The organism is Nocardia sp. NPDC050378, from assembly GCF_040655675.1.
GTDB lineage: Bacteria > Actinomycetota > Actinomycetes > Mycobacteriales > Mycobacteriaceae > Nocardia > Nocardia coubleae.
Genome location: NZ_JBFAKI010000001.1, coordinates 687,029 through 743,715 on the forward strand (window position 1 = coordinate 687,029; position 56,687 = coordinate 743,715).

A 56,687-nucleotide genomic window follows, 5' to 3' on the forward strand; every position below is an offset into this window, starting at 1 on the left:
TGCGCAGGACGTCGAGGGTGAGGCCGACGATCACCAGGTACACGCCGAGATCGAAGAACATGGCGGTGACGAGTTTGAGGTGGCCGAGCACCGGCACGGTGATCTCGATGATCGCCGAGGACAGTGGTGGGGCCCCGAGCAGCAGCGATGTGGTCGCCGTCCCGGCGGCGAGGACAAGCCCGGCGCCGAGGAGGTGTCCGGCGTCGACCGGGAGGGCCTCGCCGAGTTCGTAGCGTCCACCGGCCAGGTAGCGCAGCGTGAGGGCGAGCCCGGCGAGCAGGCCACCGGCGAAGCCGCCGCCGGGCGCGTTGTGGCCGGAGAAGAAGAAGTACACCGACAGGACCATGATGGTCGGGAACAGCAGCCGGGTGGTGATCTGCAGGACCATCGACCGTTCGCGCCGGTCGAGCAGCCGGGCGGCGGGCAGCCAGCTCACGGCGTCGGGGTTGTAGTTCGGTGCGTCGGCGGCGCGGGGCGCGCTGCCGAAGCGGCGGCTGCGGAACACCAGCGAGGCCACGCCGGTGGCGGCGACGACGAGGACCGAGATCTCGCCGAGGGTGTCCCAGGCGCGGATGTCGACGAGCAGGACGTTCACCGCGTTCTTGCCGCCGCCCACCCGGTAGGCGGCGTCGGGGATGGTGCGCCAGATCGGTTCGCTGTGCCGGGCGGCGGAGGCGAACGCGGCGAGGACCGTCACGGTGACGCCGACCGCGATCGCGAGCAGCGCGCGACGGACCTTGAACGCGGCGGCGTAGCCGTCGGTGATCTCGGCGGGGAACCCGCGCAGCACGAGCACGAAGATCACCAGAGTCAATGTCTCGACCAGGAATTGGGTGAGCGCGAGGTCCGGTGCGCCGTGCAGCGCGAAGATCACGCCGCAGCCGTATCCGGTGACACCGACCACGAGCACACTGGCCAACCTGTTGCGCAGCACCGTCGCCGCGAGCGCCATGGCGATCATGATCGCGCCGATCACCGCTTGCAACGGCGAATCCCACAGGTGCAGGGTGATGCCCGTGCGGGTACCGGTCGCGAGCATCACGGCGGGCAGCACGATGAGCGTGCCGAGGATGAAGGCCTGGCTGGCGGGTAGCGAACCGGACTGCACCGTGCCGGTGAGGCGTAGCGAGAGCCGGTCCATCGCCCGCAGCGCGGCGTCGTAACCCCGGTCGGCGTTGCCGAGTCGCGGGCGAGCCGACTCGTGAATTCTGTTGCGTACCAAGAACAACGCGAAGCCGACCAGCACGATGACGGCGGTGAGCGCGAGGGCGGGCGTGAAGCCGTGCCACAGCGCGAGCGCCCCGTCGAGGACGCCGGGCAGGGTCTTCGCGTACGGGCTCAGCCACTCGTCGACGACCCCGGCGCCGAACCCACCCGCCAGCCCGGCCACCGCGAGCACGGCCGGCGGGCCGACCAGCAGCGGTCCCGGCGCGTGCCACGTCGTCGTGACGCCGGGGCTCGTGCCGAACGCGGCCCACAGGAACCGTGCGCTGTAGGCGACGGTGAGGGCCGAGCCGACGGCGATACCGATCAGCAGCAGCACCCGTACCGGCGGGCTGAACACCTGCGCCGCCCACACCGCGCTCAAGGCGGATTCCTTGCCGACGAACCCGAGCATCGGCGGCAACCCCGCCATACTGATCGCCGCGGCCGCCGCTACCGCGCACAGCACCGGCGCGCGCCGCCCGAGCCCCGACAACCGGCGCAGATCGCGAGTACCCGCCCCATGATCGATGATGCCGACCACCATGAACAGGCACGCCTTGAACAGCCCGTGCGCCACCAGCAGCGCAAGCCCGGCGAGTGCGGCATCCGGGGTGCCGATGGCCATCATGGTGATGAGCAGTCCGAGCTGGCTCACCGTGCCGAACGCCAGCACCAGTTTCAGGTCGTGCACCTGCATGGCCCGCCAGCCGGCCAGCAGCATCGACGCGATCCCCAACGGCAGCACGAGCACATGCCACGGTGGAGTCTGGGAGAGGGCGGGTGCCAGGCGGGCGACCAGATAGATGCCCGCTTTCACCATGGCGGCGGCGTGCAGATACGCGCTCACGGGAGTCGGCGCGGCCATCGCACCGGGCAACCAGAAGTGCAGTGGCACGATCGCCGACTTGCTCAGCGCCCCGACGAGCACGAGCACCACCGCCACCGAGACCGCGATCCCGCCGGGTGGAGATTCGCGGGCGAGCACGTCCGACAACAGGAAACTGTCGTAGCGCAATCCGAGGATGACGATGCCGACCAGCATCGCCAGTCCGCCCGCCGCGGTGACCAGCAGTGCCTGGATCGCGGCGCGGCGACTCGCGGCCTGCTCGGCGTAGTGGCCGACCAGCAGGAACGACAGCACCGTCGTGATTTCCCAGAACACGTAGAGCAACAGCATGTTGTCGCTGGTCACCAGGCCGAACATGGCACCGGAGAAGCCGACCAGCTCGGCCGCGAATATCCCGAGCCTCGCCTCGTCACGGTCGAAATAGCGCCCGCAATAGGCCAGGATCAGCGCGCCGATGCCGAGGACCAGCACACACATCACGGCGGCGAGGGAATCGAAGCGCAAGTCGATGTCCATCGAGATCTGCGGCGCCCACCGCACCCGGCTGGTGACGGTGACGCCCCAGTGCGCGATCACCCACCCGAGACTGCCGAGCGGAACCAGCGCCAGCAGGTAGAAAGCGTTGCGGCCCAGCGCTCGCACGCACAGCGGGGCCGCGAGCGCGGCCATTGCGTGAGCGAGCAGGACAGCGAGCAACCGCGCCTCCGGGTCTCCTAGCGTGTGGCGAGCCCCGATCCTACGGGCGCGGAGACGATGCGCGTCGGCACCGAGGCTGTCGCGTCGGCCATGTCGGCGCCGGTGTGGCTATGACCTCGGTGCGGGTTCGGCGGGCCTGATCCAGTAGAACAGCGCCAGCGCGACCGCGGCGCCGATCGTGATGGCCAGGGCCGTGAACCCCGGGATCCGGTCGTCGGCGTTCACCCCGCCCGCGGGCCAGTTGCGCAGGCGGGTGGGGATGGCCCACAGGATCGACGGCAGATACAGCGCCCCGAGGGCCAGTACCGCGCTCGGCAGATAACTCACCCGCACCGAGGCGAAGCCGTACCCGGCGACGGCGGCGAGCAATCCGGTGCCGATCATCCAGGTGACAGTCCAGCCGAAATTTTCGGTGAACAGCGAGAAGACCGCGATCGCGGCCGCACCGAGCAGCACCGGCCACGGTGACGGCCGCGCCAGCCCGGCCAGCACGGTGACCACGACCACCGCGATCACCACCAACAGGTTCCAGCCGAGGCTCGGTGCGTCACCGAGCGAATCGGCCACGGCGGCCAGGCTGACGGCGAGCAGCACGGCGGCGCCGTCACGATCGGGCAGCAGCAGGGCGGTGACGAAGGCGGCGGCGACGGTGAGGACCACCGCGAGACCCACCTGTGCGGTGCTGGCGCGGCGTCCGTCGAATTCGCCCGAGAGCCATTCGGTGGTGAGCAGCAGGGTCAGTGCGAGCAGGGTGGTCGCGATGATCGGGGAGATCGGCAGGTCGGCGGCCAGCCGGGGCGGGGCGCCCAGGATGACGCCGTGCTGGTGCCGCGCGGTGTTCACCGCGAGCAGGACCAGAGCGCACAGCACCAGCCACGTGGGGCTGTGCGCGGACTTGTCGGCCTGGGCCGAATTCGAGGTGAAGATCGCGACCACCTCGCCGTACACGAACACCACGATCGTTCCCACCGCGAAACCGACCGCGGGCCAGCGCATTCGCAACGAGCAGATCCCGAGCGCGCCGTAGGCCGCGCCGCCGCAGATGCTGTCGATGTAGTTCTGGGTGGTCAGCACATCGGCCGAGGTCATCAGGGTGCCGATGTAGTAGTTCACGGCCAGTGCCGCCGTCGCGCAGGTGGCGGTGAGCCACACCAGCCCGGGCCGGGTGAGCGGGCGGACAAGCACCGCGACGACCACCGCGACGATGAGCCCGAGCGCGGCGGCCCGGGGGACGCTGTTGACCAGGCTGGTGACCCGGTACGGCGAATCGAGCGCCGAGGCGGCGGTGGTGCGGAACGTGAACGGCAGGAACAGCGCCATGCCCGCGACCGCGGCACCCGCGAACGCTGTCACCGCATCCAGACCATCACCGATCCTGGGCACGGTTCCGACGATACCGGCGAAACACGCACCACCTGGGAAATCAGCCCCCGGGGCGGTTCATCCCCGGTTGCGCGCGTACTCCCGCAACGATTCGACCTGCGCGGGGTCGAGCGAGGGTCGTACGGTGCGGCGGGCGGTCGCCACGTCCTCGGCGGTGACATCGGCGGCGGCCATATCGCGGCGCAGCGCCGTGAGGGCGGCTTCGCGCAGCAACGCGGCGCAGTCGGCGGCGGAGTAGCCGTCGAGGTCGTCGGCGAGGGCGGTCAGGTCGACGTCGTCGGCCAGCGGCACCGAGCGACCGGCGGTGCGCAGGATGTCTAGGCGCGCGGCCGCGTCGGGCGGCGGAACGAACACCAGCCGTTCCAACCTGCCCGGGCGCAGCAGGGCGGGGTCGATGAGTTCGGGCCGGTTGGTCGCCCCGAGTACCACCACATCGCGCAGCGGCTCCACCCCGTCGAGTTCGGTGAGCAGGGCGGCGACCACCCGGTCCGACACTCCCGAATCGCTGCTCTGTCCCCGGCGCGGGGCGAGCGCGTCGACCTCGTCGAGGAAGATCAGCGACGGCGCCGAATCGCGAGCCCGCTGGAACAGTTCGCGCACCGCGCGCTCCGACGAGCCGACCCACTTGTCCATCAGCTCAGCGCCTTTCACCGCGTGCACACTGAGCTGGCCGGTTCCGGCCAGGGCCCGGACGAGGAAGGTCTTGCCGCAACCGGGCGGACCGTAGAGCAGTACGCCGCGCGGCGGCTCGATGCCGAGCCGGGCGAACGAGTCGGGGTGGCGCAGCGGCCACAGCACCGCCTCGGTGAGTGCCTGTTTGGTTTCCACCATGTCGCCCACGTCGTCGAGATCGAGGGAGCCGATGGCCAATTCCTCGGTGCCCGAACGGGAAAGCGGCCGGATGACGTCGAGCGCACCGACGAGATCGTCCTGGGTGAGTTCGGGGTCGGCCTGCTTCCGGCTGGCCCGACCGGCCGCGCGCACCGCCGCCTCCCGGCACACCGCGGCGAGGTCGGCGACGACGAAACCCGGTGTGCGCGAGGCGATCACATCGAGGTCGAGCTTGCCCGAGGGCACCTTGCGCAGCAGCTGTTCCAACAGCGCGCGGCGCACGAGTGCGGTCGGCAGCGGCAGCGCCAGCTCACGGTCGCACAGATCGGGTCCCCGCAGCCGCGAATCCACCTGTGCCGGATGCGCGGTGGTGGCCAGCAGGGCGACGCGTGGCGCGCGGACGGCGGCCCGCAACTGGTCGAGGATGAGGGTGGCGACCGGGTCCGGCTCGAGCGGCAGCAGCGCGTCGATATCGGTGACGATCAGCACCCCGCCCTGGCCGGTGGCGATATCGGCGACCGCCGCGGCGACCTCACGCAACCGCGTGCCGCTCTCGCTCGCACCGACGCTCGGCCCGTCGAGCACGACGACCCGGCGTGGCGCGGCGACCGCTTCGGCGAGGGTCGCCTTGCCCACGCCCGCGGGACCGGTGATGAGCACGCCCAGATGTGCCGGTGCGCCGAGAACTTTCAGCAGTTCCGGCTCGTCGAGCGCCAGACTCAGCCATTCGGCGAGCCTGGCCGCCTGGCTCTGCACGCCCGCCAGATCCTCCACCGGCACCGGTTCGCTGACCGTGCTCACCGTCGGCGCGTCGAGCGGGGTGTCGATGGCGCTGCCGTCGCGCTCCAGCGCGTGCTGCACCGCCGCCGCGCCACTGCCCCAGCCGACCGCGGAATTCGGCTGCACACTCACCGGCCCCGGCCGTGGGTCGATCGCGGTGACCGTGAGCAGCTCGGTGGTCCAGGCGATCCCGAATGTGCGCGCCAGCGCCTGAGTGGTGGCCGTGGAGCTGATATCGGGGCCGAGGTCGCGTGGCAGCAGCGACACCGTGTCGCCGACGGTCACCACCTTGCCGAGCAGGGCCTGGCGCAGCGTCGCGGCGGGAATGCTCGCCATCGCCTGCGCCGAACCGCTCAGCGAGATCTGCTTGGCGCCGAACACCGTCACCGGGGCGACGGTCACCGCCGCGTTCTCCCGCAGCCCAACGTTCGACAGGGTCACGTCGTCGAGCAGCGCGACGCCGGGCGGGCTGCCCGCGGGCGCCTTGGCCACCACCGCGGCCGTGCGCCGCGCGCCGATCAGCGCGATACCGTCCCATTCCCGCAGGCCGAGCGCGGTGAGCGTCTCCGGATGCAGACGAACCACCCCGCGACGGGCGTCGGCGGCCGAGGGATTGAGACGAGCGGTCAGCGAAAGTTCAGCCACCGTGCCATTCTGCCCGCTGCCCGGATCGAGCGCTGTGGACGATCAGCGATCGATTGGCTCATCCCAAGGTCGGAGTCTGTACGCTGCACCCGACGCGCCGGACGTGCCGGCGCCGCGATCCACCGGGGAAACCAGCAGATGAACCGAATCTCTTCCGTCGTCGCGACTGCCGGGGCACTCACCCTGATCCTGGCAGGCTGCGGTTCCGCCGACGATGCCACCGACGCCTCCGGCCTGCGCAAGGGCACGCCCGCGAGCACCACCGCACCGGCCACCACCACGTCCAAGGCGGCCGCGAGCGGTTCGCAGGTCACCTGCTCGGAATTCAAGTCACTCGACAACGACGCGCAGACGCGGGTCATCGAGCAGATCCTGGCCGACAACCCCGGCGGACCGTTCGAAGGCAGCCCGAATGTGGCACTCGGCACCGCCAAACTGGTGTGCCTGGCACCGGGCAATGCCGACAAGACGGTGGCCGAGGCCGCCGGGATGACGCCCTGACCTCAGTGGATCAGTGACTGCCAGTTCTCGGGAACCCGGCCCGCCGGGCCCGGAACGGGCTGATCGGTGGGATGACTGGTCGGCGCCGCGAGTTCGGGTCCGCCCTCGTACATCTCGTTGGTCGCGAAGTTCCAGAACCAGTCCTCACCGGGCTCGTAACTCTGCATGAACGGATGACCGGTGCTGCCGTAGTGCCGGGTGGCGTGCTGGCTGGGGGAGCTGTCACAGCAACCGATGTGTCCGCACTGCGCGCACCGGCGCAGGTGCACCCACCAGCCACCGGCCTCGGTGCACTCGGCACACCCCGGCCCACTGGGCGGCACCGTCGGATCGATTCCTTCTGGCATTCGCTGACCTCCGTTTCCAGGCGGCTGGCGCCGCGAGGGTTCTCGGCGTGCTTGGAACCCTACGACCCGGCGGGTGCCTGCTGTGCGGGTTGCAAGGGCAGCCGCACGGTGAACCGCGTGTCGCCCGGAACGGAATCGACGCGGATGTCGCCGTCGTGTTTGTTCACCACGATGCGGAACGAGATGTCCAGGCCGAGGCCGGTGCCCTCACCGACCGGTTTGGTCGTGAAGAACGGTTCGAAGATGCGGTTGCGCTCCTCCTCGGGGATCCCGGGACCAGTATCGCCGATTTCGACTGCCACACAATCGTTCTCACGGTAGGTGCGCACGGTCAGGGTGCCCTCGCCGCCCATCGCGTAGACCGCGTTGTCGATCAGATTCGTCCACACCTGGTTGAGTTCGGCGGCGAAGCACGGCACCGGCGGCAGGGCGCGGTCGTAGTCCTTGACCACCCGCACACCGTCACCGAGCTTGCGGTTGAGCATCACCAGGGTGGAATCGAGCAACTCGTGCAGGTCGACGACCTGGTACGGCGCCCGATCCATCTGCGAGTACTGCTTGGCCGCGCCGACGAGAGTGGAGATGCGGCCGGTGGAGTCGACGATCTCGTTCAGCAGCAGCTCGGTCTCGATGGTGTAGTTCAGCCAGCGCACCGCGCCCTCGAACACGTCGGCATGGCAGGCCTGCAGGGTCGCCTTCACCCCTTCGAGCCAGTCGACGTCGAGACCGGCCTGCACGAAGGTGGGCGCCAGGTTCCAGCCGTCGGCGATGCCTTCGTCGGTGAACCAGTCGGCGAGGGCGTCCTCGCGGTCGGCCGCCTCGAGCGGCGACAGATCCGGCGCCTTGGCTACCTGCTCGGCGGCCTGTTCCTGCAGCTCCACCAGGTGCACGAGGGCTTCGGTGGGGAACTTGCCCTCGGCCATCATCTTGAGCTTGTGCCGCATCCCGGCCACCCGCTCACGTAGCCCGGCGGTGGCGCGCACGGCAGCGGCGGCGGGATTGTTGAGCTCGTGGGTGAGCCCCGCCGACAGCGAACCGAGCGCGACGAGCCGCTCACGCTCGGCGATGCGCTGATTCGACCGCCGCCCACCGAAGAACGCGCCCTCGAGCAGGTGCACCGCCATCGGGAACCACGCGTGCATCATCCGGGAGAAGTCGGCCGCGTCGAGCACCAGGAACCGGGACCGGCGCAGCACATACATCGACCCGTTGTAGTTCGGCTCGGCCTTGTCGCCCAGGTACGCCGTCCACGCACCCGCGTACACACCACGCTGGCCGGTGCGGTTGGTTTCCACCTCCACTCCGCCCGAGAGCTTGGTCAGCTTCACCTCGCCGTCGATGAGCACGTAGAAGCAGGTCGCGGGTTGTCCCTCGAGGAACACCGGCCCCGGATCGACGTATTCGATGCGACCGGCCGCGCACAGCTCGGAAAGCTGTGCGTCGTCGAGCTTTTCGAACAGGAACAGGGTTCGCAGTTCTTCGGGATCACAGACCGACATCACGCCTCCTACGACAGGTACCGGTGCACGAACATCACGGCCATGGCGCCTTCGCCGACCGCCGAGGCGACCCGCTTGGCCGACTCGGCGTGTACGTCACCGGCCACGAACACCCCGGGCACACTGGTTTCGAGGTGGTGCGGTGGACGTGGCAGCTCCCAGCCTGCCGGGCGCGCGCCGTCGACGAGCAGGTCGGGGCCTGCCAGCACGTAACCGGCGTCGTCGCGAGCGACGACACCGTCGAGCCAGCCGGTCTGCGGTGCGGCGCCGATGAACAGGAACAACCGTTGCGCGTCGACCTTGTCCTCGGTGCCGTTGCGGTTGTCGCGCAGGATGATCCGTTCCAGGTGCTGGTCGCCGTCGGCGCCGGCCACCTCGGTTTCGGTGTGCACGGTGATGTTCGGGATCTGTGCGATCTGCTGAATCAGGTAGTGCGACATCGACTTCTCCAGCGAATCACCACGCACCACCAGGTGCACGCCGCGTGCGTGCCGCGACAGGAACACCGCGGCCTGCCCGGCGGAGTTCGCGCCACCGACGATGTACACCTCCTGCTCGGCGCATTCGGTGGCCTCGGTCATCGCCGAGCCGTAATACACGCCGCGCCCGGTGAATTCGTCGACACCCGGCGCCGGATGACGTCGATAGTCCACGCCGGTGGCGATGAGAACGGTGTGCGCGCACAGTGATCCGCCGTCGGCGAAGCGCACGGTGCGCGCCGAGCCGTTCACCTCCAGAGCGACGACCTCGCGGGTGGTGACGATCTCGGCACCGAACTTGGCGGCCTGCCTGCGTGCGCGGTCGGCCAGTTGCGCGCCCGAAAGCCCGTCGGGGAAGCCGAGATAGTTCTCGATGCGCGAACTCTGCCCGGCCTGTCCGCCGGTCGCGGTGCGCTCCACCAGGACGGTGCGCAAACCCTCCGAGGCACCGTAGACGGCGGCGCCGAGCCCGGCCGGACCACCGCCGACGACGATCAGGTCGTAGAACTCGTCGCTGGCTTGCACGGTGAGACCGCAGCTCTCGGCGAGTTCGCTGTCGGTCGGCTGGATCAGCGCCTCACCGGCCTGGGTGATGACTACCGGACACGACTGCGGATCGGCGCCCGCCGCCTCGAGCAGCCGGGCACCCTCGGGCTCGTCGCGCGGGTACCAGCGATACGGCAACTGGTTGCGCGCCAAGAACTCTCGCACCTGCGAGGAGCGCGGCGACCAGCGGTCACCGACCACCTTGGTCTCGTAGACGGGCCGCTGTTCGGCGCTGCGCCAGGCGTCGAGGAGTCCATCGATCACCGGATACAGCTTCTCCTCCGGCGGGTCCCACGGCTTGAGCAGATAGTGGTCGAGGTCGACGACGTTGATCGCGTTGATCGCCGCGTCGGTGTCGGCGTAGGCGGTGAGCAATACGCGCCGTGCGTAGGGGTGCAGGTCCATCGCCTGCTCGAGGAATTCGATGCCGTCCATGCCTGGCATGCGGTAATCGGCGATCAGCACGGCCACCGGTTGACCGCGCAGCTTCATCTCACGCAGGGCCTCGAGGGCCTGCGGACCCGATTCGGCGCGCAGAATGCGGTAGTCGGCGCCGAAGCGGCGGCGCAGGTCGCGCACCACCGCCCGCGAAACGCCGGGATCGTCGTCGACGCTCAGAATGGCCGGTTTGGTCATGGCGGGATTGCTCACCCCGCAAGTATCCCCCGTGCGCGGGATCAGAGCTGGCGCTGGAGGACCAAGTCGAGCTCACTGGGGGTGAGCAGGCGTTCGAGGCGTTCGTCGCGTTTACGGCGGGTGAAGGCGCTTCGTAGGGCGAAGCTGTCGTCCGGCTCGATGGTGGGGAGCAGCGGGACCTCGTTGATGTGCCTGCGTGGCAGGAGTGAGCGCAGTTTCACGGCCGATCACCTCGGGGTCGACGACGGGTATGCCGGGCGGCTGAGCCTCTTCGATCAGCTACTTCGATTAGCGAAGAGTTTGCCAGCATGTCCGAGTCGGTGCAAGCGGGACGGGGTGGGCGCGGCCGAAGGCCTGGTCGGTGACCTGCTTTTGCGCAGGTCACCGCCGTCGTGATGGGATTTGCCGAGTCAGGACTTCCAGGCGGGCATGGTGACCACCTGGGCGGCATAGGACAACCCGGCGCCGAAGGCGATGAGCAGCGCCGTGTCGCCCGGCTTCGATTCGCCCTTGCGCAGCAACGCCTCCATGGCCAGCGGGATCGAGGCTGCCGAGGTGTTGCCCGCCTCCTCGATGTCGTTGGCCAGCGCACAGCTCTCCGGCAGCTTCAGCACCCGGGCCATGATCTCGATGATGCGGCCGTTGGCCTGGTGCGGGATCATCGCGTCGAGTTCGTCGGTGGTCAGGCCCGCGCGATCGATCGCCTCCCGGCACACCTTCTCCAGCGAGTGCGCCGCCCAGCGGAACACCGCCGTGCCCTCCATCGTGAGATAGGGCCGCACCGCCTCGACGCCCTTCTCCTCGATCTCGGCGAAGAACTCCATCCAGTCCTTGCTCTGGCGGATGGCGTGGTGCTGGGTGCCGTCCGAACCCCACACCGTCGGGCCGATGCCCTGCTCCGGCGCGGGTCCGACGATCACCGCGCCCGCGCCGTCGGCGAACAGGAAGGCGGTGGAACGATCGGTGAAATCGATGGTGTCGGTGAGCTTTTCGACGCCGATCACCAGCACGTGCTGCGAGGTGCCCGCACGCACGAGGTCCGAGGCCATGCCGACGGCATGACAGAAGCCCGCGCAGCCCGCGGAGATGTCGAAGGCGGCGGCGCCGGTCATGTCCAGGTCGGTGGCGATGCGCGGCCCGATGGCCGGGGTGAGCAGCAGATGGGTGGACGTCGCGACGATGACGCAGTCGACCTGATCGGCGGCGACACCCGCGGCGGCCATCGCGTCACGCGCGGCGGCAACGCTCATCGACTGCACGGTCTCGGAGTCCGAGGCGAAGCGGCGGGTCTTGATGCCGGATCGGGTCTGGATCCACTCGTCGCTCGAGTTGATCGGGCCCGCGACCTCGTCGTTGGTGACCACCCGGGCGGGGCGGTACACGCCCAGCCCGAGGATCGCGGTGTGCTCCGCGCCAGTCGTCTGGGCGATTCGAGCAGCCATGCGTATCTCCTCTGTACCTGGCAACCTGCGGGTTGCACCGCTGGGTGTACCTGAAGCATCGAAATCTGTCCCTCATCGCCCGTGACCCCTGCGTGGACAGCATGTGAACGCGCAGACATGAGGCCTCCTCATATTAGCGCGAAAATGTGCCCGAAGAGTGTCGATTGTCACAAGAGCCGCGGGGTATAACTGTGGGACGAGGCGATAGCTAGCCGACCCTTCGAGGGAACGAGGTACACAATGCTCGGACTCGGGATCATTGGTTGGATCATCATCGGCGGACTCGCCGGATGGATAGCCAGCAAGTTCATGAAGACCGACGCCCAGCAGGGCATCCTGCTCAACATCGTCGTCGGTATCGTCGGCGGCCTGCTCGGCGGCTTCATCTTGAAGCTGTTCGGTGTCGACGTCGAGGGCGCGGGCTGGATCTTCAGCTTCATCACCTGTCTGGCCGGTGCCTGCCTGCTGTTGTTCCTGGTCGGACTCTTCACCGGGCGCAGATCAGTGCACTGACGGCCACTGCGGGCGACGGGCTTCCCGTAAGGTGTGATCGCTGTTGTCATCACACGAAAGAGGGAGCCCGTGGCACGCCGCCCCACCCCGCCCGGCACGCCCGAGACCACCGGCGTCGGCCATGTCGTCGACCTGGTCCGGGCCGCTGTACCTCCGCTGCACCCCGCAGGCCTGCCATTCGTGGCGGCGCCGCTGGCGGTGGCGGTCGTCGGCGGACGCAACAAGTGGGTTCGGCGGGCCGGTTTAGCCGCCGCGGCGGCCTGCGCGGCCTTCTTCCGGCACCCGCACCGGGTGCCGCCCAACCGCGCGGGCATCGTCGTCGCACCCGCCGACGGTGAGATCGCGCTCGTCGACACGGCCGTGCCGCCCGCCGAACTCGGCCTGGGTGAGCAGCCGTTGCCGCGGGTGAGCATCTTCCTGTCCGTGCTCGACGTGCACGTGCAGCGCGTGCCCGTGTCCGGCACCGTGCGCGAGGTGCTGCACCAGCCGGGCAAATTCCTCTCCGCCGACCTTGCCGAGGCCTCCGACGCCAACGAGCGCAACAGCATGCTCATCGAGACTGTCGAGGGCAAGCAGGTCGTGGTCGTACAGATCGCCGGACTGCTCGCGCGCCGCATCGTCTGCGACGCCCGCGCCGGTGATCAGCTCACCATCGGTGACACCTACGGACTCATCCGGTTCGGCTCCCGCGTGGACACCTACTTCCCGGCGGGCACCGAACTGCTGGTGACCCCCGGTCAGCGCACGATCGGAGCCGAAACTGTGCTGGCTGTGCTGGGATGATCGAGCAGGCGCATTCGGCTCGCCGCCGTCGGCCGCGTTCGGTCCGGTTGCTGCCGAGCATCGTCACCATCCTCGCGCTGTGCTCGGGGTTGTCGGCGGTGAAGTTCGGGCTCGACGGTGAACTCGGCATCGCGCTGGCCATGGTCGGTGCCGCTGCCGTGCTCGACACCCTCGACGGCCGCTTGGCGCGCATGCTCGACGCCACCTCCAAGATGGGCGCCGAACTCGACTCGCTCTCCGACGCCATCTCCTTCGGCGTCGCGCCCGCGCTCGTCCTGTACGTCACGCTCCTCGACGGGTACAGCGCGGGCTGGATCATCGCCCTGATGTACGCCGTGAGCCTGGTGCTCCGCCTGGCCAGGTTCAACACCCTGCTCGACGACGATTCCCGCCCGAACTGGGCGCGTGAGTATTTCACCGGTGTGCCCGCGCCCGCGGGCGCGCTGATCGCGCTGGTCCCGATCGCGCTGAAGGTGCAGTTCGGCGACGGCTGGTGGGACAGCTTCACCTTCGTCGCCGTGTGGACCACCTTCGCCGCGCTGCTGTGCGTGAGCACCATCCCGACGCTCGCCATGAAGTCGGTGTCGGTGGCACCGCAGGCCGCCGCCGGTCTGCTGGTGCTCGTCGCGGTCGCGGCGGCGCTGCTGGTGACCTACCCGATCGTGCTGCTGCTGATCCTGGTCGCGCTGTACCTCGGTCACATCCCGTTCGCCTGGCGCTCGGCGCGCTGGGTGGCGGCGCGACCGGAGACCTGGCAGCACAAACCCGCCGAGCGGCGCGCGCAGCGGCGTGCGCAGCGGCGGATGCCGCAGATCCGTCGTCCGGCGATTCGCGGGTCGGCGCGGTTGCGGTTACGTCGTCCGCGCGACGATTAGTTCCCCGGCGAGACGCCGCCCACATCCTGCTGATCGGCGGGCTGGGCAGGCGGTACCGTAGCGCCACTACGGCAAGGAGCGTGGGTGGAATCGGACGGGATCACGGAGTTCTCGCGGCTTCGGCCGAGGCTGTTCGCGTTGGCCTACCGCATGTTCGGTGCCGTAAGCGAGGCCGAGGACGTAGTGCAGGAGGCCTACCTGCGCTGGGCCGCCGCCGACCAGGCAGCGATCGACAATCCCGAAGCCTGGCTGACGACGGTCACCGTGAACCTGTGCCGCACCGAGCTGGGTTCGGCGCGTGCCCGGCGCGAAACCTACGTCGGTCCGTGGTTGCCCGAGCCGGTGCCCTCCGGGGAATTCGGTCCGCTGGAAACCGTCGAGGAACGCGAATCGGTATCGCTGGCGCTGCTCACCGCGATGGAACGGCTCAACCCGGTGGAGCGAGCGGTGTTCGTGCTGCGCGAGGCGTTCGGTTACCCGCACGCCGAGATCGCGGCGATGCTCGACCTCACCGAGGCCAACTCGCAGCAGATCCTGCATCGGGCCATCACTCGGGTGCGCGGCGGGAAGCGGCGCTACCCGGCGCCGACCGAGCAGGTGCGCGCCCTGTTCGAGCGTTTCATGTCCGCCGCCGCCACCGGTGATGTCGCCGGTCTGCGCGCCATGCTCGCCGCCGACGTGGTGAGCATGGCCGACGGCGGCGGCAAGGTGACCGCCGCCCGCCGCCCGGTCACCGGCGCCGACCAGGTGTCGCGTTACCTCGTCGGACTCACCAAGTTCCTCACCCCGGCAACGACTTTCGCCTTCGACGAGGTGAACGGCGAGCTGGCGTTGATAGTGCGGGCCGACGGCGTGCGGGCCAGTTCGGTCATGTTCTTCGAGGTCGACGACGCGGGCCTGGTCGACGAGGTGCTCATCGTGGTGAACCCGGACAAACTGGACCGCTTCGCGGCGTGAGCCGGATCACCGGCGCGACCTGTCAGGAAAGCGAGGGCTGTCCGGTCTGGAGGGTGTCGGCACATCGAGAGGAGCCACACCATGACCGGTCAGCATCGGATCGTCGTTCTCGGCGCGGGGTACGCGGGTCTCGCGGCGGCCCGCCGTTTGGCCCGCACATCGCGAGATGCCACGATCACCGTGGTCGATTCGCGCGCGGAGTTCGTCGAACGCGTGCGCCTGCATCAGGAAGCCGCCGGGCAGTCGATCAGGCGCTGGAACCTGCGGGAAATGCTGGAGCGCAGGGGAATCGAATTCGTTCAGGCGAGGATTTCCCGTCTCGACCCGAGCGCGAAGCAGGTTCACCTCGAGGATGTGGGGTCGCCAGGGGCGTCTCGGCAGCTCGATGCGCGGTCGGACGGTGGTGACATCTCCGAAGGCGCGGCGACTGGTCGCACGCAGTTCGACGAGTGGTCGCTCACCTACGACACCCTGGTATACGCGCTCGGTAGCGCGGCCGATCGGTCGGGGGTGCCCGGCGTGGCCGAATACGTGCGGTCTGTCGCGACACCCGAGGACGTGCGTGCCCTGCCCGAGGGGCGGGTCATTGTGGTCGGTTCTGGGTCGACGGGCATCGAGTTGGCTGCGGAACTCGCCGAATCGCAACGCTATTCGGCGGTGACGCTGCTCGGCGCCGATGAGCCGGGCGCCTGGTTGTCGGCGCGGGCCGTCGAGAACATTCGTGCCACGCTCACCCGGCTCGGGGTCCGGATCCGGTCGTCGGCAAAGGTCGTGGAGGTGCTGCCGACCGGTGTGCGGCTCGCCGACGACACCGTCGTCGAAGCCGAATCCGTGGTCTGGACAGCCGGTTTCACCGTCCCCGACCTGGCCCGGCGAGCCGGTCTCGCGGTCGACGAACACGGCCGCATCCGCACCGACGCCACCCTGCGCTCGATCTCCCACCCCGACATCTACGCCGCCGGTGACGCCGCGCTGATCGCAGGGCCGGGCGATCGTCCGCTCCGAATGGCTTGTGCCACGGCTATTCCCGCAGGCGGTTACGTGGCGCGGGCGATTGTCGCCCGCGCCGAAGGTGTCGAGCCGGAGCCCATGGCCTTCCGCTACCACCTCCAGTGCCTCAGCCTCGGTCGCCGCGATGCCGTCATCCAGGTGCTCAATGCCGACGACACCCCCGGAACCCGCGTGATCCGCGGCCGCACCGGTGCACTGGTGAAGGAACTGATCGTGCGCGGCGCCGGAATGACGGTGGGCCTGCGCTGACGGGGGTTGCTACACCTGCCCCTGTTGCTCCTCGGCTGCGCCGCCGTGGCCGTGCTCGCGCTGCCACCAGGCCCTGCGCAATCGCTCGCCGCTCAGCCCTTGGCAGCGCGGGTGCCGCGGCGTACGACACCTCGCGTCGCAGCGGTGATCTGCCCGGTCCACGGGGCGAGGGCGGTCAGGGCGAGCACTGTGAGCCACGGTAGGCGCCACCACCAGCGCAAGTCGTAGGTGGCCGACGGTGGTTCGGCGACGAGGGGTCGGGCGGTGGACGACCAGGCGACGAAGGCGTCACCGATCGGGAACAGGCCGAACGCGTAGCGTTTCGAGCCGGGGAGGTCGATCGGCAAGCCGAGCAATTCACCTTCGGCGGCGAGGGCTCGGGCCAGGGCGTCGTCCCCGTTGACGCGGGCGGCGCCCTGGGCAACCACCGTCGCCGACAGGCTGATGCCCGCGATCAAGGGCCCCGAGTCCACATCGCCGTTGCCGTCCACTCCGTGCGGGTATTCGCGTAGCGCAGGACCGAAACCTGCTGGATAAGTGAGGAATTGATCGCGATACAGCGAGTACTGACTCGCGGCGAACTCCGGATCGATGTCGGGCAGGAAACGATGGATCACCGTCTGCGAAGTCGCCCGCGAACCGGAGGCCGTGGAACCGTCCACAGCGGAAACCTGGTGGGGGAGTAGCCCGGTGGCGGGATCGAGCCGTGTCCGGGCTTGTTCCGACCAGCGTTCGATCACCGCCGAATGGCGCGCGCCGAACAGCTTGTCGTGCAGCCGAAGCGAGGCGATCGCGACCGTGGAGTCCACCGGCCACGCCTGCCCTCGATACGCCTGCAGAAACGGTGTATCGGATGCCGCGAACGCCTGCGCGATCTCCTGGCTGTGCTCGGAAAATCGTTGAACCTGAGCGGAGTCGGACGAGTCGAGCGACAGGATCGCCCCGCGCAACCAGTTCGTCCACCCTGCCCAGAAGATCCCGTGGGCGGGCTGCAATTTCGGGCTGAACACCGCCCGCCCCTCCTCGGACTCCAATCGCGCCAGCGCCCACCGTGATTCGCGCACGGCCTGCGGACGCAGTCCGGGCTCGGCGTGCGCAGCCTGTACCCAGGCCAGTCCGTAGAGCGCATTGGAGAACAGATGTCCCTCCGGAAACTGTTGCTGCGCCGCCGTATCGGCGCCGTCGTCCAGGGCCGCGCGCAGAAAGGACAGTTGCCGTTCCGTGGAGCCCGGTATATCCCCGGCTCCCGGCTGTGGCAGCAGGAAGCGTCCCGCCACGATCAGGCAACACGCGGTCACCACTATTCCTGCGACCCGCGAGATCCACCCCGAAATTCTCCCCATACCGCCCACTTTGCCATCAACGGACCGTCAACTAAGGGTTGACGAAGTGCATATCGTCAACTTAGAGTTGACGCATGAGCACACCGAACATCCGCCTCGACGATCTGATCGACGGCATCAAGAAGGCTCGTCCCGACAACGTCCTCGAACAACTCACCGACGCCGTCGTCGTCGGTGATCACATGGGCGAGGTCGCCGACCACCTCATCGGCCACTTCGTCGACCAGGCCCGCCGCTCCGGCGCCTCCTGGACCGAGATCGGCGCCAGCATGGGCGTCAGCAAGCAGGCCGCGCAGAAGCGCTTCGTCCCCAAGCGGCCCGGCGACACCGCCGCGATGGACCCGCAGGCCGGGTTCGCCAAGTTCACCCCCCGCGCGCGGCAGGTCGTCGTCGACGCGCAAGAGTCGGCGCGGGCGGCGAACAACGATCAGATCACCCTCGGTCATCTGATCCTGGCCCTGATCGGTCAGCGGGAGGGTCTCGCGGCCAAGGAAATCGAGGCCAGGGGTGTCGAACTCGACGCTGTTCGCGCGGCGGCCACGGTAGGGCTACCCGGTGCCGCGGACGAGGTCCCCGCGCTCATCCCGTTCGACGGGGAAACCAAGAAGGTGCTGGAACTGACGTTTCGCGAGGCTCTTCGCCTCGGCCACAACTACATCGGCACCGAGCACATCCTGCTCGCGCTGCTCGAGCACGAGAACGGGTCGGGCGTGCTCAGCGACCTCGGCCTGGACAAGGCTGTTGTAGAAGCCGAACTCGTCGAACTGCTCAACCAGTTCCTCGCCGCGCAGGAAGAATCCTGATCCGCCGCCTCCGGTGCGGCGGGTTCGCGCCGGGGGCGACCTTGCACTCTCGTCACTCGAGTGCTAAAAATGGCCTTGGCACTCACGTCTGTTGAGTGCCAGGTCGGGACGGTGAGATCGGGTTCCATCGACACCCTCGGTCGTCCGTCGCGGGCACCGCACCTGGCCAGCGTACTTGGGGACGATCCAACCTGTGGTCGTCTCGTGTGTCAGCCATAGACATGTGGAGGATCTCAACGCAATGGCCAAGACAATTGCGTACGACGAAGAGGCCCGTCGCGGTCTCGAGCGGGGTCTGAACGCCCTCGCCGACGCTGTCAAGGTGACGCTGGGCCCGAAGGGTCGCAACGTCGTGCTCGAGAAGAAGTGGGGCGCCCCCACGATCACCAACGATGGTGTGTCCATCGCCAAGGAGATCGACCTCGAGGACCCGTACGAGAAGATCGGCGCCGAGCTGGTCAAGGAAGTCGCCAAGAAGACGGACGACGTCGCCGGCGACGGTACGACCACCGCCACCGTGCTCGCCCAGGCGCTCGTGCGTGAAGGTCTGCGCAACGTCGCGGCCGGTGCGAACCCGCTGGGTCTGAAGCGCGGCATCGAGAAGGCCGTCGAGGCCGTCACCGCTCGCCTGCTCGACTCCGCCAAGGAGATCGACACCAAGGAGCAGATCGCCGCCACCGCGGGTATCTCCGCTGGTGACCCGGCCATCGGCCAGCTCATCGCCGAGGCGATGGACAAGGTCGGCAAGGAAGGTGTCATCACCGTCGAGGAGAGCAACACCTTCGGGCTCCAGCTGGAGCTCACCGAGGGTATGCGCTTCGACAAGGGCTACATCTCCGGTTACTTCGTCACCGACCCCGAGCGTCAGGAAGCGGTCCTCGAGGACCCGTACATCCTGCTCGTGTCGTCGAAGATCTCGACCGTCAAGGACCTGCTGCCGCTGCTGGAGAAGGTCATCCAGGCCGGCAAGCCGCTGCTGATCATCGCCGAGGACGTCGAGGGCGAAGCCCTGTCGACCCTGGTCGTGAACAAGATCCGTGGCACCTTCAAGTCCGTCGCCGTCAAGGCTCCTGGCTTCGGTGACCGTCGCAAGGCCCAGCTGGCCGACATCGCCATCCTCACCGGTGGCGAGGTCATCAGCGAAGAGGTCGGCCTGTCGCTGGAGACCGCCGGTCTCGAGCTGCTCGGCCAGGCGCGCAAGGTCGTCGTCACCAAGGACGAGACCACCATCGTCGAGGGCGCGGGCGACGCGGAGGCCATCAAGGGCCGCGTGGCGCAGATCCGCACCGAGATCGAGAACTCGGACTCGGACTACGACCGTGAGAAGCTGCAGGAACGTCTGGCCAAGCTGGCCGGCGGCGTCGCGGTGATCAAGGCCGGTGCCGCCACCGAGGTCGAGCTCAAGGAGCGCAAGCACCGCATCGAAGATGCCGTGCGCAACGCCAAGGCCGCCGTCGAAGAGGGCATCGTCGCCGGTGGTGGCGTGGCCCTGCTGCAGTCGGCTCCGGCTCTGGACGACCTGAAGCTGACCGGTGACGAAGCCACCGGTGCCAACATCGTGCGCGTCGCGCTGTCGGCCCCGCTGAAGCAGATCGCCTTCAACGCCGGCCTCGAGCCCGGCGTGGTCGCCGAGAAGGTCTCGAACCTGCCCGCGGGTTCCGGCCTGAACGCCGACTCCGGCGAGTACGAGGACCTGCTGGCCGCCGGCGTCGCCGACCCGGTCAAGGTCACCCGTTCGGCCCTGCAGAACGCGGCCTCCATCGCGGCCCTGTTCCTCACCACCGAGGCCGTCGTCGCCGACAAGCCCGAGAAGGCGGCCCCCGCGGCCGACCCGACCGGCGGCATGGGCGGCATGGACTTCTGATCCCCTGATCAGCTGATCCTCGCAAGACTCGAAGGCCGGTCCATCTCGCGGTGGACCGGCCTTCGTCTGTGCTTCACCCGGTCACTTCACAACTACTGAACTAGTTTCGAACTTGGTGTGTACTCTTGGGGTATGGCTACCCGCACCTTTCCGTTCTCCACGCTGATCAACAAGCAGACCAGCGTGTTCCCTGCCCTCGCCGACGCGGACGTGATCCTGGAGCGCCGGGATGCCGAGAACCTGGTGTTGATGCGCTCGGAGCGATTCGAAGCAATGGTGAAAGGGCTCGGCCTCGCTGCGCGCTCCCTGGCCATAATCGCGAAGGCGAATCGCCCGCTCGCGGAAGAGGTCTTCGCCGAAGAGCTTCCCTGGCTGACCTGGCTACCCGCAGAAGCCCGTCCCGAATGCGTCCGCGAACTCCTCGACAACCTATTGGCGGGCGCCGAAACAGGGCTCTTACTCCCCTTTTCCCGGGCGCTGAAGGAATGGCAATCGACGGCCGAGATCTATTCCGACCCGGAGCTTGCCCGGCGTCTCCAGGGTCCGTTCGACACCGAGGACTCGGCGGTAGTGCATCGACCGGGTGATGCCGATGCCTGAACCGCTGCGGCGTGGCGACGAGATCCGGCGTCCGACAGGGTGGGTCGTTCGTGTGGTCGACCTGAGGGCAGCCAAGGGCTGGGGACAGCTGGTGAGTCAGGCGCCGTCCAGCGCCGACCGGGCTTGGGTGGCGATCACCTCCGACCCGCGTTGTCGTGACGATCCAACTCGCCAGCACCCGCTCAAGTACGACCTGAGTCGGGTGAAGGTCGACGGAGTGGTCTGCGAACAGTGGCAATTCGAGGTCACGGGCGGGGGCCGGATCTGGTACGCCGTCGATGACGAGCGACAGACGTTGTGGATCACCCATGCCGGCACGGGTCATCCAAAACAGACGGATCGGCGAAGGTAGTGCTCGCAGTGCCTTTCGCTGCTCAGCCGACCGGGGTCAGGCGGAGGCGTTCGGCTAGTTCGTTGAAGATGTAGAAGTTGGGGATGGTGTTGACGGGGGCCAGGGACATCCACATGCCTGCGACTTTGAGGCGGATGTGGCCGCTGCGGGCGTCGATGAGTTGGATGTTGGTCCAGGGGAAGGGTTCGCCCTTGTAGGTGAGGGCGTCGAGGGAGAGGCCGAGGTCGCCGAATTCCACGGTTTCGCCGTTGTCGATGGCGGCGACGGCGAGGGGGAGTTGGGTTGCGGTGACGGCGGATTGGATGGCGCGGGCCCATTCGCGGGCGCGGGCGAAACCCACTTCGTCGATTTCGGCGCGGCCGGCGGGACCGGTGAGTTCGAGCCGGTAGACGACGGGAACCGTGTCGTGGAAGGGGATTTCCTCCTGCCGCACCTCGGTGGTGTCCCACCGGAATCCGGCGACGCGCTGACCCGAGTGGTACACCGTGACCCCGTATTCGAACAGGTCGATGCGGGCGGCGCGGTTCTGCCGGTTGATGATTCCGCGCCGGAAGGCGAGCATCACCGGGACCGCCGCGATCATGAGCAGCGCGACGGCACCGGGCCAGGCGCCGACGATCAGGCAGATCACCCCGATGAACGCGATGCAGCCCGCGACGATGCCGCACCCGCGCACGAAGGTGTCGTCGGCCGGAGTGGCCAGGAAGGTGTCGCGGTGCGCACCGAGCTGCTGGTACTCCGCCATGAGGTGTATCAGCTGGGTCAGCGGCACGGGGTGGCGAGCCTCGGCTACGGTCTCCGGCCTGTTCGGAGTGATCACTTGTCCCTCCATGAGGCGTTTCATCCGCGGCGAAGCGTATTCGAACCGCGGGGATAACGCTACCTGTAGGGCGTGCGGAATCCGCCCACGACCGGCCTGGACACGCTCCATACGCATGCGTATGGTTGAGCGCGGGGGACGCGCTGAGAGGTCCGACGATGATCCGGAACATCCACGAGCGAACGATCGCGGCGCAGGCCGCACAGGTCGGCGACCTGCTCGACAAAGTCGCGGTCGCGGGAAATCCGTTGTGGCCCAGCGAGAAGTGGCCACCGCTGACGCTGGACGCGGCACTCGGCGAAGGCGCGACGGGTGGTCACGGCGACGTCCCGTACACCTGCACCGCCTACCGCCCGGGCGAATTCGTCGAGTTCACCTTCGCCCCCGGGTTTCTCATCCAGGGCGTTCACACGTTCGAGGTGATCGACAACGGCGCGTCGAGCACCCTGCGTCATGTGATCGCGGCCGAAACCCGGGGGCTGTCCGGCTTCCTCCAGTGGCATCTGGCGGTCCGTGTGCTGCACGACGCCCTGCTGGAGGAATTGCTCGACAATGCCGAAACCGCTGTCGGTCACCCGCCGACGCCGTATCGGCGACCGCTGCGCACCAAGCTGCTGTATTGGCTGGCGGGCAAGCTCGGCATCGACTGACTAAGCCAGCTGTTCGAGTATCGCGTCCACCAATTCGCTGGTGGCGGGCAGGCTTTCGGGTGACACGCGCGCCAGCTGATTGATGCCGTGATAGATCCCGACCGCCACCGCCGCGCGGGTATCCGCCTGCGCCGCAGGCACTCCGAGCAGTCGTAGCTGCGTGGCCACGTACTCGATGCGGCGCGCCGCCACCCGTCGCATGACGGCGGCAACCGCCGGCTGGTCGATGGCGGCGAGCAACGCGAGTTCCTCCCGGCCCTCGGTGGCGTAGTCGATCACATCGGTGAACAGCACGCGCAGCCGCTCGGCGGGGTCGGGGAGGTCCGCGAGCGCGGCGATCACCTTGTCGGTGCCCACCCGTTCCCAATGCGCGAGGACGGCGTCGACGAGTGCCGCACGGTCCTTGAAATGCCAGTAGAAGCTGCCCTTGGTGGCGCCGAGACGTTTGGCGAGCGGCTCGACAGCCACGCCGGCGAGACCGTTCTCGCCGAGGGCGACGATCGCGGCGGCGACCCAGTCGTCGGCACCGAGCCTGCGAGCGGAGGGTGACTTCACAGCCATACGCTATCGAATGGCCGCGCTAGGCTCGAGTGGTGGAGTTTCTCGACGAGGGCGCGGGCCCGGCGATTGTGTGCGTGCACGGAATCCCGGGTTCGGTCGACTGGTTCGGCGCGGCCGCCGAGCGGCTGACCTCCCGCTTCCGGGTGATTCGGGTGGACCAGGGCGGCGCACCGGAGGACTTCGCCGCGCCGGCCAGATCCGCGCCCATCGCGGCCCTGCTCGAGGAACTCGACCTGGCCGACGTGACGGTGGTCGGCCATTCGTTCGGCGCGGAGATCGCCCTCGAGCTGGCAACGCTGCCCCGTGTGGCACGGGCGGTGGTGGTCGGGCAGAGCCCGGACTACACGGCCGCGCGGATTCCGGGGTTCGCCCGGTGGGTGGTCCGCCCGTGGTCGGTGCGGCTCGCGCAGCGCTGGACGCCCGGTTTCGTGATCCGCCAAGGCAATCGGACCTTGTTCGCCCCGCGTTTCCGCTACGCGTCGGTGCCCGGCCTCGCCGAGGCGGTCGTGCGCGACTTCCGGTCGGCGGCGCCGACGGGCCTGGCCTATGCCGTCGGTGCCCGCGCCGACGACTTCGCCGCCCGGCCGCTCGATGCCAGGGTGGCGGCGCTGGACGTACCGGTGCTGGCCGTGCACGGACGCCACGATCATCTCTACGACGCCACCGCCACCCTCGCCCGGTTCGCCGCCGCCGGGGCGCGCACGCATCTGGTCGAGCACGCCGGGCATTCCCCGCAGGTCGAACAGCCGGACGAATTCGTCACTGTGCTGGAGGAATTCGTGCGGTCAGAACCCGTCGACCGCTGACACCACGAAGGTTGCCGGTTCTTCCTCTCCGCCCATGGGGCCACCCTTGTCGAATTGGGACGACACGACCAGCGCCCGGTCTCCGGAATGCACCATCGTGGTGGGGATGTCGAGTGCGGGATCGTGGAATTCGCCGTCGCGCGCGGCCGCCCGGCCGTGGTCGGTGACGGTCCATCGGCTGATGGTGTCGGCGGTGTTGTGCACGACCCACAGGGTGTCGCCGCGCAGCTCCAGACCGTCGCCGTTGCGCATGTCGCCGCCGGTCAGTGCCACCTTGCGGATCGGCTCCGACCCGGCGAGGTCGATGCGGTACAGCTCGCCCGCCGACATCGCGACGACGAGCAGGTAGGTGCCCGCCTCGTCGGCCGCGATGCCGTTGAGTTCGAACGTTTTCGGGTCGCGTGGTCCGAGGATCGGCCCGAGGTCGGCGGCCACGGTCAGTGCGCCCCGGCCCGCCCGAGCGTCGGCGAGGCTCGCGCGGTAGACGACATTGCGGATGCTGTCGGTGAGATAGGCGCTGCCGTCGGCGCCGAAGGCGAGGTCGTTGACGAAGCGTGGGTCCGTGTCTGCCACTTCGAACCGGGCAAGCAGGTCGCGAGAAGCGGTGTCGTACACCATGACTCCCACGGTGGAGTCGATCACCCACAGCCTGCCGTCGCGGTCGACGCGTAGCCCGTTGGTCGTCTTGCGGCCGTCGGCGCCCGCCGGGAGGAACACCTCGGCCGTCGTCGCGTCGGCTCCCGCGCGGAACACAGTGCCGTCGGCGTAGGAGCCGACGTAGGTGGTTCCGGTGCGCGCGTCGAGTGCGATGCCCTCGGGGTAGACAGCCGCGCCCGGCAGCTCGTAAGCGGTGCTCAGGACTGGTGCGGCCGGGTCGGCGGTGCCGCAGGCGGTGAGCGCGAGGCAACCGACGGCCATCGCGAGGATCCTGATCATGTTAAGCCTCTCGTTCATATAACCCGACACATCATGATTTAGGCAGGAATGTAAATTAGAACCCTAATGATCGTCAAGGGTCATACTTCGAAATGGGCGGATACCATACATCCATGACGTCCATGCCCTCGACCGAGAGGCTGGGCACGTTTCTCAAGCGTGCCGAGCAAGCCATGATCGCGGCGAAGACGGCCGCGCTCAAGCCGGCCGGGCTGACGGTTCCGCAGTTCAGCGCGCTGATGTACCTCGCCGAGAATCCCGGGATCTCGGCCGCCGCGCTCGCCCGTCTGGCGGGGGTGACACCACCGACGATGAATACCGTCCTGACCAACCTGCAGGACCGGGGCCTGGTCGAACGGTCACCGCACGAGTGGCACAGGAACGTCCTGGAGACGCGGCTGACCGCAGCCGGCCGGGAAGTCACCGAAGCGGCCGACACGCGCGCGATCGCGGTGGAACGCGCCGTGGCGGCCCGCTTCACCGCGGAGGAATTCGCCACGCTGACCGCGCTGCTGACCCGCACGGCACAGGCTTTCGAGGAAGTCCGCCAGGATCTTCCGTAACAAACGCGAAGAGCCCGCCGGAGGGGTCCGGCGGGCTCTTCGCGTCGAGCGGGTCAGCGTTCGGCCGCGGCCTTGATCTTGCGCAGCGTCTCGTGCATCCCCGACACGAGATCGGCCTCGAACTTCTGCTCGCCGCCGGCGAGCTTGATAACCGGGCCCATCCAGCCGGGAATTCCCTTGGGGTCCAGGGTGCGTCGCTCGACCAGGCGGGTGCCCGCGGCGGTCGGCGCGAGCTCGTAGCTCCACACGGTGTGGTTCTCGTTCATCCGGAACGCCAGCGCGGTGTTGGGCACGAACCGCACGATGCGCGAGCTGGTCGGCCAGACCTTCCAGCCGTCGCGGTTGAGGTTGATGGTGCGCGCCCCTTCGCGAACCCCACCGATCGCCAGCATCTTGACCGTGGTCGGGCTGAACTCCGACATCCGGTTCAGGTCCGCGAGGATCGACCAGACCTTCTCCGGCGATGCGGCGATGTCGATACTTGCTTCGAGATTGTTCGGCAACGGTGCCTCCGGGTTGTGCGTGACGTTCGGTCACACCGAGCATAGGGTCGCTGCCCGCCCGAGCCCTCCGCCCACGGGCGGATTTTGCCGGAAGAGCTCATACAGCGTGGCCGCCGGTTCGAGCCCGGTCGACGGGGCACCCGCTGCCCTGGTTTTCGGGGCTTGTGTGTTCTCACAGAAAAGTGGGGGAAATTCCTTTAAAACACCTCCTATTCACATTCGCCTTCGGTATCGTCCGAGACGGCAAATCGCCAGTGACAGAAGGTCACAGAGTGTCAACTTGGAGTGCACCATGCTTTACAACATCACCGAGTCCAACTCCGGCAGCAGCGGCGACGGCGGCATCCTCGCCCTGCTGATGAGTCTGCTCACCAGCTCGATGAGCACCGGTTCGGCCCAGACCTCCGGTAACTGAGCGCATCTCAAGCAAACTTCCGGCTAACGCGCGGTAAGCCGGAAGGGCTGTCGTTGGGCCCGATCCATGACGAGGGGATCGGGCCCTTCGGTATTGTCAGCGACAATGTCACAGGATGCGAATACGGGACGAATGTATGCCGGGCAGCCCGTAGAGGACCGGCAACGCCAGCGGCGTGCGCGTTTTCTGGAGTCAGGCCTGACGGTCTTCGCGCGCGACGGGTACGCCAACAGTTCGGTCGGTGCCATCTGTAAGGACGCCGGACTGTCGTCGCGGCAGTTCTACGAGGAGTTCACCGGCCGCGAATCGCTGCTACTCGAGCTGTACGAGCAGATCGACCGCGAATCCCGCGAGGCGGTGGCTACCGCCCTCGCGGCCAAGAGCGACGCCAGCGCGATCGACCAGATCGACGCGGCCGTACGCGCTTACGTCGAGACCATCGGCACCGATCCGCGCAAGGCGCGGGTGGCACTGGTCGAGGTGGTCGGCGCCGGACCCAAGGTCGAGAAGTTCCGCCTCGAGCTACGCCGGGTGTGGGGTTCGCTGCTGGCAGGCGCCGCCGAGGACGCGGCCATGCACGGCGAAATCCCGTCCGGCGATTACGAGTTGCGGGTGCTCGCCATCATCGGCGCGGTGAACTATGTGGTCGACGGCTGGAGCGGCGCCGATCCGCGTCCGCCGCTCGACGATGTGATCCAGGTGCTGAGCCGGGTGATTCTCGGCGCGGTCGGGGCTTGATGGCGCGGGTCGAGACCGTCCCGATCCAGGTGCCCGACGGCACCACCCTGCCCGTGCGGCTGATTCCGGCGCGCGGGCCGCACCGTCATCCGGTGACCCCCGACGCCCCACGTCCGGTGATCGTGATCGTGCCCGGCCTCGCCGTGCCCGGTGAGTTCTACGAATACTTCGCCCACCAGCTGGCCGGGCGCGGATTCGATGTGGCCATCGGCGAATTGCGTGGTCAGGGCGGTAGTACTCATCGCCCCGGTGCCGAAAGTACCTACGGTTACCACGAATTGGTCGCCGTGGATTTCCCGGCGATGCTGCAGGTGGTGCGTCACCGTTTCCCCAGCAGCACCCCGTACCTGCTCGGGCACAGCATGGGCGGCCAGCTGTCGGTGCTGTACGCGGCGCGGGTGCGTGGCAGGCTCGGCGGCCTGATCCTGATCGCCTCCGGCACACCGTATTACCGTGGCTACCGCGGTGTGCTCGGACCGGGGATGCTCGTCGGCACGGCCGCGGTGGCGGTCGCGTCGAATCTCGCCGGTTTCTGGCCGGGCGACATGCTCGGCAAACGGGCATACGGCCGCCAGTCCAAGGTGCTCATGTCGGACTGGGCCCGCTTGGCCCGGACCGGCCGCTTCGTTCCGGTCGGTGCCGATATCGATTACGAGGAACGCGTCGCGCGGCTGAAGTTCCCGGTGCTGTCGATCACCATCGAGGGCGACGAGATGACGCCGCAGACCTCCGCCGACCATCTGCTGAGCAAGATGCCCGCCGCCGAGGTGACCCGCCGGTTCGAGCCGGAACCGCTGGGCCACAACGGCTGGATCACCAATCCGGACTCCACCGTCGACGCCGTCGAGAAGTGGCTGCGCGACCGCTGAGACGCGGACACAGACGATCGAATCGCGCGGGAACAAAACCGGTTCGCTGAATACATATATTCGTCATACTGGTCCCTATGCGACGAATGGAGAATCGGTGACCGACCCGGGTTCGGCGGTGCTCGTGCACGCGCTGGCGGCCGACGCCTCGCACACATCCGAATCGGTGCGTGCGGTGACGGCGCGGCTCATCCGCGACGGTTCCCTCGCCGAGGGGATCCGGTTGCCGACCATCCGGGAACTGGCCCAGCACTGCGGTCTGAGTACCCGCACGGTCGTGGCCGCCTGGGGTGAGCTGCGCAAAGAGGGGCTCATCGCCACCAATCGCCGGGGCGGCACCGTGGTGGCCGCGGCCGGGGGCATGCCGCTGGGGCGCCCGCTCGCCGAGCGTGACCTGCTCACCGGCAGCCCCGATTACGCCCTGCAACCCGACCTGGCACCCGCGATGCTCGCCGGGCTGCACACCGACGACCTGAACCGTCCCGGCCGTGACTACATCACCGACCGTTTGCGCGCGGCGGTATGTGACGGCTGGCCCTTCCCCGCCGAGGCGTTCGTCGCGGCGGGTGGCGGCTCGGAGGGTTTGTTTCTCGCCGTGGACGCGGCGGCCCCGGACGGCGCGCTCGTCGCGGTGGAGGAACCGGTGATGCCCGGGTTCCTGGATACGCTGACCGAGGTCGGATATCGGGTGGTCGGGATCGCCGCCGATGAACAAGGGGCGCTGCCGGATTCGCTGGCCGAGGCATTGCGCCGGAGCCCGGCGGTCGTCGTGTTGCAGCCCGAGGGCGCGTACGCGACCGGTGGTGTGCTCTCGCAACGCCGGGCCGGGGAACTGGCCGAGGTGTTCGCGGCGGCGCAGGTGGAGCCGTGGATCGTCGAGGACGACGCGGTGGGACCGCTCGCCGCGGCGCAGGCGCCCTCCCTGGGCAGCTGGTATCCGGAGCGCTGTGTGCGAGTGCGCAGCTACTGCAAGGCCTTCGGGATGGACATCCGGACCTGCGTGATCGGTGGCAGTGCCGAACTGGTCGACCGCGCCATCCGGGCCAGGGTGCACGGAATCGCCGCGAACAGCCGCATCCTGCAGAACGCCTTGGCGCACTTGATCGGTGATCCCGGGACGGCTGCCCTGATCGACACCGCCCGTGAGCGTTACGCGGCCCGGCGTGCGGGTTTGGTCGCCGCTCTGCGGAAACACGGCGTGGCGGCCGAGGCCGGGACGAACAGCCTGGTGGTGTGGGTCGAGGTGGCTGACGAACAGGGTGCGTTGCTGCGGTGCGCACGGCATGGGGTCGTCGTCGGATCGGCGGCACGATCGCATGTCGGGGCGGCGCGCGCTGCTATCCGGGTGGCCGTTCCCCAACTGCCCGACGACCCGCGACGGCTCGCCGAACTGGCAGCGCTGCTGGCGGACGCGGCGGCATCGACCCACCGCGAATTCCTCGACTGACCTGCGCAGATGGGAGCGCGGACGGCCTGAAATCCGCCGCCATGCAGTCCCGCGGCGGCAGGCCGGGGCGCTGGCACGGGGCGACCGGCGGGCACAACGATCACCGATCTGCACGCACGATCGCGACACCGAGGGCCCACGGATCGCCCCATCTCAGGCTGTCGTGAACGTCTCGCTCGGAGACAGGGTCGCGACGCGTGCCAGCACGTCGAGGTAGCGGGGGTGGTGAACGGCGAGCGGGATGTAGTAGAGCACGTCGGTGGCGGCGGGCCGGTCTGGATCCTCGGCGAGTCGGGAGGCGATCTGGTCGACATTGCCGATACTGATCCTGTTGTCTACCAAGTATTTCTGTAGGTCGACCGGCTCGGAGTAATAGCGCGGACTCAGCGCGATATCGGTATCGAGGAGCGCGAGGGAATCACGTTCGCTGTCACCGGGGAGTACTGCCACACTCACCCCGATTCGCGGCGTCGTCCGGCACTCGGCCAGATAGGCGTTGACCAGTTCGGTGACACTTCCGCCGGCTCGAGCCTGCGAATTACCGTGTGGCAGCAGGCCATCACCTGCTCGAGCGATTCGGCGGGCCGTGTCGATGTTTCCGGTCGACTGCCAGATGCGCGAGCGGAGGCAACCGGGCGGTGGGTAGAGGGCGACCTCGTCGCCGACCCGGCCGCTTTCGAGGATCCGGTGTATCTCGCCTACTCGCTGGGTGTAGATCGTCTCCCGTTCCGCGTCGGACACGCCGAAGCCCGCGTAGCTGGTGGCCGAATGTCCGAAACCCAGGCCTTTTCCGAGCCCGAGTTCGAGGCGTCCATCGCTGAGCGCGTCGGTGACCGCCGCGTCTTCGGCCAGTCGCACGGGATGCTCGAAAGGCACGGTCACCACGCCGGTTCCGAGCCGGATGTGTCGCGTGTGCTGAGCTGCGGCGGCCACGAACGGGAAAACCGACGGTAGCGCCGCGTGATGCGCCTCGAAGTGCCGGGTGGCGAACCAGACGGTGCCGAAACCGAGTTGTTCGGCGCGCACCGTGATCTCGATGGTCCGCCGATAGACCTCGGCAGCCGGTGGCCCACTCCGCAATTGGACGAACAATGCGCGATTCACAGACCGTAATGCCCTCTCAACGTGGTGGTTTCGTATTCAGTGCGAAAGAGCCCGCGTGATTGCAGGATCGGCACCACCTGGTCGACGAAGAGATCGAGCCCGCTGGGTAATTCGTCGAGCATGATGTTGAACCCGTCGCTCGCTCCCCGGGTGAACCACTCGGTGATGAAGTCGGCTACCTGCTCCGGTGTGCCCACGACCTTCGCGTGCACGCTGCCGGAGGCGAGAAGCCGTGCCGCGCCGCGGGTGTCGGCGCCGGACGCGCGCACGTTGTCGAGCAGCACCGCGCGTTGTCCGCGGGAACCCGCGTCGCTGTTCTCGTCGGGGATCTTGTGCCAGGGAAACGGGGCGCTCAGGTCGAGGTCGTCGGGGGAGAGGCCGAGACGATCGGCCAGATTGGTCAGCTGCACTTCGTCGGGGATCAGGTCGATGAGGTCTCGTTCACGCTGCCGCGCGGCGGTTTCGGTGTCGGCGAGAACGACGATCAGGCCCGGCAGTAGCTTCACGCTGTCCGGGTCGCGACCGGCTGCCGCGGCGTGCTGTCGCAGTTCGGTTCGGCGCGCGGTGGCGGACACGGGGTCGACGTGTGCGGAGTAGATCGCGTCGGCGGTCCTGGCGCCGAGCTCGACGCCATGGCTCGACGCGCCCGCCTGGATCAGCACCGGTTTGCCGTGCGTCAGGGGCGGCGATTTCAGCGGGCCCGCTACCCGGAAGAACTTGCCCACATGGTCGATCGGACGGACCACCTCGGGATCGAGGTAGCGTCCCGTCGCCTTGTCGCCGACGAGGGCGTCCGCGGGGACCGAATCCCACAGCGCGGTGACGACCTCGAGGAATTCCGCGGCCCTGGCATATCTCTCGGCCTTCGGCAGCGCTCGGTCGAGGGAGTAGTTGCGGGCGGCGTTGTCACCGCCGGTGACCACGAAGTTCCAGCCGACCCGCCCGCCCGACACCGATGAGAGCGCGGCGAACGAGCGGGCCAGGTTGTACGGGTCGTTGTAGGAGGTGGTCGCGGTGACGATCACCCCGATCCGGCTGGTGTGCGCGGCGAGCACGGCATGGGCGACGAACGGTTCGAGCAGTCGGCTCGGCGCGGTCCAGTCCTTGGCCTGGATATCGGGGGAATCGGCGAGGAATACCGCGTCGAGCAGGCCGCGCTCGGCGGTGCGCGCCACGTCGAGGTAGTGCTCGATCTCGACGAAATGCGCCGCTGGTTCCGGTGCGCGCCGCCACGGGCTGCCGATGGCGCCGCCGGGAATGAGATTCGCGTTGAGAATGACATGTCTCGGCATGAGGGATCCTAGGAATTCGTCAGGGCGACAGAGGGTTCCGTCGTGAGCGGACGGGCGGGATCGGCGACCCACTGCGACAGGGAGCCGGGATAGAGGGCGACCTCGATGCCGAGTGTCGCCAACACGAAGACCTGCAGAGCCGCCGCCATCGCGCTGCCGCAGTAGCTGGCGGCCGGAGTTCCGGCGTCGACGCCGAGGCGGTGGTAGCGGGCGCGCAGCGTCGCCTCGTCGAGAAGCAGTCCGTCGCCGTCGAAGTCGTCGAAGACCGGGGCACTGATGGCGCCGGGAATATGCCCCGGATACTCGCCCGCACCGTGAAAGTGGGCCAGGGGGCGGGCATCGAAAAGGGTGCCGCGGCCGGGAAGCGCAGCGACACCGGATGTTTCGATGACCGGTAGTGCTCCCGGTCGCGCGACAGCGGTCCCTGGTTCACCGAGCGTGTTGGATCCGCCTGGTGTGCCAGCCGTCCGGAACGTGCCCGCCGTCCGGTGCCAGGCGCGTAGTCCGCCGTCGAGGATGCGGACGTCGGTCAGGCCGGCCCAGCGCAGCACCCACCAGGCGCGGGCGGCGGCCACCGAGCGGGCGTCGTCGTAAACCACCACCGTGCTGTCGGGATGGATACCCCAGCGGCGCAGTGATTCCGTGAGGTGGTCTGTGTCCGGCAGGGGGCGGGCGCCGGAATCGGCGGTCGGGGTACCGGACAGATCGGCATCGACATCGGCGAATCGTGCCCCGGGGAGGTGTTCGCGCTGGTAGTTCGCGCGCTCGCCGGCCGTGCGGACGTCGAGCAGCACGAGCCGTGCGGGCGGGGTGTCGCGCAGTTCGGCCGCGGAGACGAGGTGGGCGGCACGGTCGCCGGGCATCGGGGTCCTTTCGCCGGTTCGGTGTGTTCGACCGACCGAGAATATGTAGTCCGAGCACCGGAACACATATTTGGAGTCCGCCTGACTTTTTGTGTTCCCGTGGGTGTTTGGCCGACTTATGTTTCTCCCGCCGGGTCGTCGGAACCCGGGAGATGGGAGGTCGGCCGTGACAAGCCGGATCGTCGACGCGCAGTGGGTACGGAACCGCCGCGCGGACGCCGTCGTCATCGAAGTGACCAATGGTCATGGGCCTGCCGTCATCCCGGGTGCTCGGTCCGTCTACTGGAAAGACCTACTCTGGGACCGGTCGCGCCGCGAGTTCCCCACCGCTCACGAGCTGGCCGACCGCCTCCACTCTCTCGGCGCCCATGCCGAGGCCCCGGTGGTCTTCGCCGGGGCCCCACCGCAATTCGCCGCCTACGCACTCTGGGTCGCCACCGCCGTCGGGATCGGCGGCGACCTGCGCTACCTCGATGGCGGCACCGCCGCGTGGCCACACGACGGGCCGGTGATCGGCATTGATCGGTCTGTCGGCGCTGGTAGCAGCAACCGTGTGGGTGCCGATGCCGCCGATCAGCGGCGGGCACTGGACGCGAGCGAGGGAAATGCTTCTCGAACGGCCGACGTCTCGCGCACACCGCTTCCCCTGGCGTCGCCACGGTTCGCCGAGGTGGTCGTGGGCCGGGAGCAGGTTCGCGCCGCGATCGACTCGCCGACTGTTCTGCTGGACCTGCGCTCTCCCGAAGAGTTCGCGGGGCTGCGTGTTTCACCGTCGTCGGAGCCGACCGATCATGGTGCCGAGCGGCACGGGCACATCCCAGGAGCGCTGAACCTGCCCGCACAAGACCTGCTCGACCCTGCGGGTCTGCTCCGACCGACAGACGAAATCGCGGCGCGCATAGCCGAACTCGGCATCGCCGACGCCGACGACATCGTCGCCTACTGCCGGCTCTCCCATCGAGCCGCACTCGGCTGGTTGATCTTCACCGACCTCCTCGGCGACCACCGCATCCGCGTCTACGACGGTTCCTGGACCGAATGGGGCAGCCTCGTCGGTGCCCCGGTGCACAACCCTGCCGACACCGGGGAGCTGACCTCATGACGACACCGTCGAACACCGAGTCATTGCGGGGAAACACGGTTTCGCCGACCTTGCCACCTCGCGCCCCCGGGGACGCGACGGCAGCACCGGTAGTCGCGGCACCACACGCAGCGGGCACGACCGAGGCCGGAACAGAGTCGGTGCCGGTCGCGTCGAGTGCCCCGGACACCACGTCGAATCACCAGGTTGTGGGGCCGACCAACGGGGCCGCCGCGCCATGGCGTGCGGGTTCCACCTCGCGTGGGAGCCGTGGCCCGGCGAACAGATCGCAGATCGTGGCTCGGCGCATAGTCGGGGTGGTCCTGTCGGCCGCCGGAATGATGTGGGCAGCAGTTACCTTGGCTTTCCTGGCGGTACATGTCGCGCCGGGCGATCCGGTGACCGCGATCATGGGCGAGTCCAGTGATCCGGCCCTGCGGGAGCGGATCGAGCGGGACTGGGGGCTGGATCGTCCGCTGATCGTGCAATACGGCCTGCATCTGGGCCGGTTGTCGCACGGTGATCTCGGCTATTCGTATGTGCGCGGTGAACCCGTGGCCGACATCCTGTTCGGCGAGCAGTTGGTGACCAGTGCGCAGCTCGCGGGGTTCGCGCTCCTGATCGCGGTGGTGCTCGCGCCGTTGCTCGCCGTGCTCACGGCGGGGCGGCGTGATGTGTTCAGCCGGGCGACCGCCACGCTGGAGGTGATCGTGGCCTCCGCGCCCCCGTTCTGGACCGGTCTGGTGCTGATCTGGGTCTTCGCGTTCACGCTGAAAGTTCTTCCGGTGACCGCGGGCAACGAGTTCCAGCGGCTCATCCTGCCCGCCGTCACCCTGGCCTTGCCGATCGCCGCTGTGCTCGCGCAGGTGATGCGGGAGGGGATCGAGCGCGCCCTTGAACAGCCGTTCGCTCTCACCGCCCGGTCGCGCGGGATCAGCGCCACCCGGTTGCGGGTGCGGCACGGGCTGCGGCATTCGCTGATCCCCGCCGCCACGCTGGCCGGCTGGGCGGTGAGCGGGCTGCTCACCGGGACGGTCGTGATCGAGGAGGTCTTCGGCCGGGCCGGTATCGGCCGGGAGACCATCGCCGCCGTCACCCATTCGGATGTGCCGGTAGTCCTCGGCGTCGCGCTGCTCACCGCCGCCATCTACCTCACCGTCACGGTCCTCGTAGACCTCGCCTACCTGTGGATCGACCCCCGCCTCCAGGAGCCGACCCCATGACCGACACCGCACCCGCCCACCTGATAGCCGGGAAGGTAACTGCCCCGACCGGCGGCGTCGACCCGATCGCCGGCCATCCGTCCGATGAGCGGTACGGCGAGGCCGTCGCGGTCGAGGCAGCCGACGTGCCTCGAGGGGTCTCCGAGCGGTCCACCAACGGGGCGACATCGAAGTCGCGGACTTCGGTGGGCCAGAAGGAGACGCGCGGCAAGGTGCACGCGCTGCATCAGTTGGTCGCAGTCGCCTCGAAATGGCCGCTCGGCGTGATTGTTTCGACGGCTGTGCTCGCGTTGGCCGCCGTCGCCGCACTCGCACCAGACCTGCTGTCGGGTAGCGACCCACTGCACACCGACCTGCTCGCCGCCCACGAATCACCGTCTCTCGCACACCCCTTCGGCACCGATCAACTCGGCCGTGACGTGCTCACCCGCGTCGTGCACGGCGCTCGGCTGTCACTGTTCATCGGGGTGACCGCGACAGCGCTGGCGGTGGCCATCGGGGTGACGCTCGGATTGATCGCCGGGATCGGTAATCGGCTCGTCGATGCCGTCGCGTCGCGGGTGTTCGACCTGCTCGGGGCGTTTCCGGAGATCCTGCTCGCCCTGGTGCTCATCACGTTCACCGGTACCGGCACCGCGAACCTCATCCTCGCGATCGGCATCGCCGCCGCCCCTCGGTTCGCCCGGGTGATGCGGGCCGAGACGCGGGCGGTGCGTGGCAGCGAGTTCGTGGCGCAGGCGGGGTTGCTCACGCGGTCGCGGGCGCGGATCGTGGTCCGCCACATCCTGCCCAACGCGCTGCGCTCGCTGCCGGTGGTGGTCACCCTCGGGCTCGGCACGAGCATTCTCGGCGCCGCCGCGCTGAGCTTCCTGGGCTTCGGGCCGAAACCGCCCGTACCGGAATGGGGTTCGATGCTGGCCGAAGCGCACGGTGATCTGCGGATCGCCTGGTGGTCGGTCGTCTTCCCCGGTGCCGCCGTCACCGTCGTCGTCCTGGCGACGACCGTCCTCGGCCGCTACGCCGGTCACCGTTTCGAGCGAAGGGCGCAGCTGTGACCGACACCCTGATCCAGGTCCGGAACCTGCGCGTCGAATTCGACGGGCACGCGGTGGTGCGTGGTGTCGATCTCGAGCTGCGGCGCGGCGAAATCCTGGCCATCGTCGGCGAATCCGGGTCCGGAAAGTCGGTCACCACCCGCAGTCTCGTAGGTCTCGCCGGCGGCCGGGTCAGCGCCGACCGTCTCGATCTCTTCGGCGCCTCGGCGCTGGACCTCTCCGAACGGCAGTGGCGTGGAATACGCGGCGCCCGAGTCGGTTTGGTGTTCCAGGACGCCCTGGTCGCACTCGACCCGTTGCGCACCATCGCCGACGAGATCGGTGAGTCGCTGAGCGCGGTCCCGCGCAACGAGCGCAGCGACCGTATCGACGGGCTGCTGCGTTCCGTCGGCATCGCCGACCCTCGGACCCGCAAGCGGCAGCGCCCGTTTCAGCTCTCCGGCGGACAACGTCAACGCGCCCTGATCGCCTCGGCGCTCGCGGCGGGCCCGGACGTGATCATCGCCGACGAACCGACCACCGCCCTCGACGTGACTGTCCAGAAGCAGGTGCTCGAGCTGCTGGCCGACCAGGTCGCGGGCGGCCGGGCCATGATCCTGGTCAGCCATGACCTGGCCGTTGTCGCCTCGATCGCGGATCGCATCCTGGTGATGCGGGCAGGCGAGATCGTCGAGGCGGGGCCCGCCCGCGAGGTCATCGAGCAACCCCGGCACGAGTACACCCGCGCGCTGCTCGCGGCCGTGCCGCACGGCAGTGCCCGCGCGCGGGCCACCGAGCCGGTTTTCACCGCGGCAGGGCTCACGAAGTCCTACCGGGGAGTTCCGGCGATCTCCGATATCTCCTTCGAAGTCGGTGCCGGTGAAGTGCTCGGCGTGGTGGGCGAATCCGGGTCGGGTAAGTCGACCGTGGCCAAGATCGTCACGGGGCTGATCGAGCCCGACCGCGGCGAGATGCGATTCGGTACCGAGCCGTTGACGCGTAGGACTCGCAAACCCGGTGAGCTGGGACTGGTCGCGCAGGACTCGGTCGGTTCCTTCGACCCGCGCTACCGGGTGGGCGAGATCATCGCCGAGAGTGTCGCGCTGCGTGTGCCGCGCGCCGAACGTCGAGCCGAGGTGCTGCGCTTGCTCGACGCCGTGCACCTGCCTGCCGCCACCATCGAACGCCACCCACGCGAACTGTCCGGCGGGCAACGTCAGCGGGTCAATATCGCCCGCGCGCTCGGCGCCCGCCCGCGCCTGATCGTCTGCGACGAGCCGGTGTCGGCGCTCGACATCTCCGTGCAAGCCCAAATCCTCGACCTCGTCGCCGAACTCGCCGCCACCGAAGACGTGGCGATCGTGTTCATCTCGCACGATCTGGCCGTCATCCGGCAGATCTGTCATCGCGTGCTCGTCCTGAATCGCGGCGTGGTCGTCGAATCGGGCACGGCCGACGACGTTTTCCACCACCCTTCCTCGCCCTACACCCAAGCCCTGCTCGATGCCGTCCCGCGACTGGCGGTCCCGGCTACTACAGAAAGCTCCTCGCGTGCGTAATCGCCTCACTCGACTGTTCACCGCGCTGCTGCTGGCCACCGCGCTGGCCGCGAGCGCCTGCGCCGCCGACCCCGAACCCGGTGGCGGTGGTGGTGGCCCGACCACCCCGCCGCAGGCAGGCGGCACCTTCACCATCGCCCTGCCCGCCTATCCGTCGCGCGGCCTCAGCCCGCACTACGGCGCGGCCTTCGACGCCTCCCAGGTGCTGCGCAACAGCTTCGACAGCCTGATCGCCGAGGACCGCGACGAACAGTTCCACCCCTGGCTGGCCACCGAATGGACCATCTCGCCGGACGGTCTGGTCTACGAATTCGCCCTGCGCGAGGACGTCACCTTCCACAACGGCGAGAAGTTCGACGCCGCCGCGGTGAAGGCCAATATCGACGCCTTGCGCGACCCCGACTACCCGTCCTGGACGGTGCTCGGCCTGCTGCAGTATTCGAGTGTGAGCGCGGTAGACGTGCTCGACCCGTACAAGGTGCGCATCACCCTGAGCACCCCGCGCGCCGATTTCCTGTCCACCCTCGGCGGGCTCAGCGGCGCCATCGTCGCCCCGAGCAGCCTGAAGGCCGACAAACAGGCGCTGACCAGCGGCGCGGGCTTCGTCGGGTCCGGCCCGTTCGTGCTCGACAAAGTGGTGCAGGGCCAGGAACTGCGGTACCGGAAGAACCCCGCCTACAACTGGGCTCCCGCCACCGCGAAACACCAGGGTGCCGCCTACGTCGACGAACTGGTCGTGAAGTTCATTCCCGAGGCCGCCACCCGCGCCGGACTGTTGCGCAGTGGTGAGGTGAACGCCATCGGCACCGTGAAGGCCACCGATATCGGTTTGTTCGACGGGGTCGGTGGCTTCCAGTACGAACAGATCGGATCGGCGGCCTCGCCGTGGGTCATCATGCTCAATCTCACCCATGGCGCGACCACCGATGTGCGCGTGCGCCGCGCCATCGCCAAGGGCGTCGACATCGCCGCCGTCACCAAGAGCCTCACCAAGGACACCCAGCAGCGCGCGTGGAGCCTCATCTCCCCGGACAGCGCCTACTACGACCCGAAGTTCGAGAACAAGGGCGGTCCCGACTTGGACGCCGCGAAAGCGCTTCTCGTGGAGGCAGGCTGGACCGGCACCGATGCCGAGGGTTACCGCACCGACGGCACCGGTAAGCGGTTGACCGTCCGGTTGGTCGCCACCAACCCCACCTACCCCGAGGACGATTTCCTGAAGGCCTGGCAGGCCGAATTGCGCCAGAACCTGGGCGTGCAGGTGGAACTGCAATTCGTCGACAACGCCCAGATCTACGACCTGCTGGCCCGCAACGACTACGAGGCCTTCCCCCGTCAGGTCGGTGGCCTCGACCTGTCGCTGCAGTTCAACCGCGCCTACGGGTCGACACCCCCGACCTGAAATACGGCCAGATCGACGGCATCACCATCGGCTCCATCGTCGGCGGCTCCAAACTTGCCGACCCGCAGGTGGACCGGTGGCTCGTCGACGCGACCAAAGCCACCGATCGCGAACAGCGCAAGCAACTGTTCAACCGCATCACCGCTCACCTTCTCGACAATGCCGTCGCGATCCCCCTCTACACCGACCGCAACAGCGTCGCCGCCGACGCGACCGTGCACAACCCGACCTCGCTGTTCGATGCCCCTCGCAACAGCGTCAACGGCTGGGCCTACGACATCGCCGTCCGCTGACCAGCATCCACCTCCCGGAAGGCTCGATCATGACCGTCGCCACCCCCACCCTCACCTTCGACCGCAATATCCCGCGCGGACTCGTGCACCGCGAATCCATCGCCGAGGTATTCCTCACCGACGCCCAACCCACCCCGGACGGCGCGATATTCGCCGCCCAGCTACCGCGCAACCATTCCTATTTCAGCGATCATCGCGGTACCGCGACCACCTATGACCCGCTGCTGCTGATCGAGGTGTTCCGTCAGGTCGCCATCTATTACGCGCATTCCTTCGTCGGGGTGGCGCGCTCGGAGAAGTTCATCTTCGGGTCCGCCGACTTCACCATCGCCGACGCCGACACCCTGCGCATCGGCCAGTGCCCCGGGCACTGCGTCATCGAGGCGCGCGTGATCGCCGACAAACGACGCGACGACCAGGTCATCGGGCTCACCCTGGAAATGGTCGCCGAGATCGAGGGCCACGAGGCGGCCCGGGAGATCATGGTCTATCAGTGGATGCCCGCACCGGTGTGGAACCGCATCCGGGTGCGTGGGCGCGAATCGCTCGGCCTGCCCGCCGAGCCGAGTATTCCGCCCCAGCCGCCGGTCGCCCGGATGCGCCCGGGCTCGGTGGGCAGGCACAACCCGCGCAACGCCATCCTCGCCAACCCGGTGCTCACCGGAGAGGAGCTGACCGCGCTCACCATCATCGACACCGATCATCCGTCGCTGTTCGACCACGCCCTCGACCATGTGCCCGGCATGCTGCAGTTCGAGGCGGCCCGGCAGGTGGCGATGGCGGCCGCCAACGCCGTTCTCGGTCTGGACACCAGCCGGATGGTGATGCACCGGCTCGGCATCGAATTCACCAAATTCGGGGAATTCGAACGGGATACGATCGCCCGCGCCACCGTCACCGGTGACACCGACGGCGCCCGCGCCCGGGTGAGCCTCACCCAGGGCGCCGATGTGATCGCCGCCGGTGACGTGGAACTGCGGTTCCGTCCCGCCGACATCAGGACGATGGTCCAGTGAGCGCCCCGTTCGTCTGGTTCGATTTCGGCGGCGTGCTCTCCCCGCCGCTCGACGAGCTGTTCCAGCGCTACGAACAGGTGGCGGGCATCCCCGTCGACCTGTTCAAACACGCGATCGCCGAGGTGGGCGCCCAGTACGGCCTGGCACCGCTGGCCCCGATCGAACTGGCCCTGCTCGACGAGCGCACCTGGGTGGCGAAGCTGCACGCGGTGCTGCGGGCCAAGGCACCCGAGCTCGACTTGTCGCGCAGTGAACCGGATTTCGGCAGACAGTGGTTCGCCGGGCACGAGGTGAATCACGCCGTCCGTGATTTCGCCATCGAGCTGGCGGGCGAAGGAGTCCGCGTCGGCGTACTGAGCAACAACGTCGTCGAATGGGAGCCTTACTGGCGCAACATGATCGACCTCGACGGCCACCTCAGCGCCCTGATCGATTCGTGCAAGGTCGGCTTCCGCAAACCCGACCCGGAGATCTTCGCCCTCGCCGCGGAGACCGCCGGTGTCTCCCCGGAAGACTGCCTTCTCGTCGACGACCTCGTCGAAAACTGCGCGGCGGCAAGGGAAGCCGGGTGGCGGGCGGTGCAGTACCGCGACGCCGACCAAGCCATCGCCGACGTGCGTACGGCCTTACGCGAGTTCCGATGATGCCACCGCAACCCCGCCGGACCGCCACCGCCTCGGCCCTCGATCCGATCGATCGCGACCCGACGCGCCGCTCACAGGGCGGACGCGAGGTAACCGTCGGGTCGGATCACCGCCGAGGTCCAGGGTTGATCAGGGGTCACCTTGGCGGTGATGACCAGTGCATTGTCGGGCGCGTCGGGGACGGGGGTGTGTTCGTCGGGCCGGATCGCGACGAACCGGCCCGCGTGGAGCAGTTCCGCGAGAGTGCTCACCCGCCCGTCGTTTTCGGTGAGGACGAGGTCGTGCTGGAAGCCGGGCTGGAATTGCCCGCTGACGAGTTCGGCGATCCCGTCGTGCACGGCGGGCACCGCGAGCATCGCCAGCACGGCGTCGCGGACCTGCGGGTTCGCGGGGTTCATCATCCGCGATTGCAGGACGGTGTTGCCGACGATCGCGGCGGCGTGCGCCACGCGCTCGCGGGAGTAGTCGGCCAGGACGGTGGGTCGCGCGCGTCCGGTGAGGACGCGGGCGAGCCGCCAGCCCAGGGCGAAGGCATCCTGCATGCCGGAGTTGAGTCCTTGACCGCCGAGCGGGTAGTGGCTGTGGGCGGCGTCGCCCGCCAGCAGCAGCCGCCCGTCCCACATGCTGGTGCGATAGCGGCCGTGGTCGCTGAACCGGGTGAGGTGGCTGACCCGGCTCAGCGCGGGCTCGGCACCGAGTACGTAGGCGAGGCGTTGCCGGTACTCCGCTTCGGTCGGTTCGGGGCGGTGCTCGAGGGGACCGCTGAAGTCCATCGCGATGATGCGTGCCTGGCCGCCGGGGTTCGGGTTGTGCATGGTCCAGCCGGTCGGCGTCGGGTTCCAACCCGGCGGGATCTGGGCGGGCGCATCCGAAACAGCCAGCCCGGCAATGGCATTCATTGTCGCCGGGTACACCTCGGCGGGGAAGTTCCCCGTACGCGCGACAAGACTGCGCGCACCGTCCGCACCGACCACATACTTCGCACGAATCGACAACTTGGCGCCGCCCTGCGTGCTGTCCCAGGTCGCGGCGTGGGCAGTGTCGACGTCTATCCCAGTGCTGTCTTCGGCCACACCCCTTCGCGCTGCGCTGCCGCCTTCGACTGGCGCTCGTTCACCGAGGTGTGCATCGACCTGAGCCGTGACCTCATGTTCTTCGACAGTCAATCGGACAACGCTGTGCCCCCGCAGGATTCGCGCACCCAGCGACCGCGCCCGATCCTCGAACGCCGCCTCCAACCGAGCCTGCGGGATCCCCGCGATGGGCGCGGGCTCCACGCTCGGCGCGCTGAGCGTGAGCACCGGTTGCGCCGCGAACTGGAAGGGGCTGCGATGCACGCCGACCGGGTTACGGGAGATGGCATCGGGCGAGACCGACGGAATGTACCCGCGCCGCGCCAGCAGCGACAGCGTGCGGGCGTGCACGGTCCCGGCGCGCGGGCGAAGGTCGAGCTCGGTGCGCGACTCCACGACAACCACCTCGACCTGCTGCAATGCCAGCTCCGCGGCCACGAGCATGCCCACCGGGCCGCCGCCGACCACCAGGACATCGGTCTGGATCGCGTGCGGTTCGGTGCTCATCGGCTGCTCCTGGGGCGGGTAAGCCGCGTCCGCGACTTCCGGTTGTACGAGAACTGTCGTAGCTACTAATATCATCGTACCTACCGATCGGGTAGTACCTAATTCGCGTACCGGAGCCCACCGAGGGAGATCCATGTCGACCGCAACCGAAACCCAAGCTCCACCCAGTCCCGCCACGCTGCCCGTGGTCCTGGCCGCGCAGTTCGTCACCCCGATGGCGATCGCGGGCACCGCCATCGCGCTACCGCTCATCTCCCGTGATCTCGGCTCGAATCCCACTGCGCTGCAATGGGTCGTCAACGGGTTCAACATCGCCTTCGCGCTCACCACCCTGCTGTGGGGTGCGGTCAGCGACCGGATCGGGCACCGCCGCACCTTCGGGATCGGCGCCGCGCTGGTGGTCGTCGGCAGTGTCGGCAGCGTCGTCGCGCCCGCGCTGATCGTGCTCGACCTCGCCCGGGTGATCGCCGGCGTCGGCGCGGCGGCCATCCTCACCGGATCCACTGCACTGCTGTCCAGTGCTTACGAAGGTGCCCGCCGCACAAAGGCGTTCGCGATCTTCGGCACGGTCAACGGGCTCGGCCTCGCCCTCGGGCCCACGATCTCCGGCCTGCTCATCGCGGTGGTCGATTGGCGCGGAGTGTTCGTGGTGCACGCGGTGATCCTCGCGGCCGCGGGCCTCGGGACGCGCCTGCTGCCCGCCGCCGAACCGAGCACCGCCGAGCACGGCCCGATCCTGGACCTCGGACTCCTGCGCAACCGCGAATTCCTGGCGATGTGCCTGGTTCCGGTGGCCGGGTCGATCGGCTTCGTCACCTTGCTCACCTACCTGCCCTCGGCGCTGAGCGGCATCACCGACCTGTCACCCGGGACGTCCGGGCTGCTGATGCTCGCGATGACCATTCCCGTGTTCATCGCGCCGGTGGCCATCGGTCACCTGGTCACCCGGTTCCCGGCGCTCACCATCGGCCGGGTCGTCTACCTCAGCCTCGCGGCGCTGATTCTCGGCAATATCGGCGTGCTCGCCCTGGACGAGGGCCGCTCGGTGCTGTGGATCGTCGTGCCGATGGTGCTGCTCGGCCTCGGTTTCGGGCTGCCCATCGGTCTCGTCGACGGGCACGCACTGTCGGTCGTTCCCCCCGAACGTGGTGGCACGGCGGCCGGTGTCCTGAACTTCTTCCGCATCGGGAGCGAGGCCGTGTTCGTCGCGGGCTACGCGATCGTGCTGTCCGCGGTGGTCGGCAGGCAGCTCAGCGGAGCCGCCGCGCACGACACCGCCGCGGGCCAGTTCGGTCACCCCGACGTCTACCGCACCGCGTTCACCACCACCATCGGCGTGTTCATCGCCCTGCTCGTCGCACTCACCCTCGCCATCATCGTGGTCCGCCGACAGGCGCGCCCGGAAGGAGTCACCTCATGACACACGCCATCGACGCCGTCCGGGTCGATCTCGACGGCATCGCGAACATCAGTCCGCCGACCATGATCGAGCCGGTGGCCGAGCGCTCGCGCGGCGGGTTACCACAGGTCGTGCTGCCCAGCGGCCACACGGCCGTCCACGTGACCAGCTACCGCGACGTGCACGCGGTGCTCACCGACCTCAGCTTCGCCCGCGCGGAGACCAACGTCGAGGACGGGCCGACCTTCCTGCCGACGATCATGCCGACGGAGATGCTGCTCAACCTCGATCACCCCGGGCACGGCAGGCTCAAGGGTTTCGTCGCCTCGGCCTACAGCGCCGCGACGATCGCCCGCCGCGCCCCCGCGGTGCAGCGTGTCCTCGACGGAACCGTCGCGGAATTGCGGGCCCGGAATGGCAGTGGCACAGCCGATCTCGTGCAGACGCTGCTCGACCCGGTGACCATCGGCGTGAACGTGGACTACCTCGGCATCCCGACCACCGACATCGCCTACTTCCGGCACCTCTCGCGGCAGATGCAGCTGGCCCACGACACCGACGTGCCCGCCCTGCTCGCCGACTTCTGGACCCTCTACCACTACATCGAAGACTTGGTCGCCCGGCGCCGCGAGCTCGAACCGGGCCTCATCCTCGACCTGCTCGACGCCCGCGACTCGGTCTCACCCCCGGTCACCGACGCCGAATACGCGGCGATCCTGCTCGGCTCGATCGTCGGCGGCGATCAGAACATCCTGTCCGTCATCACCAAGATCGCCTACGTGGCCCTGGCCCGGCCCGAACTGTGGGACCACCTGGTGCGCAACCCCGACACCATCCCCACGGCGATCGAGGAATTCCTGCGGCTGCTGCCGCTGGGGCGCATCTCCACCTTCCCCCGGGTCACCACCAGGGAGATCACGCTGTCACAGGGCGTGCTCCACCCCGGCGACATCGTGTACGCCGACGCCCACTCGGCCAACCGCGACCCCGACGTGTACCCGGACCCGTCGGTGCTCGACCTCGGCCGCGACGGAAAACGGCACCTGCAATTCGGGTACGGCATGCATCACTGCATGGGTGCGGCACTGGCCCGGATGGAGATCATCGAGGTGATCCGGCGGCTCGTCACCGAGTTCCCCACTCTCCGGCTGGCCGTACCGGAACACGAGATCACCTGGGAGACAGGGGTTCTCGTGCACCGGCCGGTGTCGCTGCCGGTCAGCTGGTAGCCGGGGCGGCCGGATGGCGGTCCGCTGCGAGGATCGCGGCGAGCAGACCCGGAAACGCGGTTTCCATGTCGTCGCGCCGCAGTTTCGTCATCCGGCCGTTGCCCACATCGCGCTGCCAGATCAGCCCGGCCTTGCGCAGCACCCGGAAATGGTGGGTGCGGGTGGACGGCGCCCAGGGCATCCCGAACACGCTGCAGAACTGTTCGGCGCCCTCGGGCTCGGCGTAGAGCTGGGCGATCACGCTGCGCCGGTTGTCGTCGGCGAGCGCGGCGAGCACGGTCGACAGGTCGAACTCCTCGATATCGGGATGACCATCGGCATCGGCCACGATGCGCTCCTTCCGCTCGAACCTACGACAACCATAGTACCTATCTAGCGCCCGCGACCCTCCATCAGCATCTGCGTGAAGAACTCGTACACCAGCGCCGACAGGTACGCCGACTGCTTGTTGTCGGCCGCGCCGCCGTGTCCGCCCTCGATGTTCTCGTAGTACCAGACGGTGCGGTCCTGGGACTCCAGCAGCGCGGCCATCTTTCGCGCGTGACCGGGGTGTACCCGGTCGTCGCGGGTGGAGGTGGCGAGCAGGATCGGCGGGTACTGCTTGCCGGGGTCGGTGTTCTGATACGGCGAGTACTCGCTGATGAACGCCCACTCCTCGGGCTTGTCCGGGTCGCCGTACTCCGCGATCCAGGATGCGCCGGCCAGCAGCAGGTGATAGCGCTTCATGTCCAGCAGCGGCACCTGGCACACGATGGCACCGAACAGCTCCGGATAGCGGGTGAGCATCACGCCCATCAGCAGACCGCCGTTGCTGCCACCGATCGCGCCGAGCCGGTCGGCGGTGGTGATGCCACGCGTCACCAGGTCGCGGGCCACCGCGGCGAAGTCCTCGAAGGCGCGGTGGCGGTGTTCTTTCAGTGCTGCCGTGTGCCACTCGGGGCCGTACTCGCCGCCGCCACGGATATTGGCCAGCACGTAGGTGCCGCCCTTTTCGAGCCAGGCCATGCCCGCCGTGCCCAGATACAGCGGGGTTCTGGAGACTTCGAAGCCGCCGTAGCCGTTCATGATCGTCGGGCCGGGCGTTCCGCGACGGTCGCGGTGGCGAATCACGAAGTAGGGGACCGCGGTTCCGTCGTCGGAGGTGGCGAAGAACTGCTCGGTTTCGATGCCGGTGGCGTCGAAGTACGCGGGTGCCTGCTTCAGCAGCGCGGGGGCTTCGCCGACCGCGCTGTTCAGGAGGGTGGTCGGTGTAGTGAAACCCGTTGTGGTGAGCATGAACTCATCGCCGCCTTCCAGCGGGTCGAGATTGCTCACCGAGGTGCTCGACATGGCGGGGGTGTCGGGGAGATCCGCGCTCGCCCAGCCATCGGGGCCGGGGGTGAGCACACGCAGGCCCGTCTGCACATCGCGCAGGGTAGTGAGGATCAGGTGGTTCTCGGTCCAGCCCCACGATTCCAGCGAGGTGTGTGGATCCGGGGTGAACAGCACCACGAATTCTCGTCCGCCCGCGAGGAAGTCGTTGATATCGGTGACCAGCAGGCTGCCCGCCGGGAAGGTCGTGTCGGCGGGGGTCCATGCCGTCTTCAGACGCACCAGCAACCAGTCGCGATACCAGTCGACGTCGGCGTCGGTGGGGGTTTCGAGCAGTCGCCACGCACCGTCGACGAGCAGCGAGACTTCGGTGTTGTAGAAGTCCGTCGATCGATGCAGGTAGTGCCGTTCGTAACCGGGGTGGCGGTCGAATCCGGCGCCGATCGACACATCACTCGGCTTGCCCTCGAATACCGTTTCCGCCTCGGCCAATGCCGTGCCGCGCCGCCAGCGCTTCGCGATGCGCGGATACCCCGAATTTGTGAGCGAGCCCGGCCCGAAATCGGTGCCGACGTAGAGGTTGTCGGCGTCGATCCAGCCGACCCGCGACTTGGCCTCGGGTAGGAAGAATCCGCCGTCTTCGGGCGCGATGAATTGCCGTGTGGTCATGTCGAATTCGCGTTCGACCGTGGCATCGGCGCCACCGCGCGACAAGTGGATGACGGCACGTTCCTGCGAAGGTCGGAGCACCGCCGCGCCCGACCACACCCAGTTCTCCCCATCCGCCTCGGCGAGCGCGTCGACATCGATCAGCACATCCCACTCGGGATCCTCGGTGGCATACGACTCGAACGTCGTCCGCCGCCACAGCCCGCGCGGGTGCTCGGCATCACGCCAGAAGTTGTACAGCCACGGTCCGCGTCGCGCGGGATAGGCGATCTTGGTGTCGTCGTCGAGCATCGCGAGGATGCGCTGCTCGAGGTCGGCGAACCGTTCGGTGTTCGCGAATCGGTCCGCGATCACCTCGTTGCGGGCACGGGCCCAGTCCAGCGCCGGTTCGGCGGTCACGTCTTCGAGCCAGAGGTAGGGATCGGTCACATTCTGCTCAACGCCGCTCATCCCCACATTGTTGCCGACGTGACTCACCAATAGTGCGCGACGTCTATCACCACGCGGGCCGGGCCTTCGAGGGTGAACACACGGAACGGCAGCCGGGCGCGCACGCCGAGCCCGAGGGTGGTCTGCCCCTCGAACGAACCGGCCCAGGCGACCTGACGGAAGGTCTGATAGCCGTACACGTTCACCAGCTCGCTGCGGCTACCCGGCGGGTAGGTGCTCGCGCCCGTGTCGTCGTGTGCGGGTGCCAGCACCGTGACCTGCAGGAACGCGCCACCGCGCAGCGGGACGCCCGCGCCGGAACCGTCCTGGGTGACGGTGCCGACGTACCCCACCCGGTAACCCGCCGACGGTCCGGCGAGGTCGATCACGAGACGGTCGTAGCAATCGTGTCGGCCCGCGCGCACATCGCGCACGACACCCGACGAGTAGTTCGGACTCGACTTGTCCAGCGAGCCCCACGCGAGACCGCAGTAGGAGGGGGTCGCCGCGGCGGGCAGTGTCGACAGGCCGACAGCCGCCGCCAGACAAGCGAGCAGGACGAGGAAGCGACGCATGTCGCACCGCCTTCGGACGGGGGACGCAGTACTGATTAATCGGACGAATCAGACATCGCGTTAGCGTCGGTCCGGTGCCGATAGCGTTGCGAAACGTAGGATCGCAGGTCACGGATAACGATGGGGAGGTGTGTCCATGCTCTGGGAGCAGCATTGCTGTCTGCCGTTGTTGCCGACGGCGCGGGTCGCGGATCTGGCGCGCTACCCGCTCGGGTCGTATCTGTCGGTGAATGTCGGGTACTCGGGGGAGACCAAGGCCGACTCGCTCGCCCTGCTGCGGTTGTTCCGTGAGCAGGCCACCGACGACCCGCGGTTCCGGCTGGTCGACCGCGTGAGTGATATCGGTGCGCCCGAAGTGATTTCACTGGCCTTCGACCTGGAGGATTCCGCGCCGCTCGACGGCGACCTCGACAACGTCGCGGTGTTCTACGAACTCGGCGTGCGCTCGCTGCTGCCCACCTACAACCACGCCAACGCGGCAGGTTGCGGCTGCCTCGACACGGTCGACACCGGGCTCACCGCGTACGGAAAAGACCTGGTGCGCAAGCTCAACGAGGTCGGTATGTTCGTCGACGGCTCGCACTGCTCCCGCCGCACCGGCCTCGATCTCGCCACCCACACCGCCGCCCCGATGATCTACTCCCACTCCAATTTCGCTGCCCTGTGGGCGCATCCGCGCAATATCACCGACGAACAGGCCCGCGCCTGTGCCGCGACGGGCGGGGTGATCGGCATCAACGGTGTCGGCATCTTCCTCGGTGAGAACGCCCCCGATGCGCGAGCCGAGCGCCTCGCCGCCATGGCCGACCACATCCGCTACGGCGTCGACCTGGTCGGCATCGACCACATCGGCATCGGCTCCGACTACTCCTTCGACGGCGACCAGTTCAACGCCGAGATCCAGGAGAACCCCGCCGCCTTCTCGGCGGACTACACCGCCTGGGGCCCGTTGCAGTGGACCCCACCCGAGGATCTCCTCGGCGAAACCCCTGGTATCCCGAGCCTCGACGACCTCCTCGACGACCGCGGCTTCACCCCCACCGAACGCGCCGCCCTCTTCCACGGCAATTTCACCCGCGTCGCCACCCAGGTCTGGCGCTGACCTGGACAGGCACCGGTAAGCGGATGTCAGGCCCGGAGAAGCCGCGTGCCGGTTGTCGGGCGTGGGGCGAGAGGATTTCGCACCGATGAGTTCTGTGCGTACGGCGCGTCTATATCGATGACAACCGTTTCGCCAGGAGGCGCGAGCATGGGCAAAGTATTCACGCATATGACGATGTCGCTGGACGGGTTCGTCGCCGATCCCGACGACGGGATCGGCGAACTGTTCGAGTGGTACGAGGGCGGTGAGGTGAGCGTGCCGAGCGCGACCTCGGACCGGTCACTCCAGGTCGACGAGGCAGGCGCCCAGGTCCTGCACGAGTGGATCGACAACACCGGCGCGCTGGTGGCGGGCCGCCATCTGTTCGACATGACCGACGGTTGGGGCGACAAGCACCCGATGGGTGTCCCCGTTGTCGTCGTCACGCACCACGCACCCGAGAACGCTGCCGAGCGTTGGCCGAACACCACATTCGTCGGCGACGTGACCACCGCGATCACCGAGGCCAAGCGGATCGCGGGCGACAAGAACGTCACCATCGCCAGCACGACCATCATCCAGCAGGCCCTCGACCTCGGTCTGGTCGACGAGGTGTGCGTCAGCCTCGTCCCGGTCCTGTTCGGCGAAGGTGTCTCCTACTTCGGCGAACTCGCGAACGGCCATCTGCTGCTCGACGACCCGGTCGTCGTCCCGGGCCGCCGCGCCACCCACCTGAGCTACCGGGTGCGCCGCTGAACGACGCCACTACCGGCCTTGGCACGAAAGACGGGGTAGGTGTATCGGCTAGTTGTGGCCTGCCGAACGCTCGAGCGCGACCCACAACCACGTCCGCCTAGGCCATGCGGAGTCCGTGGTCAGTCCTTGGAGTGTCGACCGCCGCCAGTGACGGGCGGCTCACCGGCTTCACGAAAGGTCAAGCGTGGCGGCTTGTAGATGCGGGATACATACGCGTAGCGCATATCTCGTCCGCCCGGACGGGACACGACTCCATACTTGGCCGGATCACCGGCGAACCAGATCTCGCGAGTGGCGTGGTTGACCAGTTTTCCCCGGTCCCACGCCCACGTGCTGAGCAGGAGTGTGCTCACCGTTTCGCCGTGCGGGCCGAGCAGATCCACCCACTCGTAGCGAGTACCGGACAGGTACCGAATCCGCCACACAGTCCACGGCTGCCGCAGGGCCTTGCGGCGGCGTCGATTGATCCACACGAAGCACCCACCGAACATCGTCCCGATGACGAAGTACTGCGAGACCAAGATCGCCCAGTCACTATCTTTGCCGATCAATACGACGGTCAGCGGCCCGGAGGCCAGCGCGGTGAGCAGCAACGGCCACCGAATCCACCAGTTGTGACGCAACGCACGCCTGGTCGGTGGAAACTTCCGAGCCGACCCAGGCGGCGGTGGAACGTCCATCGCGGGTGGCCGGTTCACAGGTCGAGACTCGGAGTCGTCGAGGAGGCTACGAATTCGAGGCTCGCCGCGGTGATCGCGGCGGCGTCGTTCAGGCCGGTGGTGCCGATAGCGCCGTCGCCTGCGCTTTCCAAGGCCTTCATCGCATCACCGAGTACCTGTTCGGAGTTCTTCAGTGACCGCACCGTGCTCGCGAGCACGTCGATATCCACCTGGAAGTATCCGGCCATTTCCCCTCCCCGTCCGATGTCTCGCAGCACGATATAGCCGGTCCGGAAGCCCGGCAAACCTCCAGCCCGGCACCTGTCTCCGCTCGCCCGTCCTTGTGTGAGGCGCCCGGCCTGCAACCATGCCGACGCCGCGGGGTGTGGCTGCTCGACGCCGTCGATGCCGGGCGCACCGCCTACGGAAAAGGCTTGGTGCGCAAGCAGGCTTCACGCCTTCCGAACGCGCCGCCCTCTTCAGCGGCAACTTCGCCCGCGTCGCCACCCAGGTCTGGCGCTGACCTGGGCACACGATCACCACGCTCTGGTGGCGGCATCTTCCGAGTACTCTCCGCCAGCAGAGCGTGGTGATCTTGGTCTTCAGGCGAGACGGACGAGCATCTTGCCGATGTTGGCGCCGGTGAGGACGCCGAGGAGCGCGGCGGGGGCTTGCTCGAGGCCCTCGTAGGTGGTTTCCGCGGTGCGCAGGGTGCCGTCGGCGAGCCAGGCGGCGGCCTTCGGGATGTATTCGGCGAAGAGCGGGAGGTAGCTGGTCACCAGCATGCCGCGCAGGGAGATTTCCTTGGTCGCGGCGAGGTAGAGGTCGGGGGTTGTCCGGTCGGTCGCGCCGTTGTAGCCGCTGATGGCGCCGACCAGGGCGATGCGGCCGTGCTGGTTGAGCGCCTCGATCGCCATCTTCAGGTGTTCACCACCCACGCTGTCGAGGTACACGTCGATGCCGTCCGGTGCGGCTTCGGCGAGCTGGGCGGCGAGGTCACCGGCCCGGTAGTCGATCGCCGCGTCGAAACCGAACTCCTCGAGCACCTTTCGCGTCTTGGCCGGTCCACCCGCCGAACCGATCACTCGTTTCGCACCGAGGGCCTTGGCGATCTGGCCCGCCACGCTGCCGACCGCACCCGCGGCCGCCGAGATGAACACCGTGTCGCCCGGCTCCACCTTCGCCACCTCGGTCAGGGCAGCGTAGGCAGTGAGGCCGGTGGTGCCGAGAGCGCCCAGGAAGTGCTGTGGGGCAGCCAGTTCGGGGTCGATGGGAGTGGCCGATGCCGCATCGACGACGGAGTGTTCGCGCCAGCCGGCGAAGTGCGTCACCGTGGTGCCGACCGCGATATCCGCCGACTTCGACGCGATCACCGCACCGATCGCCGAACCTTCCAGTGCCGCACCGATTTCGAACGGCGCGATATAGGACGGCTTGTCGTCCATCCGCCCGCGCATGTACGGGTCGACCGACATCCAGGTGTTGCGCAGCAGGATCTGGCCGTCGGCGAGTTCGGGCAGTTCCCGCTCCACGAGGGCGAAATCGGTGGCGACCGGTGCACCGTTCGGGCGAGCGGCGAGGTGGATTTCGCGGGTCTGTGTCGGAATGGTCATGATCTAGCCTTCTTTCGAGGTCAGCCGGTGTTTTCCGACCGGTGCAGACCACGTTATGGCGGCCCGGTCGTCGTTCCCAGGTCCGCACACGCCACCACCCGGTCCTCACGCGCCAAGACCCGACAGACCGCGTGGCCCGGAAGCTCGCGGCGGTGGTGGCGCTCATGCGCCGGGAGAAAGTACACGGTCTGGCCGGTCTTCTGCTCGCCGCCGAGCTCGGGAAGGGCTTGCGGCCAGGGGCGTCAGCCCACGACGGTGGGCGGAGTTCCGGTCCAGCGGTGGAAGGCCTTGCGGAGGGCGCGGTCGTCGGTGAAAGCCAGGTGGCGGGCGATAGATGATTTCGTGAGACCTTGCGAAAGCAGGGTTTTCGCGCGCTCGTAGCGGAGGCGGTCCAGTTCCTCGCGCCAAGTGGTGCCCTGGTCGGCGAGGTGGCGTTGCAGGGAGCGTTCGCTCATGGCCAGGGCCTTCGCGACCCGGGCGAGGGTGGGATCGGCGGCGTCGAGGGCGGACGCGAGAGCGATGCGGAACGCGTCGAGGGGGTCGGCGACGGTGCGCGCGGACGCCAGGACGAGGTCGGCGTGGCTGCGCATCAGGTCGGCGAGCATCGGGTCGGCGCGGGGGAGCGGGGCGTTGGCATCGTCGGCGCGGAACGTGATCGAGTCGGCGTCGGCACCGAATTCGATGGCGTGCGTGCCGAATACGTCGATCAGGGGGCGGTGGTCCGGTGGCGCCGAATGACCGAAGGTCACCTTCGCCGGGACCAGCGGCCGGCCGGTCGCCTCGCGGGCGCGGCGCAGGTAGTACGCCAGCACGTATTCGTTGACGGTCGACGCGACCGTCGGGTCGCCGGCCGACGTGCGGTAGCCGATGGTGAGATCGGCCTCGCCGGACAGGTCGAAACCTTCGGCAGCGGCGGTGACGAGGCGGTGGTACGGCTGGGCGGCACGCAACGAATCCGCCAGTGTCGCACCGGTTGTCACCAGATAGTCCCAGGTGTTCAAGGTGCCGAGCGGTGCGGCCTCGGCGACCGCGACGCCCGCGCCTGGGCGCGCGATCAACTCCCACAGCCTGAGAAGCGAACCCATCGGCAGCCGGTTCAGCTCACCCCGCAGCACCACGTCGTCGGTGCCGGGTACGCGCGCCAGCTGTTCCTCGGCCACTCCGAGCCGCCGCGCCGACTGAACCAGCAGGCGCATCAGGTGGACCGAAACGGTGCCGTCGACCCGGCTGCCGATCCCCGCGTCCGCATCGCCCGGGACACCCTCGCGCAGATCCACGGCTGGCGCGTGGGCAGCGCGCCCGGCTCCGCTGCCAGGCGTGCCCGCCGCCCTCGCGCTCCGGGCCGGACCTGCCGCTCGGCTCCATGATCCCGCGCCGCTCACCCCGCCGACAGTACCGTTCGGTCCGCCTCGATCGAGGTCGGGCGAGCGCATCTCACCGAAGTGGGGGACGGGTGGGTGAACTCCCCGAAACAGAGTTAGGCTCGGTGACGTGACTTCCCACTACGATGTCGTCGTTCTCGGCGCTGGTCCCGGCGGATATGTCGCCGCGATCCGTGCCGCTCAACTCGGCCTGCGAACAGCGATTGTCGAGCAGAAATACTGGGGTGGCGTGTGCCTGAACGTGGGCTGCATCCCGTCCAAGGCACTGCTGCGCAACGCCGAACTGGCCCACATTTTCCACAAGGAAGCCAAGACCTTCGGCATCTCCGGTGAGGTCAGCTTCGACTTCGGCGCCGCCTTCGACCGCAGCCGCAAGGTGGCCGACGGGCGCGTCAAGGGCGTGCACTTCCTGATGAAGAAGAACAAGATCGACGAGTTCGACGGTCTCGGCACCTTCACCGGCCCGAACTCGCTCGACGTCGCCCTCACCAAGGGCGGCAACGAGACGATCTCGTTCGACAACGTCATCATCGCCACCGGCACCACCACCAAGCTGCTGCCCGGCACCCAGTTGTCGGAGAACGTGGTCACCTACGAGGAGCAGATCCTCACCCGCGACCTGCCGGGTTCGATCCTCATCGTCGGCGCGGGCGCCATCGGCATGGAGTTCGCCTACGTCCTGAAGAACTACGGCGTCGACGTGCGGATCGTCGAATTCCTCGACCGGGCCCTGCCCAACGAGGACGTCGACGTCTCCAAGGAGATCACCAAGCAGTACAAGAAGCTCGGCATCACCATCACCACCGGTGCGGCCGTGCAGTCGATCGATGACGACGGGTCCAAGGTCACCGTCCAGATCAAGGACAACAAGTCCGGCAACGTCGAGACCGTCACCGTCGACAAGGTGCTGCAGGCCGTCGGCTTCGCACCGCGCGTGGAGGGCTACGGCCTCGAGACCACCGGCGTCGAGCTCACCGATCGCGGCGCCATCGCGATCGACGACTACATGCGCACCAACGTGGGGCACATCTACGCCATCGGTGACGTCACCGCCAAGCTGCAGCTGGCTCACGTGGCCGAGGCTCAGGGTGTGGTCGCGGCCGAGACCATCGGCGGCGCCGAGACGATGCCGCTGGGCGACTACCGGATGATGCCGCGCGCCACCTTCTGCCAGCCGCAGGTCGCCAGCTTCGGCCTCACCGAGCAGCAGGCCCGCGACGAAGGCTACGACGTGAAGGTGGCGACCTTCCCGTTCACCGCCAACGGCAAGGCGCACGGCCTGGCCGATCCGACCGGCTTCGTGAAGCTGATCGCCGACAACACGCACGGCGAACTCATCGGCGGCCACCTCATCGGCCCCGATGTCTCCGAGCTGCTGCCGGAGCTCACGCTGGCCCAGAAGTGGGACCTCACGGTCAACGAGCTGGCCCGCAACGTACACACCCACCCCACGCTCAGTGAGGCATTGCAGGAAGCGATCCACGGCCTCGCCGGCCACATGATCAACTTCTGAGTAGCAGATCCCGAGGGGCGGTTCGCACTGCGGCCGCCCCTCGCTCATGCCCGGAACTACCGGGTTTCTATTTCTTTTCGGCCAAATCGCGGAGTTTGATTTGGTGAATCCCCTTTTGTGGTCGATGATGCGTTAGCACCTCTGGTGGTTGTTCCAAGCTCGTGTTCGACATGTTCGTGTTCCATGAGATGGTCCCCTCGCCCGATCGACTCGCGGGTGGCGGGCACGGTTGAGAGGCAACTGAGAACCCATGAGCAAGCGCATTCTCGGATGGATGGCACGTGTGGCGGCTCTTGTCGCGGCGGCTGGATCGGTTGCCGTGGCGCCCGCAGCGGCGGAACCTCTTTTCCCTGGTGGACCCGATATTCCGGGCGTCCCCTCCGTGATTCCGACGGCGTCGCCCTGCCCGGTGGTCGAGGCGAGGGCGTGTATGCGGCTGTCGACGAACGAGGCATGGCTGGTCGACAACGGGCGGGTGGTCTTCGGGCCGACACCGATCTCGCACGGAATGGCGGGATTCGAAACTCCGCCCGCGGTGACCCGCATTTCCTTCAAGCGGGAATTCCACTGGAGCACCATGCACGACGCACCGATGCGGTGGGCGACATTCTTCAACGGCGACATGGCATTCCACGTCGGCCCGGTCACCTCCAAGTCGCATGGCTGCGTCCGAATGACCGAAGACGGCGCCCACCGATTCTTCGACTACCTGAACCCCGGCGACATCACCCAGGTAATCCCGTAACCGCCTCTCCGGGACTTCAGGCCAGACTCGGGTACGTGGGGACTGCGGACGCGGCAAGCTTTTGGATGTGGTCGCGTCCGCCCGTCCCCGGCGAGTTACCCATGTTCTCGCCTTGGGTCGTCGGCGCGAGATATCTGCGGTATACACCACTATGCGCAAATGGTTGACGGGTGCGGCCGCGGTGCTTGTGGTCGTGGTCGCGGTGGTGGCGGGGCTTTATGTGCTGATGAATTCGCGCACTTACCAGCTCACCGGCGAACTCGTGAACCGCGTCGAAACCCAGGACAAGGTCGTCGCGCTCACCTTCGACGACGGACCGACCGAACGCACGCCGGAAATCCTGCGCACGCTGGCCGAATTGCAGGTGCCCGCCACGTTCTATCTCGTCGGTGACGATCTCGCCGCGCATCCCGAATTCGGGCAGGCGATCGCGGCGGCGGGGCACGAAATCGGCAATCACACCTACACGCATCGCCGCATGGTGCTGGTTTCGGGCGACACCGTGCGTGAGGAGATCGAACGCACCGACGCCGAGATCCGCCGCACCAGCTACCAGGGCCCGATCACCTTCCGCCCGCCCTACGGCAAGAAGCTCTACGGCCTGCCGAAATACCTCGCCGACCACGACCGCACCACGGTGACCTGGGATGTCGAACCCGATTCCGCGGGCGGCGTGGATCGTGACACCGTGCTCGCCACGACCCTCGAACAGACCCGGCCCGGTTCCATCGTGCTGCTG

Annotated in this window: 56 protein-coding genes (2 of these 56 running past the window's edge); 32 read left to right on the plus strand and 24 right to left on the minus strand. The window is 68.2% G+C overall.

Annotated elements, in window-relative coordinates; translation table 11 throughout:
- The 3 genes from AB0I35_RS03220 to AB0I35_RS03230 all read right to left on the minus strand — a co-directional run.
- Window positions 1–2,749: the 5' portion of a Na+/H+ antiporter subunit A gene (locus AB0I35_RS03220; protein WP_357393886.1), read on the minus strand. 35 nt of this gene lie to the left of the window's left edge; 2,749 of the gene's 2,784 nt are visible here — the first part of the coding sequence; the start codon lies at window positions 2,747–2,749; its stop codon lies beyond the left edge, outside the window.
- A 108-nt stretch (window positions 2,750–2,857) separates the two neighbouring features.
- The gene (locus tag AB0I35_RS03225; RefSeq protein WP_357393888.1) at window positions 2,858–4,132 is read right to left on the minus strand and encodes a hypothetical protein; all 1,275 of its coding nucleotides are present in this window, start codon (window positions 4,130–4,132) and stop codon (window positions 2,858–2,860) included.
- Between the two features lie 57 nt (window positions 4,133–4,189).
- Window positions 4,190–6,388: an AAA family ATPase gene (locus AB0I35_RS03230; RefSeq protein ID WP_357393890.1), complete on the minus strand. Its 2,199-nt coding sequence runs from the start codon at window positions 6,386–6,388 to the stop codon at window positions 4,190–4,192.
- Window positions 6,389–6,526: 138 nt separating this feature from the next.
- On the opposite strand from AB0I35_RS03230, the gene AB0I35_RS03235 reads away from it, so the two are divergent.
- The gene (locus AB0I35_RS03235; protein WP_357150311.1) at window positions 6,527–6,889 is read left to right on the plus strand and encodes a hypothetical protein; all 363 of its coding nucleotides are present in this window, start codon (window positions 6,527–6,529) and stop codon (window positions 6,887–6,889) included.
- Window positions 6,890–6,891: 2 nt separating this feature from the next.
- Here AB0I35_RS03235 and AB0I35_RS03240 read toward each other — a convergent pair whose 3' ends face one another.
- From AB0I35_RS03240 to AB0I35_RS03260, 5 genes are all read right to left on the minus strand, one after another.
- Window positions 6,892–7,236 (minus strand): UBP-type zinc finger domain-containing protein, encoded by a 345-nt coding sequence (locus AB0I35_RS03240; RefSeq protein WP_357393892.1) that lies wholly within the window; start codon window positions 7,234–7,236, stop codon window positions 6,892–6,894.
- A 59-nt stretch (window positions 7,237–7,295) separates the two neighbouring features.
- The gene (locus AB0I35_RS03245; RefSeq protein WP_357393894.1) at window positions 7,296–8,735 is read right to left on the minus strand and encodes an ATP-binding protein; all 1,440 of its coding nucleotides are present in this window, start codon (window positions 8,733–8,735) and stop codon (window positions 7,296–7,298) included.
- Between the two features lie 8 nt (window positions 8,736–8,743).
- Window positions 8,744–10,411, minus strand: coding sequence for an FAD-dependent oxidoreductase (locus AB0I35_RS03250; protein ID WP_357393896.1), 1,668 nt, complete (start codon window positions 10,409–10,411; stop codon window positions 8,744–8,746).
- Window positions 10,412–10,437: 26 nt separating this feature from the next.
- Complete coding sequence (locus AB0I35_RS03255; protein WP_067642018.1) at window positions 10,438–10,617, minus strand: hypothetical protein; 180 nt, start codon at window positions 10,615–10,617, stop codon at window positions 10,438–10,440.
- 189 nt (window positions 10,618–10,806) lie between these two features.
- A complete protein-coding gene (locus AB0I35_RS03260) occupies window positions 10,807–11,838 on the minus strand; it encodes a beta-ketoacyl-ACP synthase III (protein WP_357150307.1) in 1,032 nt (343 codons plus the stop codon).
- Between the two features lie 240 nt (window positions 11,839–12,078).
- Here AB0I35_RS03260 and AB0I35_RS03265 point away from each other — a divergent pair, with 240 nt between their 5' ends.
- The 5 genes from AB0I35_RS03265 to AB0I35_RS03285 all read left to right on the plus strand — a co-directional run bounded on the left by AB0I35_RS03265 (window position 12,079) and on the right by AB0I35_RS03285 (window position 16,226).
- The gene (locus AB0I35_RS03265) at window positions 12,079–12,351 is read left to right on the plus strand and encodes a GlsB/YeaQ/YmgE family stress response membrane protein (RefSeq protein ID WP_067642016.1); all 273 of its coding nucleotides are present in this window, start codon (window positions 12,079–12,081) and stop codon (window positions 12,349–12,351) included.
- A gap of 69 nt (window positions 12,352–12,420) precedes the next feature.
- Window positions 12,421–13,134: a phosphatidylserine decarboxylase gene (locus tag AB0I35_RS03270; RefSeq protein WP_357393898.1), complete on the plus strand. Its 714-nt coding sequence runs from the start codon at window positions 12,421–12,423 to the stop codon at window positions 13,132–13,134.
- Window positions 13,131–14,009, plus strand: coding sequence for a phosphatidylcholine/phosphatidylserine synthase (locus AB0I35_RS03275; RefSeq protein ID WP_225278387.1), 879 nt, complete (start codon window positions 13,131–13,133; stop codon window positions 14,007–14,009). The genes AB0I35_RS03270 and AB0I35_RS03275 overlap by 4 nt, the downstream gene beginning before the upstream one ends.
- Before the next feature lie 84 nt (window positions 14,010–14,093).
- Window positions 14,094–14,966, plus strand: a complete 873-nt coding sequence (locus AB0I35_RS03280; protein ID WP_357393900.1) for an RNA polymerase sigma-70 factor — start codon at window positions 14,094–14,096, stop codon at window positions 14,964–14,966.
- Window positions 14,967–15,047: 81 nt separating this feature from the next.
- Window positions 15,048–16,226 (plus strand): FAD-dependent oxidoreductase, encoded by a 1,179-nt coding sequence (locus tag AB0I35_RS03285; protein WP_357393902.1) that lies wholly within the window; start codon window positions 15,048–15,050, stop codon window positions 16,224–16,226.
- 92 nt (window positions 16,227–16,318) lie between these two features.
- Here the strand turns inward: AB0I35_RS03285 and AB0I35_RS03290 are convergent, their stop codons facing one another.
- The gene (locus AB0I35_RS03290) at window positions 16,319–17,524 is read right to left on the minus strand and encodes a hypothetical protein (RefSeq protein WP_357393904.1); all 1,206 of its coding nucleotides are present in this window, start codon (window positions 17,522–17,524) and stop codon (window positions 16,319–16,321) included.
- Window positions 17,525–17,643: 119 nt separating this feature from the next.
- Between AB0I35_RS03290 and AB0I35_RS03295 the strand changes: the two genes are divergently transcribed.
- The 4 genes from AB0I35_RS03295 (at window position 17,644) to AB0I35_RS03310 (ending at window position 21,188) form a co-directional block, all read left to right on the plus strand.
- Entirely contained in the window at window positions 17,644–18,372 is a 729-nt protein-coding gene (locus AB0I35_RS03295; protein WP_357393906.1) for a Clp protease N-terminal domain-containing protein, read from the plus strand.
- Window positions 18,373–18,613: 241 nt separating this feature from the next.
- The gene (groL, locus tag AB0I35_RS03300; protein ID WP_357150302.1) at window positions 18,614–20,236 is read left to right on the plus strand and encodes a chaperonin GroEL; all 1,623 of its coding nucleotides are present in this window, start codon (window positions 18,614–18,616) and stop codon (window positions 20,234–20,236) included.
- A 132-nt stretch (window positions 20,237–20,368) separates the two neighbouring features.
- Window positions 20,369–20,836: a hypothetical protein gene (locus AB0I35_RS03305; protein ID WP_357393908.1), complete on the plus strand. Its 468-nt coding sequence runs from the start codon at window positions 20,369–20,371 to the stop codon at window positions 20,834–20,836.
- A complete protein-coding gene (locus AB0I35_RS03310; protein ID WP_357393910.1) occupies window positions 20,829–21,188 on the plus strand; it encodes a hypothetical protein in 360 nt (119 codons plus the stop codon). Before AB0I35_RS03305 ends, AB0I35_RS03310 begins: the two co-directional genes overlap by 8 nt.
- 22 nt (window positions 21,189–21,210) lie before the next feature.
- On the opposite strand, the gene AB0I35_RS03315 is transcribed toward AB0I35_RS03310, so the two are convergent.
- Window positions 21,211–22,008, minus strand: coding sequence for a DUF6585 family protein (locus AB0I35_RS03315; RefSeq protein ID WP_357393912.1), 798 nt, complete (start codon window positions 22,006–22,008; stop codon window positions 21,211–21,213).
- A 158-nt stretch (window positions 22,009–22,166) separates the two neighbouring features.
- On the opposite strand from AB0I35_RS03315, the gene AB0I35_RS03320 reads away from it, so the two are divergent.
- The gene (locus tag AB0I35_RS03320; protein WP_357393914.1) at window positions 22,167–22,658 is read left to right on the plus strand and encodes a hypothetical protein; all 492 of its coding nucleotides are present in this window, start codon (window positions 22,167–22,169) and stop codon (window positions 22,656–22,658) included.
- Here AB0I35_RS03320 and AB0I35_RS03325 read toward each other — a convergent pair whose 3' ends face one another.
- On the minus strand, window positions 22,659–23,213 hold the full coding sequence (locus tag AB0I35_RS03325) for a TetR/AcrR family transcriptional regulator (protein ID WP_357393916.1): 555 nt from the start codon (window positions 23,211–23,213) through the stop codon (window positions 22,659–22,661).
- A gap of 38 nt (window positions 23,214–23,251) precedes the next feature.
- Here AB0I35_RS03325 and AB0I35_RS03330 point away from each other — a divergent pair, with 38 nt between their 5' ends.
- Window positions 23,252–24,025, plus strand: a complete 774-nt coding sequence (locus tag AB0I35_RS03330; protein WP_357393918.1) for an alpha/beta hydrolase — start codon at window positions 23,252–23,254, stop codon at window positions 24,023–24,025.
- On the opposite strand, the gene AB0I35_RS03335 is transcribed toward AB0I35_RS03330, so the two are convergent.
- Complete coding sequence (locus tag AB0I35_RS03335) at window positions 24,005–24,961, minus strand: superoxide dismutase (RefSeq protein ID WP_357393920.1); 957 nt, start codon at window positions 24,959–24,961, stop codon at window positions 24,005–24,007. The two genes, AB0I35_RS03330 and AB0I35_RS03335, sit on opposite strands and share 21 nt — an antisense overlap.
- A gap of 113 nt (window positions 24,962–25,074) precedes the next feature.
- Between AB0I35_RS03335 and AB0I35_RS03340 the strand changes: the two genes are divergently transcribed.
- Complete coding sequence (locus AB0I35_RS03340; protein WP_357393922.1) at window positions 25,075–25,524, plus strand: MarR family transcriptional regulator; 450 nt, start codon at window positions 25,075–25,077, stop codon at window positions 25,522–25,524.
- 53 nt (window positions 25,525–25,577) lie between these two features.
- Here the strand turns inward: AB0I35_RS03340 and AB0I35_RS03345 are convergent, their stop codons facing one another.
- Complete coding sequence (locus AB0I35_RS03345; protein ID WP_357393924.1) at window positions 25,578–26,027, minus strand: SRPBCC family protein; 450 nt, start codon at window positions 26,025–26,027, stop codon at window positions 25,578–25,580.
- Between the two features lie 292 nt (window positions 26,028–26,319).
- Between AB0I35_RS03345 and AB0I35_RS03350 the strand changes: the two genes are divergently transcribed.
- The 4 genes from AB0I35_RS03350 (at window position 26,320) to AB0I35_RS03365 (ending at window position 29,496) form a co-directional block, all read left to right on the plus strand.
- A complete protein-coding gene (locus AB0I35_RS03350) occupies window positions 26,320–26,442 on the plus strand; it encodes a hypothetical protein (protein WP_255283991.1) in 123 nt (40 codons plus the stop codon).
- A gap of 105 nt (window positions 26,443–26,547) precedes the next feature.
- Window positions 26,548–27,180, plus strand: a complete 633-nt coding sequence (locus AB0I35_RS03355) for a TetR/AcrR family transcriptional regulator (RefSeq protein WP_225278400.1) — start codon at window positions 26,548–26,550, stop codon at window positions 27,178–27,180.
- Window positions 27,180–28,049 (plus strand): alpha/beta fold hydrolase, encoded by an 870-nt coding sequence (locus AB0I35_RS03360; RefSeq protein ID WP_357393926.1) that lies wholly within the window; start codon window positions 27,180–27,182, stop codon window positions 28,047–28,049. Before AB0I35_RS03355 ends, AB0I35_RS03360 begins: the two co-directional genes overlap by 1 nt.
- A gap of 97 nt (window positions 28,050–28,146) precedes the next feature.
- A complete protein-coding gene (locus AB0I35_RS03365) occupies window positions 28,147–29,496 on the plus strand; it encodes an aminotransferase class I/II-fold pyridoxal phosphate-dependent enzyme (protein ID WP_357393928.1) in 1,350 nt (449 codons plus the stop codon).
- Window positions 29,497–29,649: 153 nt separating this feature from the next.
- Here AB0I35_RS03365 and AB0I35_RS03370 read toward each other — a convergent pair whose 3' ends face one another.
- Genes AB0I35_RS03370 through AB0I35_RS03380 form a run of 3 tightly spaced genes read right to left on the minus strand, consistent with a single transcriptional unit; the run spans window position 29,650 to window position 32,755 of the window.
- Window positions 29,650–30,600 (minus strand): LLM class flavin-dependent oxidoreductase, encoded by a 951-nt coding sequence (locus AB0I35_RS03370; protein ID WP_357393930.1) that lies wholly within the window; start codon window positions 30,598–30,600, stop codon window positions 29,650–29,652.
- A complete protein-coding gene (locus AB0I35_RS03375) occupies window positions 30,597–31,892 on the minus strand; it encodes an NtaA/DmoA family FMN-dependent monooxygenase (protein ID WP_357393932.1) in 1,296 nt (431 codons plus the stop codon). Before AB0I35_RS03375 ends, AB0I35_RS03370 begins: the two co-directional genes overlap by 4 nt.
- A gap of 8 nt (window positions 31,893–31,900) precedes the next feature.
- Window positions 31,901–32,755 (minus strand): rhodanese-like domain-containing protein, encoded by an 855-nt coding sequence (locus AB0I35_RS03380; RefSeq protein ID WP_357393934.1) that lies wholly within the window; start codon window positions 32,753–32,755, stop codon window positions 31,901–31,903.
- Between the two features lie 166 nt (window positions 32,756–32,921).
- On the opposite strand from AB0I35_RS03380, the gene AB0I35_RS03385 reads away from it, so the two are divergent.
- The 8 genes from AB0I35_RS03385 to AB0I35_RS03420 all read left to right on the plus strand — a co-directional run bounded on the left by AB0I35_RS03385 (window position 32,922) and on the right by AB0I35_RS03420 (window position 41,007).
- Window positions 32,922–33,857, plus strand: coding sequence for a rhodanese-like domain-containing protein (locus AB0I35_RS03385; protein ID WP_357393936.1), 936 nt, complete (start codon window positions 32,922–32,924; stop codon window positions 33,855–33,857).
- 275 nt (window positions 33,858–34,132) lie between these two features.
- A complete protein-coding gene (locus AB0I35_RS03390) occupies window positions 34,133–35,059 on the plus strand; it encodes an ABC transporter permease (RefSeq protein ID WP_357393938.1) in 927 nt (308 codons plus the stop codon).
- The gene (locus AB0I35_RS03395; protein WP_357393940.1) at window positions 35,056–36,114 is read left to right on the plus strand and encodes an ABC transporter permease; all 1,059 of its coding nucleotides are present in this window, start codon (window positions 35,056–35,058) and stop codon (window positions 36,112–36,114) included. Before AB0I35_RS03390 ends, AB0I35_RS03395 begins: the two co-directional genes overlap by 4 nt.
- Entirely contained in the window at window positions 36,111–37,652 is a 1,542-nt protein-coding gene (locus AB0I35_RS03400; protein WP_357393942.1) for an ABC transporter ATP-binding protein, read from the plus strand. Before AB0I35_RS03395 ends, AB0I35_RS03400 begins: the two co-directional genes overlap by 4 nt.
- On the plus strand, window positions 37,645–39,054 hold the full coding sequence (locus AB0I35_RS03405; RefSeq protein WP_357393943.1) for an ABC transporter substrate-binding protein: 1,410 nt from the start codon (window positions 37,645–37,647) through the stop codon (window positions 39,052–39,054). The genes AB0I35_RS03400 and AB0I35_RS03405 overlap by 8 nt, the downstream gene beginning before the upstream one ends.
- Window positions 39,055–39,122: 68 nt before the next feature.
- Window positions 39,123–39,347, plus strand: a complete 225-nt coding sequence (locus tag AB0I35_RS03410) for a hypothetical protein (protein ID WP_357393945.1) — start codon at window positions 39,123–39,125, stop codon at window positions 39,345–39,347.
- Between the two features lie 29 nt (window positions 39,348–39,376).
- Window positions 39,377–40,363, plus strand: a complete 987-nt coding sequence (locus tag AB0I35_RS03415) for an AfsA-related hotdog domain-containing protein (RefSeq protein ID WP_357393947.1) — start codon at window positions 39,377–39,379, stop codon at window positions 40,361–40,363.
- The gene (locus AB0I35_RS03420; protein WP_357393949.1) at window positions 40,360–41,007 is read left to right on the plus strand and encodes an HAD family phosphatase; all 648 of its coding nucleotides are present in this window, start codon (window positions 40,360–40,362) and stop codon (window positions 41,005–41,007) included. Before AB0I35_RS03415 ends, AB0I35_RS03420 begins: the two co-directional genes overlap by 4 nt.
- Before the next feature lie 71 nt (window positions 41,008–41,078).
- Here AB0I35_RS03420 and AB0I35_RS03425 read toward each other — a convergent pair whose 3' ends face one another.
- Window positions 41,079–42,587 (minus strand): FAD-dependent monooxygenase, encoded by a 1,509-nt coding sequence (locus AB0I35_RS03425; RefSeq protein WP_357393951.1) that lies wholly within the window; start codon window positions 42,585–42,587, stop codon window positions 41,079–41,081.
- 133 nt (window positions 42,588–42,720) lie between these two features.
- On the opposite strand from AB0I35_RS03425, the gene AB0I35_RS03430 reads away from it, so the two are divergent.
- Window positions 42,721–44,007, plus strand: a complete 1,287-nt coding sequence (locus tag AB0I35_RS03430; RefSeq protein ID WP_357393953.1) for an MFS transporter — start codon at window positions 42,721–42,723, stop codon at window positions 44,005–44,007.
- Window positions 44,004–45,215 carry a cytochrome P450 gene (locus tag AB0I35_RS03435; protein ID WP_357393955.1) on the plus strand — a complete coding sequence of 404 codons (1,212 nt, stop codon included), beginning with the start codon at window positions 44,004–44,006 and terminating at the stop codon, window positions 45,213–45,215. The genes AB0I35_RS03430 and AB0I35_RS03435 overlap by 4 nt, the downstream gene beginning before the upstream one ends.
- On the opposite strand, the gene AB0I35_RS03440 is transcribed toward AB0I35_RS03435, so the two are convergent.
- From AB0I35_RS03440 to AB0I35_RS03450, 3 genes are read right to left on the minus strand one after another with little or no spacing between them, the layout of a single operon-like run.
- Window positions 45,205–45,543 (minus strand): helix-turn-helix transcriptional regulator, encoded by a 339-nt coding sequence (locus tag AB0I35_RS03440; RefSeq protein WP_225278416.1) that lies wholly within the window; start codon window positions 45,541–45,543, stop codon window positions 45,205–45,207. The two genes, AB0I35_RS03435 and AB0I35_RS03440, sit on opposite strands and share 11 nt — an antisense overlap.
- Window positions 45,544–45,587: 44 nt before the next feature.
- Complete coding sequence (locus AB0I35_RS03445; protein ID WP_357393957.1) at window positions 45,588–47,645, minus strand: prolyl oligopeptidase family serine peptidase; 2,058 nt, start codon at window positions 47,643–47,645, stop codon at window positions 45,588–45,590.
- A 23-nt stretch (window positions 47,646–47,668) separates the two neighbouring features.
- Complete coding sequence (locus tag AB0I35_RS03450; RefSeq protein ID WP_357393959.1) at window positions 47,669–48,199, minus strand: hypothetical protein; 531 nt, start codon at window positions 48,197–48,199, stop codon at window positions 47,669–47,671.
- A 136-nt stretch (window positions 48,200–48,335) separates the two neighbouring features.
- Here AB0I35_RS03450 and AB0I35_RS03455 point away from each other — a divergent pair, with 136 nt between their 5' ends.
- Together AB0I35_RS03455 and AB0I35_RS03460 are read left to right on the plus strand one after the other, a co-directional pair.
- Window positions 48,336–49,301: a membrane dipeptidase gene (locus tag AB0I35_RS03455; RefSeq protein WP_357393961.1), complete on the plus strand. Its 966-nt coding sequence runs from the start codon at window positions 48,336–48,338 to the stop codon at window positions 49,299–49,301.
- Between the two features lie 147 nt (window positions 49,302–49,448).
- Window positions 49,449–50,036, plus strand: a complete 588-nt coding sequence (locus AB0I35_RS03460) for a dihydrofolate reductase family protein (RefSeq protein WP_357393962.1) — start codon at window positions 49,449–49,451, stop codon at window positions 50,034–50,036.
- Between the two features lie 119 nt (window positions 50,037–50,155).
- Here the strand turns inward: AB0I35_RS03460 and AB0I35_RS03465 are convergent, their stop codons facing one another.
- The 4 genes from AB0I35_RS03465 to AB0I35_RS03480 all read right to left on the minus strand — a co-directional run bounded on the left by AB0I35_RS03465 (window position 50,156) and on the right by AB0I35_RS03480 (window position 53,585).
- Window positions 50,156–50,659, minus strand: coding sequence for a hypothetical protein (locus AB0I35_RS03465; RefSeq protein WP_357393964.1), 504 nt, complete (start codon window positions 50,657–50,659; stop codon window positions 50,156–50,158).
- 71 nt (window positions 50,660–50,730) lie between these two features.
- On the minus strand, window positions 50,731–50,943 hold the full coding sequence (locus tag AB0I35_RS03470) for a hypothetical protein (protein ID WP_357393966.1): 213 nt from the start codon (window positions 50,941–50,943) through the stop codon (window positions 50,731–50,733).
- A gap of 354 nt (window positions 50,944–51,297) precedes the next feature.
- Window positions 51,298–52,308 carry an NADP-dependent oxidoreductase gene (locus AB0I35_RS03475; RefSeq protein ID WP_357393968.1) on the minus strand — a complete coding sequence of 337 codons (1,011 nt, stop codon included), beginning with the start codon at window positions 52,306–52,308 and terminating at the stop codon, window positions 51,298–51,300.
- Between the two features lie 242 nt (window positions 52,309–52,550).
- The gene (locus AB0I35_RS03480) at window positions 52,551–53,585 is read right to left on the minus strand and encodes an AraC family transcriptional regulator ligand-binding domain-containing protein (protein WP_357393970.1); all 1,035 of its coding nucleotides are present in this window, start codon (window positions 53,583–53,585) and stop codon (window positions 52,551–52,553) included.
- 214 nt (window positions 53,586–53,799) lie between these two features.
- Between AB0I35_RS03480 and lpdA the strand changes: the two genes are divergently transcribed.
- The 3 genes from lpdA to AB0I35_RS03495 form a co-directional block, all read left to right on the plus strand.
- Window positions 53,800–55,203 carry a dihydrolipoyl dehydrogenase gene (lpdA, locus tag AB0I35_RS03485; protein ID WP_357393971.1) on the plus strand — a complete coding sequence of 468 codons (1,404 nt, stop codon included), beginning with the start codon at window positions 53,800–53,802 and terminating at the stop codon, window positions 55,201–55,203.
- A 430-nt stretch (window positions 55,204–55,633) separates the two neighbouring features.
- Window positions 55,634–55,948, plus strand: a complete 315-nt coding sequence (locus AB0I35_RS03490; protein ID WP_225278427.1) for a L,D-transpeptidase — start codon at window positions 55,634–55,636, stop codon at window positions 55,946–55,948.
- Between the two features lie 151 nt (window positions 55,949–56,099).
- Window positions 56,100–56,687, plus strand: partial view of a polysaccharide deacetylase family protein gene (locus tag AB0I35_RS03495; protein ID WP_357393973.1) — the 5' portion only. Its footprint extends 111 nt past the window's final position; 588 of the gene's 699 nt are visible here — the first part of the coding sequence; the start codon lies at window positions 56,100–56,102; its stop codon lies beyond the right edge, outside the window.

Coding starts and splice junctions, on each gene's coding strand:
- AB0I35_RS03285 (WP_357393902.1), top strand. CDS start 15,048: ATGACCGGTCAGCATCGGATCGTCGTTCTCGGCGCGGGGTACGCGGGT.
- AB0I35_RS03435 (WP_357393955.1), top strand. CDS start 44,004: ATGACACACGCCATCGACGCCGTCCGGGTCGATCTCGACGGCATCGCG.
- AB0I35_RS03305 (WP_357393908.1), top strand. CDS start 20,369: ATGGCTACCCGCACCTTTCCGTTCTCCACGCTGATCAACAAGCAGACC.
- AB0I35_RS03260 (WP_357150307.1), bottom strand. CDS start 11,838: ATGGCTGCTCGAATCGCCCAGACGACTGGCGCGGAGCACACCGCGATC.
- AB0I35_RS03445 (WP_357393957.1), bottom strand. CDS start 47,645: ATGAGCGGCGTTGAGCAGAATGTGACCGATCCCTACCTCTGGCTCGAA.
- AB0I35_RS03350 (WP_255283991.1), top strand. CDS start 26,320: ATGCTTTACAACATCACCGAGTCCAACTCCGGCAGCAGCGGCGACGGC.
- AB0I35_RS03470 (WP_357393966.1), bottom strand. CDS start 50,943: ATGGCCGGATACTTCCAGGTGGATATCGACGTGCTCGCGAGCACGGTG.
- AB0I35_RS03320 (WP_357393914.1), top strand. CDS start 22,167: ATGATCCGGAACATCCACGAGCGAACGATCGCGGCGCAGGCCGCACAG.
- AB0I35_RS03380 (WP_357393934.1), bottom strand. CDS start 32,755: ATGCCCGGCGACCGTGCCGCCCACCTCGTCTCCGCGGCCGAACTGCGC.
- AB0I35_RS03375 (WP_357393932.1), bottom strand. CDS start 31,892: ATGCCGAGACATGTCATTCTCAACGCGAATCTCATTCCCGGCGGCGCC.
- AB0I35_RS03455 (WP_357393961.1), top strand. CDS start 48,336: ATGCTCTGGGAGCAGCATTGCTGTCTGCCGTTGTTGCCGACGGCGCGG.
- AB0I35_RS03425 (WP_357393951.1), bottom strand. CDS start 42,587: ATGAGCACCGAACCGCACGCGATCCAGACCGATGTCCTGGTGGTCGGC.
- AB0I35_RS03490 (WP_225278427.1), top strand. CDS start 55,634: ATGCGGCTGTCGACGAACGAGGCATGGCTGGTCGACAACGGGCGGGTG.
- AB0I35_RS03335 (WP_357393920.1), bottom strand. CDS start 24,961: ATGATCAGGATCCTCGCGATGGCCGTCGGTTGCCTCGCGCTCACCGCC.
- AB0I35_RS03395 (WP_357393940.1), top strand. CDS start 35,056: ATGACCGACACCGCACCCGCCCACCTGATAGCCGGGAAGGTAACTGCC.
- AB0I35_RS03235 (WP_357150311.1), top strand. CDS start 6,527: ATGAACCGAATCTCTTCCGTCGTCGCGACTGCCGGGGCACTCACCCTG.
- groL (WP_357150302.1), top strand. CDS start 18,614: ATGGCCAAGACAATTGCGTACGACGAAGAGGCCCGTCGCGGTCTCGAG.
- AB0I35_RS03355 (WP_225278400.1), top strand. CDS start 26,548: ATGTCACAGGATGCGAATACGGGACGAATGTATGCCGGGCAGCCCGTA.
- AB0I35_RS03265 (WP_067642016.1), top strand. CDS start 12,079: ATGCTCGGACTCGGGATCATTGGTTGGATCATCATCGGCGGACTCGCC.
- AB0I35_RS03450 (WP_357393959.1), bottom strand. CDS start 48,199: ATGCGTCGCTTCCTCGTCCTGCTCGCTTGTCTGGCGGCGGCTGTCGGC.
- AB0I35_RS03460 (WP_357393962.1), top strand. CDS start 49,449: ATGGGCAAAGTATTCACGCATATGACGATGTCGCTGGACGGGTTCGTC.
- AB0I35_RS03310 (WP_357393910.1), top strand. CDS start 20,829: ATGCCTGAACCGCTGCGGCGTGGCGACGAGATCCGGCGTCCGACAGGG.
- AB0I35_RS03415 (WP_357393947.1), top strand. CDS start 39,377: ATGACCGTCGCCACCCCCACCCTCACCTTCGACCGCAATATCCCGCGC.
- AB0I35_RS03240 (WP_357393892.1), bottom strand. CDS start 7,236: ATGCCAGAAGGAATCGATCCGACGGTGCCGCCCAGTGGGCCGGGGTGT.
- AB0I35_RS03475 (WP_357393968.1), bottom strand. CDS start 52,308: ATGACCATTCCGACACAGACCCGCGAAATCCACCTCGCCGCTCGCCCG.
- AB0I35_RS03360 (WP_357393926.1), top strand. CDS start 27,180: ATGGCGCGGGTCGAGACCGTCCCGATCCAGGTGCCCGACGGCACCACC.
- AB0I35_RS03430 (WP_357393953.1), top strand. CDS start 42,721: ATGTCGACCGCAACCGAAACCCAAGCTCCACCCAGTCCCGCCACGCTG.
- AB0I35_RS03245 (WP_357393894.1), bottom strand. CDS start 8,735: ATGTCGGTCTGTGATCCCGAAGAACTGCGAACCCTGTTCCTGTTCGAA.
- AB0I35_RS03295 (WP_357393906.1), top strand. CDS start 17,644: ATGAGCACACCGAACATCCGCCTCGACGATCTGATCGACGGCATCAAG.
- AB0I35_RS03340 (WP_357393922.1), top strand. CDS start 25,075: ATGACGTCCATGCCCTCGACCGAGAGGCTGGGCACGTTTCTCAAGCGT.
- AB0I35_RS03275 (WP_225278387.1), top strand. CDS start 13,131: ATGATCGAGCAGGCGCATTCGGCTCGCCGCCGTCGGCCGCGTTCGGTC.